The organism is Pedobacter sp. (assembly GCF_041662865.1).
GTDB lineage: Bacteria > Bacteroidota > Bacteroidia > Sphingobacteriales > Sphingobacteriaceae > Pedobacter.
This window is the reverse complement of record NZ_JBAZRL010000017.1, coordinates 1-57,671: the sequence shown is the minus strand read 5'-3', so window position 1 is coordinate 57,671 and position 57,671 is coordinate 1. Positions and strand designations below refer to the sequence as shown.

The following is a 57,671-nucleotide window of genomic DNA, read 5'->3' as shown; positions in this document are numbered from 1 at the left end:
AACTAGAAATTCATTTAGCGTTGAAACTACTACAAGCGGGAGTTCTGCGATGGAGTATCTTTCTAAACATAGATTCGATTTAGTTTTATGTGACTACCGTTTGGAAGATACTGACGGAAAGGAAATGCTAATTAAAATCAAAGAGAATTATCCTAGCACTGGTGTAATTATAATTACAGGCTATTCTGATATTAAATTGGCAGTAGAGCTCATTAAATTAGGCGCATACGATTATATCACCAAACCGCTTTATCCAGATGAGATTTTAAATACCATTAATAAAGCAATAGAAACTCAAATTGCACTGAATCAAAATAATTCACAGGCTGGAATAACTGAAAATAAAAAAGATAAAGCAGCTAAGCAAATTCAAGCAGAAACTGGTGAATTTGTGGTAGGAACAAGTAGTGCTTCTAGAGAATTAATGAAGCAGATTATGCTTGTTGCACCCACATCTTACAGCGTAATTTTAACAGGTGAAAGTGGAACTGGTAAGGAATCAGTAGCTAAAACAATCCATTTAAATAGTCCTAGAAAAGATAAACCATTTATTGCAATGGATTGCGGTTCTTTAACCAAAGAGCTTGCAGGTAGTGAATTTTTTGGTCATGAAAAAGGATCTTTTACTGGAGCTTTATACACTAAAATTGGCCATTTTGAAATGGCAAATGGCGGCACATTATTTTTAGATGAGGTAGGGAATTTATCGTATGATATTCAAGCAGCTTTATTAAGAACCGTGCAAGAAAGAAAGATTAAACGTATAGGTAGCACTAAAGAGATTGATTTAGATGTAAGAATTATTGTTGCGACAAACGAAAATTTAGGAGAATCTATTCAAAAAGGAAGATTTAGAGAAGATTTATACCATAGATTTAATGAATTTTCTATTCACTTACCTCCCATTAGTGAAAGAGGAAGAGATATTATGGTTTTTGCTACTACTTTTTTGGCATTGGCAAATCAAGAATTAAACAGAAATGTTCAAGGATTTTCGGCAGAAGTAGAAGAATGTTTTTTAACCTATAATTGGCCAGGAAATGTTCGTGAACTTAAGAATGTAGTCAGGAGAGCAACATTATCAACAGAAACAGAAGAAATTCAACTAAAAGCATTGCCATTAGAAATTTCTACGTATGCAAAAGCAGCAGCCATAGAAAATGCAGTTGGGAATTCTATAATAAGAACAACTCCGTTAAGCAAACCAAAGAACTTAAAAGAAGCCGCACTAGAAGCAGAGTATGAGACCATTTTGAATGTATTAAGAGAGGTGAACTTTAATAAAACAAAAGCCGCTAAAATTTTAAATATAGATCGCAAAACGCTTTATAATAAAATGAAAGCAATAGATGCAGAGAATGAATAATCAGTTTTTAACCTTGATTAAAACAAAAACTGACTAAAACAATTTGAGGGCTTTTGTGTATATATAGTATATCTAAAAGCTCCGTATGTCGCTATTTACCTATAAACAACGCAACTACATCAACCTTGTTATTATTATAGCATTAGGTTGTTTAATTGCGTATTCCCTAATGGGAATTTTTGGCTCTTTACTAAGCACGCTTGTATTATATACCATTTTACGTCCGAGTTATATTTACTTAACAGAAGTAAAAAAATGGAACCGTAGGTTTACAGCAATCCTCCTTTTATTTATTTCCATTATTGTACTGGTCCTTCCATTTTATGCACTAAGTAGTATGGTAATTGAAAAAATTACTGAACTTAAAAATGATGAAATTTATTTTAAAAACATCCTTTATAAATTACAACATTTATTGCCCGTTGGTGGCAATGCGCAACAAATTATAGAAGACGGACTAAAAAATATTGGGACTTGGGCAACGGGTTTATTTCCATCATTAATTTCTGGTGTATTTAATATAGTACTCGGATTATTATTGATGTATTTTTTGCTCTACTTTATGTTAGTAGAGCGAGAAGCTTTTGAAAATGCATTAGTAAAATATGCGCCTTTTAGAGAACAGAATGCATATCGCTTTGCAGAAGAAATGCGTAATACAACCTATGCAAATGTAGTTGGGCAGGGATTTATTGCAATTGTTCAAGGTTCATTAGTTAGTTTGGCATTTTATGTTTTAGGTTATAAGGATCCACTTTTTTGGGGGGTAGTAACATCTTTTATTTCTCTTGTTCCAGTGTTGGGACCGCCAGTAATTTTTGTACCCGCTGCTTTATTGCAATTAGCAGATGGAAATAACTTTGCTGGCTGGGCAATGATAATTTTCGGATTTGTTGTGATTATCAATATAGATAATGTACTCCGATTTATGATTGCCAAAAAAGTTGGAAATATTCACCCCATAATCACAGTAATTGGCGTAGTTATTGGTATTCCTTTATTTGGTATATTAGGGCTGGTATTCGGGCCGCTGTTATTATCTTATTTTTTCTTACTTATTAAAATTTACGAAACCAGTTCAATGGCATCAGAAAGATTAGAAAGAATTAAAACAATTCATGAGGATGAAGAGTTATAAAATAAGATTAACAATAGCGTAACATCGGCAATGCTATATTTGAAATAAAAATTGTTAAACGTTTAAATTAAAAGATCATGAATGATAATTCAAAAGTATTAGTGGGTCTATTGGCAGGTTTAGCTGCAGGTGCGGCATTAGGTTTGTTGTTTGCTCCTGATAAGGGAAGCGAAACTCGCGATAAATTAAGTCAATCTTTAAAAGATTTTGGCGATTCTATTAAAGATAAAGCCGCAGATGAAATTAACAATCTGAATAGTTTAAAAGACAAAGTAGTAAGTTCTATTAAAAGTAAACTTCGTGATGTTGAAGATGAATATTCTTCGGAAGTAGAGAACGTTTGAGCTATTTAACAATAACAGATAATGGAAGAAAAAAAAGAAAAAGATCTTGAGGATATTTTTTTGGATGCTAAGGAGTATATAGATACTAGAATTGAATATACCAAGTTATCGGCAGTTGAAAAAGGATCTAAAATATTTGCAGATTTAATTACTAATGCTGCTGTAATTATTTGTTTCGTATTGGCATTTTTATTTGCTTCATTTACGTTAGCACTTTATTTATCAACAGTTTTAGGTAGTTATGCAGCTGGATTTGGTTGTGTTGCTGGCATTTATCTACTGCTATCTATTATTGTTTATATAACCAAGGACAAATACATTGAAAGACATTTGGTAAATCTATTTATCAGGAAATATTTTGATAAAGTGGCCGATAAAGAAGAATTCGATGAAGATAAATTATAATAATATAAATACCTTAGACGATTTGCATAATCAAGTGCAGTTGTTAAAAGCTGATTACAAGCATAGGGGCGTAATGCTTAAGGAGGATTCTAAAAATTATATAAAGCAATTTTCTTTAGGTAATATGATTAAAAAGTTTGCTACACCAAGCGGTCTTTTAAAGATTGATGAAAGTACGCATATCACCAGTAAAATCATGTCAATTGCTTTGCCTATGCTGTTAAACAGTACAGTCTTTAGAGGTTCTGGCTTGCTTACTAAAGCACTTGGAGCGTTAGTTTCTGGGAAAGTTGGCAAATCTTTAGATGCTGAAAATTTATCTGGAATTTTTAATATGGTGAAATCGCTATTTAATAAAAAAAGTAAAAAGAAAGATACTGCTTTTGTAGATTACGGCATTCCACCTGATAGTGAGACGTATTAGCTCATTTGTTCAGTAATTCATTAGTTGGATACAGGACTAAATACATACAAATAAAAAAGGTCTTAGCAAAACTGCTAAGACCTTTTTTATTTTTCTGCATGATGCGACGAGATTTATAAATCCGTTTTTATCTTCAATTCTTTTAGTTGTTTATCATCAATTGTACTTGGACTATCAATCATTACATCTCTACCCGAATTATTTTTAGGGAATGCGATTACATCTCTGATAGAATCTAAACCTGCGAAAATTGAACACAATCTATCAAATCCGAAAGCAATACCACCATGTGGAGGCGCACCAAATTCAAAAGCATCCATTAAGAAACCAAATTGTTTTTGAGCTTCTTCTGTACTAAATCCTAGATGCTTAAACATTAATGCTTGTAATGTTCTGTCATGAATACGAATAGAGCCACCACCAATTTCAGTTCCATTTACCACCATATCGTAAGCATTAGCACGAACGTTTTTAGGATCGGTATCTAACATCGCGATATCTTCTGGTTTCGGAGAAGTAAATGGATGGTGCATAGCATGAAAACGTTCTGTTTCTTCATCCCATTCTAACAAAGGGAAATCCAATACCCAAAGCGCTGAGAATTTATCTTTATCACGTAAGCCTAAACGAGAACCCATTTCTAAACGAAGTTCGCTTAGTTGTTTGCGAACTTTATCAGTTCCACCAGCCATTACTAAAACTAAATCGCCAGGTTCGGTTTGACAAGCTGCCGACCATTTTGACAATTCTTCTTCGTTGTAGAATTTATCAACTGATGATTTTAATGAACCATCTTCGTTATGACGAAGGTAAATTAAACCTGTTGCACCAATTTGCGGACGTTTAATAAAGTCTGTCAACTCATCTAATTGTTTACGCGTATAATGTGCACAACCTTTAGCGTTAATAGCAATAACTAACTCTGCATTGTCAAAAACAGGGAAATCTTTTCCTTTAACAATATCGTTCATTTCAATAAATTTCATATCAAAACGAGTATCTGGTTTATCAGAACCGTAGAATTTCATCGCATCTGCGTATTGCATACGAGGAACTTCTGGTAAATCGTAATTACGAACTTCTTTAAATAAAGTTCTGATTAAACCTTCAAAAGTATTTAGAATATCTTCTTGTTCTATGAAAGACATTTCGCAGTCAATCTGCGTAAATTCTGGTTGTCTATCTGCACGTAAATCTTCGTCTCTAAAACATTTTACAATCTGAAAATAGCGGTCGAAACCAGAAACCATTAACAACTGTTTAAACGTTTGCGGCGATTGAGGCAAAGCATAGAACTCGCCACCATTCATACGACTTGGCACCACAAAATCTCTTGCGCCTTCTGGTGTAGATTTAATTAAAACTGGAGTTTCTACCTCGATAAAATCTAAAGCATCTAAATAACGACGAACAGATTGAGCCATTCTATGACGCAAAATCATATTATTTCTAATTGGATTACGACGTAAATCTAGATAACGATATTTCATTCTTAAATCATCACCACCATCAGTTTTATCTTCAATTAAAAACGGCGGTAATTTTGCGGCATTTAAAATCTCTAGTTCGGTTACTTTAATTTCAACTTCACCAGTTGGGATTTCTTTATTTTTATTTGAACGTTCTACAACGGTTCCGCTAACTTTAATTACAAACTCACGACCAAGGCTACGAGCGCCAGCACATAAATCTGCATTATCATTCATGTTAAAAACCAATTGGGTTATACCGTAACGATCGCGGATATCGATAAAAGTCATCCCGCCTAAATCTCTAGAATTCTGCATCCAGCCGCAGAGTGTTACATTTTCGCCTAAATTTTGCAGTGTTAAAGCACCGCAAGTTGTTGTTCTTAACATCTTTAAATTAAATTTTGAGCCGCAAAAATACCGATTTTGTTTTAAAGTTTAGATAGGAGATATGAGTATTGCGAATTGAGATTGATTGTTTAAGATAAAAGACTAAAAAGTTGATTATTTAGGCATCAACCATTCTTTCGTTTTAATATCTAAATTATATTTAAATATTCCCATTGGCATACCGGCATAAACAATATTATCTTCAATAATAATTGATGTAGGATACAAGTACGGTCTCCAAAAGCCGTTTTCAATTATTTTGGTGATTTTTTTTTCTTTGTCAATTTTTAAAAGGCAATCGCTTGTGATAACTATAAAATTATTTTGATTATCCAATGCTATTGAAATGGGTTTTTGACCAAATGGAAATTTAATATACGGTTCTGTTCTCCACTCATTTTGAATTCTATCAATTTTAATCATTGTTCCGTATCCATCGATGGCGTAGATTTTTTTATCCCTGATCATAAATTGCATAATGCGGTAACCTTTTAATTGCTTATGTACTTTTCCATCTTTTGAATACCATAAAAAATCTCCCCCCCATTCACCATAATCAATACCTACTAAATATCCATCATCAACTTCCATTACAACTCTATTTCCTGTGATATTTAATGTTTTTTCTGATTGTGTTTTCAAAATTGGAAAAGGAATTTGTTTTTTGTAATGAGAATAATCATTATAAGCGTAAACCTTATTGTTCTTAACCAAAACTTTCCACCAAACTTTTCCATTATTATAACCAACTAATGTGTCTTTAATTGTTGGAATTGAATGAGACTTCCAATTTTTAATTGGAATAGCATTTTGGGCAAAAGTGCTAGTTGATATTAAAAGAAGGAAGATTAAGGTTTTGAACATTAAGATTGATAAATTTTATGCATTTTGTTGATGTTGAAACCACAAGTTAATGAATTATTAGCTAAGCTCATATTTTATATCATTACACAAACTTTCTGTTTATAAATCCGATAGGATGATGCCATTTTATGGCAGAAACTATATCGGGGCTGATGGTTCAAAAAAGCTACTTAAATCGTTTTTCAAGCCTTTTGTAAAAAATTTTTCTACCTTGATGCAACGTTTTTAAAATTGTTATGTCTATTAATATGAACGTTTAGAATTTGGAAACTGTATACATAGATAAGCACCTAGGGCTAGTAAATGATTGCCGAAACGGTAGCCGTAAAGCACAATTTGAACTATACAAATTGTATGCTAATGCGATGTACAATGTTGCGCTAAGAATTGTGAATGATGACGCCGAAGCGGAAGACGTTTTGCAGGAAGCATTTTTGGATGCATTTAATCGCATTGCAGATTTTAGACAGGAAACAACATTTGGATTGTGGTTAAAGCAGATTGTAATTAATAGAAGTATTAATTATTTGAGAAAGCGCAAAGCAGAATTTGTTTCTATTGATGAAGTAGAAATAGCCGACGAACCTAGCTACGATTACGAAGAAACAACACTTAAAGTGGAAGCGATAAAAGCTGCAATGAATGAATTGCCAGATGGCTATAGAGTAGTGTTAACACTTTATTTGTTTGAAGGATACGATCACGAGGAAATAGCACACATATTAAAAATAACAGAAAATACGTCACGCTCGCAATATATGAGGGCAAAAAGAAAGTTGAATAGTTTATTAGAAATGAAAGGAGTAGCAAGATGAACAATAAATTAGAGGGGTTTGTAAAAGACAATAAGAAAGCATTTGAAGTAAAAGGTCCATCAGACCAATTATGGCAACGAATTTCTATAGAGTTAGATAAAAAACAACAACCGAAAAAAAAAATTGAACTATATAGATGGATCAGTATTGCCGCTATGTTGGTAATTAGTTTGAGCATTTATTTTACCTATAACTACAATAAGGCAAACACAACAATTGATGTTGCGGATGTAAACCCAGCATTTGGAAAAAAGGAAATACGTTTTGCTAGTTTAATTGAAGAGAAAAAGGACAGTTTGGAAATTTACGCCAAACGAAATCCTGATTTATATCGCAAATTTATTGATGATATGAACAAACTAGACAGCGATTATGAGCAACTTAAAAAACAGCTACAAACTAGCCCAAATCCAGATATAATTGTTCGAGCAATGATGAAAAATCTCGAAATTCAATCGAGTGTATTAAGCCAACAGTTATCCATTATAAATCAAGTCAATCAATATAAAAAGGAGAATACAATATGAAAAAATTAGTAAGTATTTCGGGCTTGTTGTTGCTCGCTATACAAGTAAACGCTCAGCAACAACCAGAAGTAACGGTTAATGTTAGCCCAAATCCAACAATTTCTGTTAATGTTTCATCAAATAGATCATACGCAGTTAATAGTAATGTTCATATAAATCCTGATGTAAATGTAACACAATCAGTAAATGTTCAAGATCAAGCTGATGGACCAATGAAGGCTAAAACGTTTTCGAAAACATTTAATGTGGACAAAGGCGATAAAATAAATTTAAGTAATCAATACGGAGAGATGGTTATTAAAATTTGGGATAGAAATGAAGTTAAAGTAGATGCAGACATTAAAGCCTATAGTACAAGCGATAATGACGCACAAAGATTATTAGATGATGTTTCAATTACTGCAACTAAAACCGGAGATTTAGTTTCGTATAAAACAAACATTGGCGAGAAAAATGGCAATTGGGGAAAGAGTATTAGAAACGGGAAAGTTCTTTGGCGCAAAGAAGTTAAAGTTAATTATATAGTATATATGCCCGCAAATAACGCACTAACACTTTCGAATATGTATGGAAATGTTAACATGGGAAATTTGTCTGCCGCATTATATGCAAAAGTACAATACGGAAATTTTACTGCAGGTAACTTAAGCAGCACTAATAATTATATTTCTGTCCAATATGGAAATGCTAATGTACAAGAGTTAAATAAAGCAGTAGTTAAGCAACAATATGGTAAAGGTTTAACTATTGGTACCGTAGGGACATTAGACTTAAATGTACAGTATGCTGGCGCTAACATTACTACTATAAAAGGAGACGCTGTTATTAAACAACAATATGGCACTGGGTTAATTATTGGATCGGTAGATAATTTAGAATTAAATGCACAGTATACTAACGTTAATGTAACTACAATTAATGGCAACGCCTCAATTAAACAAGAATACAACAAGATTTCTATTGGTAGCGTAGGTAAACTAAAACTAGATGCTCAATATACTAGTGCAACAATTGGCAGCTTAAAGGGAGATGGATATTTTGATATGGAATATAACAATTTAAACATTGCTAATATTAGCCCTGCTTGCAAAATCTTAACAATCAAATCTGAATATGCAGATATCAATTTAGGTTTTGCAAACGGTTATAATGCCAATTTCGAAGTCGACAAAACATACGGCTCATTCAAATATGGCCCAGATGTAACTTCTAAAGTTGTTTCTTCAGATGATGAGACAAAAAAATATAGCGGCAAAATTGGTAATGGTGGCACTGCCGATGTTAAAATAAGTGCTGAATATGGAGCTGTAACTTTTAAATAAACAAACCAAACAAATAATACCAAAGCCTGTTGATATAAATCAATGGGCTTTTTTTATATTCGTGCCAGATAAGTTTAACTATGGAATTACTCACCAGTCCCGAAGCGTGGATTTCGCTTTTTACCCTGACCCTTTTAGAAATTGTTTTAGGCATCGATAATGTAATATTTGTAAGTATTATTTTAAATCGAGTGAATGTTGCATCTCAAAAGAGAGCTCGCCTTATTTGGATGATAACCGGCATTATTTCTCGTTGTTTAATGTTATTCGGCTTAAGTTGGTTATTACAACAAAAAGGCAATTACATTATTCCAGAAAGTTGGTTTGGCAAAGGCTTCGATTTAGCAAGTTTAGTAATGCTATTTGGAGGGTTGTTTTTACTGTATAAATCGGTTATGGAAATTCACCATAAACTAGAAGGTGAAGACCCAAGCACAAATCAAGAAAATAAAAAACCATTAGCTTTTGGAGCAGCTATCTTTCAAATTATGTTGATCGATGCTGTTTTCTCATTTGATAGTATCATCACCGCTGGTGGAACTGCAAAACACTTAGAAGTTATGATTATTGCAGTAGTGATTGCCATGATCATTATGTTTACATTTAGCCCAAAAATAGCTGGTTTTATACACAAACATCCGACTTTAAAAATGTTAGCCCTGTCATTTTTAGTGATGATTGGTTTAAGTTTAATTATTGAAGGTTGGGATGCTGCTGCGGCACATGAAATGCATCTTAAAAACTATATCTATTTCGGTATGGCATTCTCAGTTGGTGTAGAAGTTTTAAATATGATATTTAGAAAACGCCAACAAAAAAATCGAGTAGTAGAACTTAACGAGCCAACTATAAACGATAAAGAAAAATAAATATTTAATTAACATTGCCACAGATATACAGATTGTCATCCTGAGCGTAATCGAAGGAAATCTGGGCATCTGTGGCTTTTTCCTTTAACACTCTTAAATAAAATCTTCGTTTCTTTACGCCTCAATCCAAAAACATGATCACTTTCTCCGAAGCAACATTAGCAGAACTTTCTATACACAGAATTGGGAATAAACTCCAAGATGAATTTTATGTGCTTTCAGATCAATCTATGCATTTGGAAGACGAAATGTTAAAGCAATTGTTGTTGCAATATTTTTTATCTCCGTATGAAAAGGTAAACGAGATTTATCGTTTCATGCATCCAAATAACGATTTAAATTTAAATGAGGTTTATCATTTTGCAGCAGAAATTTTTGCAAATGGAGCAGTTTTTCATGATAATACTAAAAAGCTGGCCACGTATCTATTCGAGATTTCAAATCACCCAAAAATAAAATCGGGAGAATTATATGTTGCCTATTTTGAGAATGTACAAATAGAAGGCGATTTGCATGATGCCATTGGTGTTTTTAAATCAGAAACTAAAGAAAGTTATTTAACAGTTTACCCAGAACAAGGTGGCTTTGGCTTAAAATACGAGCAAGAAGCCATTAATATTAATAAACTGGATAAAGGTTGTTTGATATTTAATACTGATGCAGCAGAAGGCTATAAAGTTGCCGTAATAGATCAGACTAATCGCAGTGCGGAAGCTGTTTATTGGAAAGACGAATTCTTAAAACTTAAAGTTCGAAACGACAATTATAGTCAGACACAGAATGTTTTGGGTGTGTATAAAAGTTTTGTAACCGAAAAACTAGATGAAAATTTTGAAATTTCTAGAACAGATAAAATCGATTTGTTGAATAAATCAATGAAATATTTTAAGGAAAAAGAAACCTTTGATATAGATGAATTTGCAAATGAAGTTATCGCTAATAAAGAAGGCATCGAATCTTTTAAAACCTACAAGAAAAGTTACGAAGAGGAATTTGATAGTCCTATTGCAGATAACTTTGATATTTCTGATGCCGCGGTTAAGAAACAAGCTAAAACGTATAAAAACATTTTAAAATTAGATAAGAACTTCCATATCTACATTCATGGCAATAAAGATTTAATAGAAAAAGGCTTTGATGATGATCGTTCGATGAATTATTACAAAGTTTATTTTAGAGATGAACAGTAGATTTACTTTAGTATTTTAGCTTAATGGCAATCCCCCATAAAATACTTACCCGTAAAGATGAAATAACTGCTAAGTTTTTTGAGCTGTTAGAAAAACATATGGGAGAAATTATGGCGGGAAAGGTTGATAAGATGTATCACATTAAGGATTTTGCGGCTCTTTTATTTATACATCCAACACATTTCAGCAATACGATTAAATTAACTACTGGTCATTCGCCATGTCATTTTGCAGAAGAACGAACAATGGATGAAGCTCGCAAAATGCTGAGTGAAACACCAATGTCAATAGCAGAAATTAGCTACAAGCTTACTTTTAATGAACCCACAAACTTTACTAAGTTTTTTAAGTCGTTCGAAGGCATAACGCCTAAACAATACCGAAAACAAATTATAGATTCGGAAACTAGCACCATTTTTTAAGCACTATTTAAGTAGATATTTGTATATAATTTAAACACAAAGAATATGCAAACACAAAAAATAGCTCTGGTAACTGGCGGTAGCCGAGGACTAGGAAAAAATATGGCTTTGGCACTGGCCAAAAAAGGTATCGATGTTATTTTAACGTACAATAGTAAACAGGCAGAGGCTTATGATGTCGTTGCTTCGATAGCGGCTTTAGGACAAAAAGCAATTGCACTTCAATTCGATGCTGGAAATGTAAAATCATTTGATGATTTCATCGCCCAAGTAAAAACGGTTTTGTCTGAAAAATGGGGAAGAGATAATTTCGATTTTCTAATTAATAATGCAGGAATAGGAATTCATAAAAACTTTGCAGAAACTACTGAAGAAGATTTTGATTTGCTAAATAACATTCAATTCAAAGGAGTTTACTTTTTAACTCAAAAATCTTTACCAATCATCGCAGATGGTGGAAGGATAATAAATTTAGCAACGGGTTTAACTCGCTTTGCCTTACCAGGATATAGTGCTTATGCTGCTATGAAAGGTGCGATTGAGATATTCACCAAATATTTAGCAAAAGAATTAGGGTCAAGAGGCATTGCCGCAAACGTTGTGGCACCAGGAGCAATTGAAACAGATTTTGGCGGTGGCGTTGTTCGCGACAACGAACAATTAAATGCTGTAATTGCTTCAAACACTGCGCTTGGAAGAGTTGGCTTGCCAGATGATATTGGTGGTGTAGTTGCTTTCTTATGTTCTGAAGAGGGACGTTGGGTAAATGCACAAAGACTAGAGGTGTCTGGCGGACAATTTATATAAAATTCAATGAATAAAGATTAATCGGCCTGCCTTTAATCTTTATTCATTACTCCTTTTAACAAGTACTTGTAATTTAATTTTTAAAGACTTAGTTTTAAGGTGTATGAGCTCAACAGTTAAACCAAATAGCATCTTTAAAGTAATCGGCGCATCATCCTTAGGGACGCTAATTGAATGGTACGATTTTTACATTTTTGGCAGTTTAGCCAGTATTATTGGCGCCCAACTTTTTCCTGCAGATGCAGGAGCTTCAGCCTTAATTAATACACTTGCAATTTTTGCAGCAGGTTTTATTGTTCGTCCATTTGGCGCATTAGTTTTTGGCCGTTTGGGCGATTTAATTGGTAGAAAATATACATTTTTATTAACGCTCGTATTAATGGGCGGGTCTACTTTTTTAATCGGACTTATCCCATCTTACTCAAGTATCGGCTATGCTGCACCAATTTTAGTTTTAATTTTACGGTTAGTGCAAGGTTTAGCATTAGGCGGCGAGTATGGTGGTGCTGCAACTTACGTGGCAGAACATGCGCCTAAAGGTAAACGTGGATTTTTTACCAGTTGGATTCAAACTACCGCAACTTTAGGTTTATTCCTTTCTTTAGGAATTATAGTGCTTTCTAAAAACTTAATTGGTGCCGAAGCATTTGCAGATTGGGGCTGGAGAATCCCATTTTTACTCTCAATTTTATTGGTTGGTGTTTCAATTTACATCCGTTTGAAGATGCACGAATCGCCAATGTTTACTAAACTTAAAACAGAAGGAAATATCTCTAAAAATCCGTTAAAAGAAAGTTTTAATAAAAAGGGAAACTTTAAAATGGTATTGTTAGCCTTATTTGGGGCAACAATGGGACAAGGTGTTATTTGGTATACAGGTCAGTTTTACGCACAATCCTTTATAGAAAATACCTGTAAAATAGATTTTAACGATTCACGATATATTTTACTCTGGGGTATTGCTTTTGCAACGCCGTTTTTTGTTGTATTTGGTACTTGGAGCGATAAAGTTGGTCGCAAATGGATTATGTTGACAGGAATGTTGTTGGGTATTATTTTTTATCGACCGATTTATCAGATCTTTTTAGATAAGAGCGATGTTACTACTTGGAATACTTCTCCGATGGTAAAAGAAGATGCACCAATAATTACAAGAGTGGCGTTACATGATAAAGGAGATAGTTTAATTACGACGAGTTCAAAAATGAATTTGGCAAATGGCGCATCATTTAATGCTGTTTCAATAGATACGGTATATGCAGATTCAAGCAAAATGATTGGTCATGCAGCCCTAGTTAAAGACAAAGTATTACCAACATCAACTTTTTGGCTTTTTGTTGGTCTAGTATTCTTCCAAATTTTATTGGTTACAATGGTTTACGGCCCAATTGCTGCATTTTTGGTAGAATTGTTTCCTACAAAAATTAGATATACCTCGATGTCCTTGCCTTACCATGTTGGGAATGGAGTTTTTGGAGGATTAGTACCATTTATAGCCACATTAATTGCCAGTTTTGCAGGTTCAACACCACTTTCTGGTTTATGGTATCCTATCGGGATTGCTGCATTAAGTTTTATAATTGGAGCAGTTTATTTATCAAACAAAAGAGACGAAAACGTTAACGATTAAGTATATGAAATCAATTAAGAAAATATTAGGCGTTTTTTGGATTATTTTAGGTCCAGCAGCAATGATTTTTATGGCTTGCCAAGCTTGGGATAAAGTAAGCAAAGCTGAAGCAGGAATAGCACAAACGAACACCGCACTGCAATGGGGAATTATCTTGTTAATCTTTATTCCAATAGCAATTGGCTTGGTTATTTTTGGTAAATATGCCTTAGCAGGAGAATATGATAAATTGCCAGAAAGTTCAGAAGAATTATAAGTACTTCCTTTTATAAGACCCTAACCAATAATCCTTTTAAATATTCTCCCTCTGGGAAAGATAAACGCACAGGATGATCTTCAGGTTGTGAGAATTGTTTAATCACTTGTACTTCTTTGCCTGCATCTAATGCGGCCCAAGCAATAATTTGTTTAAAAGTCTCAATATCTACGGCGCCAGAACAAGAAAAAGTAGCCAATAAGCCACCACTTTCTAATAACAATAAACCCAAACGATTAAGATCCTTGTAAGCACGAGCAGCTCTATCTAACGCAGAACGAGATGGGGCATATTTAGGTGGGTCTAAAATTACTATATCAAATTTCTTCCCTTCTTCTTTAAAAGCTCGCAGCTGTTTATTTACATCCGCCTGTATAGCCGTATGATTTTTCGAATTAAATTTATTTAATTCAATATTCTGTTTCAACGTTTCAATCGCTAAGGCAGAACTATCTACACTCGTTACTTTTTTTGCGCCATGTTTAAACGCATTTAAGCTAAAACCACCACTGTAACTAAAACAATCTAGCACATTTTTTCCATCGGCATATTCGGCTAATAATAAACGATTATCACGTTGGTCGCAATAAAAACCAGATTTTTGTCCTTCGGCGATATTAATATGGTAGGTAATTCCGTTTTCCTTAACCGCGATAAAAGCTGCGGGGGCTTCACCCCAAAGCAAACCATTTTCTGCTGTAATTCCTTCATGAGTACGAGCGGTTGCATCACTACGATCGAAAATCCCTTTGGGTTGTAAAGCTTTTACTAAAACATCAATAATCATCGGCTTTGCCTTTTCTATACCTGTGCTTAAAATTTGTACAGAAAGAAAATCTGCATATTTATCGACAATTAAACCGGGCAAAAAATCAGCTTCGCTAAAAATTAAACGATATGCATTTGTGTCTTTATTTTTTAAGAGATGTGCTCTCGATTCTATCGCCGTATTAATTTTTTGTCCGTACCAAACTTCATCTATAACTTGATTTTCATCCCATTCTAACAAACGAACCGCAACCCGAGATTGATCGTTGTAATAACCATATGCTAAAAAATCATTATTCGCACTGCAAACTTTAACAACATCTCCATTTTCTGGAGTTCCTTTGATTTTTTCTAATGCCCCAGAAAACACCCACGGATGGCGTTGTAAAACTGCTTTTTCTTTCCCTTTTTTTAGCTTGATTTCTACCATGGTGCAAAGTTAAGAAAAGTTGTGAGTTACGAGTTGTGAGTTATAGGACTTAACTTAATTGTAAAAGTTGGACTAAATAAGTGCTTTGTTCACTTCGTGCCTTTACGGTTTAATAGTATTTTTACCAAATGGAAGAAATAACCTGGAGCGATTTTGAGAAAGTAGAACTACGGGCGGGAACTGTACTTGAAGTCTCTGACTACCCAGAAGCGCGAAAACCTGCATATAAAGTAAAAGTAGATTTTGGCGAATTTGGAATTAGAATGAGTAGTGCGCAAATAACCAAACATTATACAAAAGACGAGCTAGTAGGTAAACAAATTATCGGAGTAATCAACTTCCCTAAAAAGCAGATTGGTAAATTTATGAGCGAGTTTTTAGTAACTGGTTTCGCAGATGCCAATGGCGATATTGTATTAACTTCGCTTGATAAAAAAGTGCCGAACGGAAGTAAACTAATTTAACATGAGTTTCTATAATTTCGAAGAAAACCAAAATCCAGAATTAGCCGATGAGCATTTTATGCGTTTAGCTTTAAACGAAGCAAAAAAGGCCTTTGATAAGGATGAAATCCCGATAGGAGCACTAGTAGTTTGCCAAGGTAAAATTATTGGACGCGGACATAATTTAACGGAACAATTAAATGATGTTACTGCACATGCAGAAATGCAAGCTTTTACTGCTGCCGCACAAACATTGGGGGGTAAGTATTTAAAGGATTGCACCTTATATGTAACAATTGAACCTTGTGTAATGTGCGCAGGAGCCAGCTATTGGACACAAATTAGTAGAATTGTTTTTGGGGCATACGAAGATAAACGAGGTTTTACCAAGATTAACCAAAACCTTTTACACCCCAAAACGTTATTAAAAGGTGGTGTTTTGGCCCAAGAATGTGGCACTTTAATGAGCATATTTTTTCAACAAAAACGCAAAGAAAGTTGACAAACAATTGAATAAAACTTAACCTTTGTGAGTTATATTTGTACATTAACATTTTTAAACTTAAATAATATATATTATGGCTTTTGAATTACCTGCGTTAGCATACGCAACAGACGCATTAGAACCGCATATTGATAAATTAACTATGGAAATTCACCATGGTAAACATCACCAAGCTTACGTTACTAACCTAAATAAAGCTTTAGAAGGTAAGCCTGAAGCTAATTCAAGCATTGAAGATATCATTAAAAATATTTCAAAATTTCCTATGGCTGTCCGTAATAATGGCGGTGGTCATTATAATCACTCTCTATTCTGGACAGTTTTAGGTCCAAATAAAGGTGGTGAGCCAACTGGCGATTTAGCTAAAGCGATTAATGATGCATTTGGTTCTTTCGCTGATTTTAAAACTAAAATTCAGGATGCTGGCGCAACTCGTTTTGGTTCTGGTTGGGCTTGGCTTTCAGTAGGTGCAGATAAAAAATTAGTTATTTCTTCAACTCCTAACCAAGATAATCCATTAATGGATATTGCTGAAGTAAAAGGTACGCCAATTTTTGGTATTGATGTTTGGGAGCACGCTTATTATTTGAAATATCAAAATATGCGCCCAACTTATTTGGCTGCAATTTGGAACGTGGTAAACTGGGATGCAGTAGCTGAACGTTATAAAAAAGCAGTATAGATGTACCTATAAAAGAATTTTTAAGGCTTGTTGATGTCAAAATCAGCAAGCCTTATTTTTTTTAGCTATTATTTCTTAAATTTGAACTATGAAAAAATTGATTGTAATGATGATGTTGGTGATTGGCACATTTTTTTCTAGCCGAGCTCAGAAAACACCAACAGCCGAAGAATTGGCGAAAAAAAATGTGGATGAATTGGAAAAGCGCTTAACATTAAGTCCAACGCAAAAAAGCATAGCTTATAATTACGTTTTTAATATGTATAAAGAACAATTGTTACTGTTTAAAAAGCAACAAGCTGGTACATATAAGGATGAAGACGAAACCAAAATATACAAACTACAAAACGAAACCAACGCAAACATTAAAGCAGTTTTAAAACCCGAGCAAATAATCGAGTTTAATAAATTGATAGAAGAACGTTTAAGCGGAGTAGATCCAACTAAGAAAAAGAAGAAGAAAAAGGGTGAAGAAGAGGAAAAAGTAGTGGGAATTGAAGGCCTTAAATCAGGTAATAATTAAATTCCAATTACGTCTTTCTTTTTGTGATTTTTCATGGTTTTAGGGATAATTGCTAATATCTCTTCACGTAAAGCATTTAACATCCTTTTTTTAATGAAGTTTTTGTGTGTAACCAAGCTAATTTCACGCACAGGCTCTGGTGATTTAAAATAACGCACCTTGTTAAGTTGTTTGGCGCTTAAATCGCCTAATGCTAATTCTGGTAATAACGTTGCGCCATCATTTACATCAACCATTCTAATTAGCGTTTCAACACTTCCAGTATTATAGGTTAATGATTGTAAACGATTGTTTTTTGTAGAACGACAAATGTTCAATACTTGGGAACGCATGCAATGCCCTTCATTTAAAAGCCATATATTTTCATCTTCCAAATCATCGGCGTCGATAGTTTTCTTTTTATAGAGCTTACTATTTTTGCTAATGTAACTAACAAAATTTTCATAATATAAAGGCATTTCGCTAATGTGCGCATCAACCAAAGGCGTTGCTAAAATGCCGCAATCAATCACGCCAGTTTTTAAATGATGAATAATATCTTCAGTGGTGTATTCCCAAATTAATAATTTTAAATCTGGGTATTTCTCTAACATCGATGCAATTACTTCTGGTAATAAGTAAGGCGCAATAGTTGGAATAATGCCAATTTTTAATTCGCCAATAACATCTTGTTGTTGACTACTTATAATTTCTTTTATTTTTTTGTTTTCTTGTAAAACGATACGTGCTTGAGCAATAATTTGCGCACCAATTTCCGTAGGAATAACAGGCTGTTTGCTTCTATCGAATATTTTAACATTTAAAAATTCTTCCAGTTTTTGCACTTGCATGCTTAATGTAGGTTGCGTTACAAAGCATTTATCAGCAGCGCTGACAAAACTGCGGTAGGTATCTACAGCTACAATATATTCTAGTTGAACTAAAGTCATATAGTTAAAATTGATTATTAATTATAAATATATAAATTTTGACGATAATATAGAAAAATTAATTACTAAATTAATTACTAAATTAATTACTAAATTAATTACTAAATTAATTACTAAATTAATTTACTGTAACTAGATGCGAACGTATACTCACACTATTACAATGAAGTAATAAAGCAATTGAACCGATTACTATTGCTAATTAAATCTTACTTTTGTGTTTTAAGAATTTTAAACGTGGGTAAAGATAAATTAAGGAAATTTGCAGAGATTGATACCTTTCCAAATGTATATCAATTGCATTTAGGTAAGGTAATGCAAGGAAAATGGGCTTCAGATCATTTTAAGAATGATAACCCGGTTGTTTTGGAGTTGGCTTGTGGAAAGGGAGAATATGCAGTAAACTTAGCAAAACTTTTTCCTGAAAAGAATTTTGTTGGGGTAGATTTAAAGGGGAATAGAATTTGGCGTGGAGCTAGAACTGGTGTAGATGAAGGCATTCAAAATTTGGCTTTTTTACGTATTCAAATTGAAGATATCTTGGAATATTTTGCACCAGGAGAAATAGATGAAATCTGGATTACGTTCGCAGATCCACAACCGCAAGAAAGCAGAGAGAAAAAGCGCTTAACTTTTCCAGGGTTTTTAGATAAGTACAAAATTTTATTAAGACCAGGCGGCAAAATAAATTTAAAAACAGATAACGATGGTTTGTATGCCTATACCTGCGAAAAAGTAGCGGAATTAAATCTCATTACACATAAAAATACTGCTCATTTATATCAATCAGAGTTTGCAGACGAAGTTTTATCTATAAAAACGCATTACGAAAGGATTTATTTAAAGCACGATAAAAACATTAATTATATTCAATTTTCGTTCAGCTAATGGAAGCATCATTTTATGAACAAGTGTTTGAGATTGCTCGTTTAGTTCCTAAAGGAAGAGTTACTTCTTATGGTGCAATTGCCAAAGCTTTAGGTGCTGGCGGTTCGGCTCGCATGGTTGGTTATGCGATGAGTAATGCAGGGATTGCCCAACCAAAAGTTCCCGCACACCGAGTAGTTAATAGCAGCGGATTGCTGACTGGAAAATTTCATTTTTCGCCACCAGAATTAATGCAACAATTGTTAGAACAAGAAGGTGTAAAAGTTGAAAATGATAAAATAAAGGATTTCAAAAAAGTATTTTGGAATCCTCTAGATGAAATAATTTAACTAGTTTTTGCTTTGTAGTCGGTTAAAATAAATACAATAAATATAGCTACAGCTAAACCAGCATAATAAAAATGATCTGTCATATTTTTGCTGAAAACAGTAAGAGCGAGAACAGCTAAGGTGAAGCTTACTACAAGTTCAATAAATCCATGGATAGGGAAAGAGACCAGTTTTACGACTCCACCTCTAAAAATGGTAATTAGTGTTAGCAAAAAATGAATGCCACCAAGTACCATCGAAAAAGTTGCTGCAGTAGTTGATAAACCGACTATATTTGGTGCGATAATTAAAAACAATGCAACAACATAATCTAAAATGACGTGAATTTTAGGAGTGATGATCTTCATGAGTGATTTGAGGTTAGGTTTTTGAAATTACAAAAAATAGTATTCAATATGGGAAAATTAATAGAAGAATTTAACAGCTATCGTACAAAAATGAACGATAGAATTATGGAGACGTCCAATACAAACATTAAACGATTTTTTGCTTTAGATACCACAAGTTATGCCGAGGGCGCTTTAAATGTAAAAACTAAAGAGATGTTAGGTTTAGTAGCTTCAATGGTTTTGCGTTGCGATGATTGCATTAAATATCATTTGGAAAAATGCTATAATGAAGGGATTAACAGTGAAGAAATGAATGAAGTATTTATGATTGCAAATTTGGTGGGTGGCTCAATCGTTATTCCTCATTATAGAAGAGCAGTAGAGTATTGGGATGAACTAAATTCAAACCCTTAATAAAAAATTATGACACAGAATTCTCTTAAACGTTGTCGTTGGTGTGGTACAGACGAACTTTACATTAGATATCATGATAATGAATGGGGAAAACCTGTTTTTGATGATAAAATATTATTTGAATTTTTGATTTTAGAAGGTGCGCAAGCTGGGCTAAGTTGGATTACCATTTTACGACGCAGAGAAGGTTATAGAAAAGCATTTGCCAATTTTGATGTGCAGAAAGTTGCGGCTTTTACAGAAATTGATGCAGAGCGATTAATGCAGGATGAAGGAATTATTCGTAACCGATTAAAAATTAATTCGAGTATAAAAAATGCACAGTTGTTTATTGAAATTCAGCAAGAATTTGGCTCTTTTGCCGATTATATTTGGACATACTTACCTAATAAAAAACCAATTATTAATGATTTTAAAAACGGAGGCATTCCGGTAAGCACTGAAATTTCTGATGCTATTGCAAAAGACATGAAAAAAAGAGGTTTCAAATTTTTCGGGACAACTATCTGTTATGCTTTTATGCAGGCTACAGGAATGGTAAACGACCACGAAATTGGATGCGTCGCTAGATAAAGGCTAAGGGACAAAGAATAAAGATTGGATGCAAAAATCATGAATTCTAACTATGTACTAGTCTTTAATCCTTGTTCTTTGCTCTTTAATCAAATTTATTTCTTCCCCGAATTGTAAGCTTTAATGTAGGCTGTCAAATTTTTTGCATCAAAACTTTCAGTTGCTTTTATACTTTCAGCTAAATCTTCATCATTGGTAAGTTTTTGTAACAATATGGTTTTTACCGCATTATTATTATCCAAATTAACTTCCTGCATTGGTCCAGTTCCTGGTTTTTCTAAAAAATAACTAATTTTTCCTTTTGGACCAGCACTTCCTTGATCGTCATTCCTTCGGCCACCGCCACCAATAGTTATACCGCCACCAATTCCACCACCAAAACCTCCACTACCAATTCCAACTCCAAATGTTGGTCTAACTTTTACTTTAGGCTGTGGTGCTTGTGCAACCACTCCTTTATCGCCGTATGAATATAAATTTACTGTACCAGTTTCAATCACTTTAAAAAAGCGAAACTCCATTTTCTTCTTCATAACGATTGGCTTGCTCGCGTAAGTTTCGCCATTCCACACAAAAGATTGAATGTCCTTTGCTTGGTATTCGACAATCGTTTGATCGTCTTGCATAATAGCAACGGAGCTAAAATTTGTTCCTTTTATTACACCACGAACAAAATTTCCTTCGCTAATTAAAACAGCATCCTGTGCAAATAATCTAGCGCTAAACAGGAGAAATAAGAACAAAAATTTAAATGCTTTCATACGCACAAATAACGTTAATTTTCAAGTCTTGTTGCATCATCCTTGTAAAGAATAACAAGCAGAGAATAAAGATAATAAAGAAAAATAAAATCTAAATACCATTATCAAATTTGGTGGCTATTATTAACTTTACACTATCATGGATAATAAAAAACTTTTCCTTTTAGATGGGATGGCGCTAATTTACAGAGCGCATTTTGCATTGAGTAAAAATCCTCGTTTTACGTCAAGCGGTGTAAATACATCGGCTGTTATGGGCTTTGCAAATACACTAATGGAGGTATTGAAGAAAGAAAAGCCTTCTCATATTGCTGTAGTTTTTGATACAGAAGCACCAACCGAAAGACATACGGATTTTGTGGCGTATAAAGCACATCGCGAAGCAATGCCTGAAGATTTATCGAAAGCATTACCCTATATTTTTAAACTGATTGAAGGATTTAATATTCCTGTAATTACTAAGGATGGTTTTGAGGCCGATGATATTATTGGAACCATGGCAAAACAAGCCGAAAAACAAGGCTTTCAGGTGTACTGTATGACACCAGATAAAGATTTTGCACAACTCGTTTCTGAAAATATTTTCATTTATAAACCTGCTCGGATGGGTAATGAAATGGAAATTTTAGGTGTAAAAGAGATTTTGACTAAATGGGAAATTGAAAATGTACTTCAAGTTATAGATATTTTAGGTCTTTGGGGCGATGCAGTAGACAACATTCCAGGCATTCCAGGTATTGGGGAAAAAACTGCGAAATTGTTAATTAAGCAATACGGTAGCATGGAAAATATTATTGCAAATAGCCATGAACTAAAAGGAAAACAAAGGGAAAATGTAGAGAATTTTGCGGAACAAGGGTTGGTTTCTAAAAAACTAGCTACTATAATTTTAAATGTACCAGTAGAATTTGATGAAGAGAAACTATTGGTCGAGGAACCAAGTAGAGAACTACTAGAACCTTTATTTGCCGAATTGGAATTTAGAACAATTGGCAGACGAGTTTTTGGTGAAGAGTTCAGTATAAACGATGCAAAAAACATAAGCCAACAAAAAGATTTATTTGGTAATGATGTTGCTGAAACAAAGCGCAAAGATTTTGTAGAACAGCCATCATTATTTGATACACCAATTGATGCTAAAAACATCGATAATACTCCACATCAATATTTTTTAATCGATAATCCTGAGAATCGAAAAGAATTAATTGACATTTTATTGAAACAACCTAGTATATCTTTTGATACTGAAACTACAGGAACTGATGCTAATTTGGCAGATTTGGTGGGCTTATCATTTTCCATAAAAGCTGGCGAAGGTTATTATATTCCATTGCCAGAAGATAGGGCAATAACACAAAGCATACTCGATGAGTTTAGAGTAGTGTTAGAAAATGAAAACATTGGCAAGATTGGACAAAATATCAAATACGATATGTTGGTGCTAAAATGGTACGATGTTCACGTAAAAGGGAAATTATTCGATACGATGTTGGCTCATTATTTAATTGATCCAGATACGCGTCATAACATGGATGTTTTGTCTGAAAATTATTTGGGCTATACACCGATTTCCATCACTACTTTAATTGGCGCTAAAGGTAAGACACAAGGAAATATGCGTGATGTTCCTATAGAAAACGTGGTAGATTACGCAGCAGAAGATGCAGATGTAACTTTGCAATTGTCAACTATTTTCGAACCAATGCTAAAGGATAGAAATGCAACAAAATTGGCAGAAGAAATAGAAAACCCATTGGTATATGTGTTGGCAGATATTGAAAAGGAAGGTGTTAAAATAGATATTGAAACATTAAATGCCTATTCAATTGAATTGCAAACAGAAATTTCAAAAGCAGAACAGAGCGTATATGAAAAAGCAGGACTGAAGTTTAATTTGGCATCTCCAAAACAGTTAGGTGAAGTATTATTTGACCATTTAAAACTAGATCCGAAAGCTAAAAAAACCAAGACAGGTCAGTATCAAACAGGAGAAGACGTGTTAACTTATTTGGCGAGTAAAAATGATATCGTTCAAAATATTTTAGATTTCCGTCAGCTTCAAAAACTAAAATCAACCTATGTTGATGCTTTGCCTTTAATGGTAAACCCTAAAACTGGCCGAGTGCATACGTCATATAATCAGGCAGTTGCTGCAACCGGGAGATTAAGTTCTAACAACCCGAACTTGCAAAATATTCCTATCCGCACAGAGCGAGGACGAGAAGTACGCAAAGCTTTTATTGCAAGAGATGAAGACCATATTTTGCTATCTGCCGATTATTCGCAAATTGAATTGCGCATTATTGCAGAGATTAGCAAGGAAGAAAACATGCTTGATGCATTTAGCAAAGGCATAGATATTCATACTGCAACCGCAGCTAAAGTTTATGGAATCACTATTGATGAAGTAGATTCAACCCAACGTAGAAATGCAAAAGCGGTAAACTTTGGAATCATTTATGGTCAATCAGCATTTGGGTTATCACAAAATCTAAACATTCCGCGTAAAGAAGCCGCAGAAATAATTGAACAATATTTTACGCAATATCCGGGCATTAAAAGATATATGAGCGATACCATGAATTTTGCTCGTGAAAACGGATTTGTAGAAACCATAATGGGCAGAAGAAGGTATTTAAGAGATATTAATTCGGCCAATCAAACCGTTAGGGGTTATGCAGAGCGAAATGCGATTAATGCACCCATACAAGGTTCGGCAGCAGATTTAATTAAAATTGCAATGATTAATATTCATAAGGACATGCAGGACCAAAAATTGGGCTCTAAAATGACCATGCAGGTGCATGATGAGCTAGTTTTTGATGTGTTGAAAACGGAAGTTGAGAAAATGAAAGCCATCATTACACATCGAATGAAAACCGCAATTAAAACACAAGTACCCATAGAAATTGAAATAGGTGAAGGCCATAATTGGTTGGCTGCACATTAAATTTTAGTGATATGAAAAAGATAGTTTTTTTAACAATTGTATTATTTGGATTTGGCAATCTGGCTTTTGCACAGCAAGACACCACCACGGTTTATTCAGCTCCAGGTTATTCAAAAGACCCATTGCGGTCTAAATGGACGAAGACTATAGAACAAAAAGATAGTTTGTGGGTAGTGAGTTTTTATAATAGAAAAGATATCTTACAAGAGAAAATTAGTTTTGCTGATAAAAATTTAGAAGTAAGAAAAGGACCATATGCTTTTTATGAGAACAGTAATTTAAAAGAGGAAGGTAATTATGAAAGAGGATATAAGAATGGCGTATGGAAAAAATATTATCCTAATCAGCAATTAGCTGAGAATGCCTATTATACTTGGGGGAATTTACATGGCATTTTTAAATCCTACTGGGATAATAGCCAGCTTAAAAAAGAAGGAAAATATTTTCGTGGTAAAAAGATAGGTATTTGGCGATCATTTTATTCGGATGGAAAACCAGCGCTTAAGGAAAGATATACTGAACAAGGTGAATTAATTGATAACCAATATTTTGACAAGGACGGGAAAAGTGTGAATAGTATTAATTTTTCACTTCACGATTAGTTGCATTAACTTCATATAATCTTCATTTGGAAAACGGAATTTAGATTAATAAAAAACGAAAAACATGAAAAAATTATTAAGTCTTATTGCAATTGGAGTATTGGGTATCAGTACTACTTTTGCACAAACATCAGCTCCTGCAGCTAAAGCAGCGACTAAAAAAACTGCAGAAAAAGCCCAAGTAAAAGTTACTGCTCCTGTTGCTAAGGTTGAAAGCAAAACAACAGTGGTAAAAGCCACTGCTCCAGTCGCGGCTAAAAAAGAAGTTAAAAAAGTAACTGTTGCTCCAAGTGCAGGTCTTAAGAAAGATGGTACACCAGACATGCGCCTGAAGGTTAACAAAGCAACTAAAGCTGCTGCTGGCCCTAAGAAAAAAGATGGCACAGCTGATATGCGTTACAAAGCAAACAAAGAAGCAGCAAAGAAAAACTAAGTCATAACTAGTTGTTAAAATAAAAAGCCTTCCAAATTTTTGGAAGGCTTTTTTTATAAATCTATTGTTTCGCCGATAGCGGGTAAGAATAATATTTTTTGAGCTCGTTTGAAACTTTCTACAGCAACTTTAGAATCAATTTCTATGACAGGGAAAGTATCGTAATGCACACCAATAATTTTACTACAATTGATATAATTAGCTGCAATAACAGCATCATCAACATCCATTGTGTAATTACCTCCGATTGGTAAAATACCGTAATCTAATTTGTAGAGATCGGCTAGTAATTTCATTTCTAGCGTTAAGCCAGTATCACCAGCAAAATAAATTTGTTTATGATCCAATTCTAACACAAAACCAGCTGGATTTCCGCCATAACTGCCATCTGGTAAACTAGCAGAATGTGTTGCCCAAACCATGCGCACTGTTCCGAAATCAAAGGTGTGTTTGCCAAAATTCATGGGATGCACATTTTCAATTCCTTGTTTCGTTACCCAATCAATTACTTCTGGGATTGCAATAACTTGAGCTTTTGTTTTTTTTGCAAGCATAATTAAATCACCCACGTGATCGCCATGCCCATGACTTACTAAAATGTAATCGGCTTCAATTTTTGTGATATCAATTTTACTAGCCAAAGGATTTGAACTAATAAAAGGATCAAATAAGAATTTTTTGCTATCCGTTTCTAACAAGAAACAAGATTGTCCGTAATATGTGTATTTCATGTTAATTACTTTTTATCCGCCAAACATACCACCAAGTCCACCTAACATATCTTTTGTTGCAGCTTGCATTTCAGTAGCGCTAACTTGGTCTGCTTGAGATAATGCTTTATTTATAGCCGTTAATAAAAGTTCTTCAACTTCTTCTCTGTCGGCTCCTTTGTAAAATTCTTCATCAATTTCTATCGAAGTGATGGCTTTATTTGCTGTCGCTGTTACTCGAATAGCACCTCCTTCAACTTCGCCAATTACTGAAATTGTATCTAATCTTTTTTTAATTTCATCTGCTTTTTGTTGAGCAGCCATTAATTTATCAAACATGATGTTTAGTTTTTAATATAAGTGGAAAATAAGATAAATTGTTTTAAAATTCTAGCTACGCTTTTTCCTCAGTTTAGCACGTTCATATTGCAATGGCCATTTTACATCTTCGCCTAATTCAAAAGCAGCATGTAAAGGAAAATATGGATTTCTTAAAAACTCTCTCGCTATAAAAATTAAATCGGCTTGTCCATTTTGCAAAATGGTTTCGGCTTGTTGTGCTTCAGTAATTAAACCAACAGCACCAGTTAAAACCCCAGTTTGTTTTTTAATGGCCTCTGCAAATTGAACTTGATAACCTGGTGATAACGGAATTTCTTGTGCTAAAGTTAATCCGCCAGAAGACGTATCAATTAAATCAACACCTTTGGTTTTTAGCAAGGCAGATAAACGAATTGACTCATCTGCTGTCCATCCGCCTTCAGCCCAATCTGTTGCTGAAATTCGCACGAATAATGGATTTTCTGCTGGCCAAACTTCTTGTACAACTTCAACAGTTTCAATTAATAAACGGATTCTATTCTCAAAACTACCGCCATAAATATCTGTTCTTTTATTGCTTAATGGCGATAAAAATTGATGTTGTAAATAACCATGAGCAGCATGAATTTCTATTATTTTAAAACCTGCTTTTATGGCTCTTTGTGTGGCAGCTTTGAAATCTGATTTTACTTTTTCAATTCCATCAATAGTTAATGCAATTGGAGTTTTATCTGTCGGATTAAATGGAATTGCACTAGCCGAAACTGTATCCCACCCGCCATTTTCTTTGTCTAATTGTAAAGGATTTTCCCAAGGAATGTCAAAGCTAGCTTTTCTACCAGCATGCGCTAATTGAATGCCAGCAATAGAACCATTAACGTGAATGAAATCCGTAATTTCTTTGAATTTTTCAATGTGTTCGTCCTTCCAAATTCCTAGATCGCCAACAGAAATTCTTCCTTCTGGAGAAACAGCAGTAGCTTCTGCTATAATCAGTGCTGCGCCTCCAACAGCTCTACTTCCTAAATGAACCAAATGCCAATTATTTGGAAAACCATCTGTTGCAGAATACTCACACATTGGAGAAACCACAATTCTGTTTTTTAGGGAAATATTTTTTATGTTAATCGGTGTAAAAAGTAATGACATGTTAGTATAATTTTGGACAAATTAACAACATGGAATTGGATTTGTTTCTATGGATTACATATCCAAACAATTTAATGACAAGCAACAAATTTATTAATTCATCAACCCTTTATTAAAACCTACAAATAGCTTGAACAGGTTTTCATAAACAGTAAAAGGTAATGTTTCTGGTTTGTCGAAAACATCATGATAGGCAGAGATACCACCTTGTGTATAAAAGAAAAAAGCAGGAACTCCTTTTTCTGTAAAAAAATAATGATCGCTATTAGCAGCTTTCCCTCTTGGATTGATTTTAACTAATAACTTATTCATATCATTTACCTGATTTAGCAACGCAAATTCTTTAGGATATTCTGTTGCATTTACCACTGTTGCACCAGTTTCTCCAGTGCCAACCATATCTACATTAATTAGAAATCTAATTTTTTGGAAATCGATTAATGGATTTTCAGTGAAATATTTTGAGCCTAAAATGCCAGCTTCTTCTCCTGCAAAGCAGATAAATGCGATAGTATATTTTTGCGGATTTGCTGCATAATACTTCGCTAAACTTAATAGAAATGAAACTCCACTTGCATTATCATTTGCACCAGGAAAATAAGTGTCTTTGCCCATTCCTCCTAAATGATCATAATGTGCGGTAATTAAAATAACGGAATCAGGTTTTGTACTTCCTTTAACGACAGCGCAAACATTTGCTGCTTTAAATTCTGGCACAAAAATATTTTCAATAGTTGTTTCAATCCTTTTTGGATTTTCATTAAGTGCCGATTTTTTGATTGAAATTTCAGTGTAATCATTTACTTTTTGCGAGACAGACCAAGTCAATTTATCTTTCAAACTCACTAGGATTCTATCCTTGTCATCTAAAAAATTTACACTATCTTTTTGTATTAGATCTGCCGTTGCTTTTACGCCAACACTTGCTTGTCCAACTATAAAATCTTCTCCAGGAATTAGTTTTTTGCCATTAATTTTAAGCTCCATTTGGCCTGGAAAGGTATTTACAGAAAATGAAAAGGGTTGTTTAAAATCATTTCCATCCATAGGTTGTAAGCCAAAAGATTTAAACTGAGATTCGATAAAATCTGCAGCTTTACCCATTCCGTTTTTTGTATAACCTCTGCCCCAAAATTCTTTTGAGGTAAGCGTATTTAATGTTTTACGAGCATATTTTAAATCTTGTGCATAACTAGTTAGACTGGTTAGTAGAATTGAAATAATCAGGATTTTCCGCATAAAATGATTGCTTTGTTGAGCAATATAATAAATGGTTCTCAAACGACCTAAATACAGCAAAGCCGCAGATGTTGAGATTACTTAAGGACAAAATCCAAAAGAAAAATCTACACATTAGCGGCTTATGGTTGCTCGATTTATTATTTAGCTCGCTTTTGCTAAATAGGAATCGATCACTTTTTTGATATTCTCTTTATTTTTAGCTGAGCTCCAGTTTTCTTTTGCTGACTGATCTTCAAGTGTAAAAAATTGCTCATACAACAATTTGTCATCAACTTTTGGAACAAGTTTAAGGTAATTGGTTTCTGCAAAAACTACATCCCATGTTTCACGAGCATCTTTCCAAAACGCTTGTTTCTGTTTCCACCAAGTTTGTGCATAACCAAAAGATTTTGGATCGGTTTTAATAAATTCCTCCATACCTTTTTCCATCGCCAAAAGTTTATCACCGCTTTCAGAACGGATGATTTTTTTATTGTCTTGCTCAAACATCCAACCATTTGCTGTTAAGTAAAGATTGTTGCCGCGATTTAACACATTGTAATCGTTACGCTCTGTATTTTCTCTACGCGGAAGCGGAGAATCTGTATTGCTTTGCCATTGGTGTCTGCCATCCACATGTACCCATGTTCCTATAGCTTGGTAACGTGGACTATCGTCGACTTGGAAAACTTTTTGTGTCCATTTTCCTTTCACATCATTTACAGAAAGTGTTACTTTTTTCCATGCGTTATCCTTATCGTAAGCTAATATTTGAGTGTCTTCATAAGTCCAATCTTCTCTCCAATGTTTAATAACCATGCTATCTCCTCTCATCACCAACAAATGTTGAATGACAATTTTCTTAGGAGAGTCTTCTAAAATAATGGCAATTTCTTTGGCTGAAGAACGATGTCTTTCATGAAACTTATAATCATCATCAGGAGAAAAAGTTTCTGCATAGTTAAAAGTTACTTTGTAAAAACCAGCTAAAGCTTTAATTGCTTCGCGATCTTGATCTATTTTAGTTTGTGCGCTAATGCTTGATGCAAAAAGTAGCAAAACGAATAAGAGGGTCAGTTTTTTCATTTTATATAACATTTAATTTTTTAGATTTTTTCTTTCTTCCGAGCCAAATCAGTACTCCAGTAACTGGCATACTTGCAGCAATTAAGCTTGCAAAAAAGGCTAATATTTTTCCTGGTAAACCCATTACTGCTCCAACGTGGATATCATAATTCATACGAGAAATTTTATCAGCTGCGCTAGCATTTTTAAATTTGCCAAACATGTGTTTTACCTCAATTTCTTTTAATGTATGTTGATCAAAATATTGGTAGTCTGCTTTCCAGTACGTCTCTGGATCTGGGTTTTTAGCAATTTCTATAGCTGCTTTTTCTTTTTCTGGGATATGAACGTCCAAACTTCCCTTAAATGATGGATCTTCTTTTACAAAACGAGCCCAAAGTTCATCTGCAGCTGCTGCATTTAAACTTAAAGGAGTTGTACGCGTAGTATCCGAAAAGGTTTCTTCATAAACTTTCATAGATTCACCGCCAGAACTTACCCAATAAACAGATTTCGCAAACCATTGAAAACCCATTACCATTCCTGATAAAGCGACGAAAATAATAATGAAAGTCATATAAAAACCCAATACGTTATGTAGGTCATAATTAAGTCTTCTCCATTTTGATTTTAACCTTACACTAAAGCGTTGCTTCCTTGCCGCTTTACTTTTTGGCCACCATAAGATTAATCCAGAGATTAATAGAATCACAAAAATCATGGTAGCCGTCGTTAAAATAGGCTGACCAATTTCTTGAGGCAACCATAAATAGTAATGTCCGTTAATTACAATCCTGAAAAAATCTTCACTCATGTCTTTAACTTTTATTACTTCGCCTGTGTATTGATTTACAAAAACGATATAATAATATTCTGGTTCATCATTGTAATAAACTACTTGCGCTGTTCTTCCAAGCTGATAAGCAATGCTATGTGCTTTTTTGTTTGGTAGAGCTTTATCTGCAATTTCCTTTAATTTTGTTGGCGGTAATAATGGATTGTTTTGTACTTCGGTAAAACGATACGTTTGTACTGCGTCTTCTATTTCTCGCTCAAATGCTAAAATGCAGCCAGTTATGCCTAAGAAAAGCACAAACAGCCCGGAAATTAATCCGAGCCACAAGTGCATTCTACCGATCCAATATTTAAAACTCTTCGTTTTTTTCTTTTCGGACATAAAATGATTTAAAATTTATAAGCAACACTAAGGCGGTAGTTTCTTGGCGCCTCTGCTTGCCATGAATAAGCTGGTTGTGTATAATCTGGAGCATTCCAATAATTAGTATAATAAGCACCGGAGAATAAATACTTATCTAAAATGTTAAATGCATTTGCGGTAATTTTTAGGGATTTGTTTTCCCAGAATAAACCACCATCTAATTTGAAATAGTTAGGTAAGTTTTTATTAGCATTAGAGCCATCATAAGTTCCAGTTGCTCTACCAGCTAAATACGTAAAGCCTCCAGAGATTCCAGTTCCTTTTAGTGCTCCATTTTGTAATGTATAAGTTAACCATGCATTAGTGGTATGTTTTGAGAAACCAGGAACAACTTCTCCAACAACAATACTGGTAACCCCTTCAGCAACTTTAGTTACTTTGCCATCTGTATAGGCGTAGTTGGCAATTAATCTTAAACCAGCAGTAATTTCACCTCTTAAATCAAATTCAATTCCCTGGGCTCTTTTTTCCCCAACAATAATGCTAAAAGTTTCACCTGCTTTGTTTTTTGGATCACCTGTAAGCTCATTTTGTTTAAGTATTCTATAAGCAGAAAGTGTTGTATTCCATTTACCATCTAACCAATCTTTTTTAATACCAATCTCATGGTTTGTTCCAGTAATTGGGTCTGGAGTTCCACCATTACGTAATAGCCCACTTTGGGGTGTAAAGGCTTCATCATAAACAGCGTATATAGCTGTGTTTTTATCAAGAGATACACTTAATCCAACTCTAGGTGTAAAATGTTTTGCTTTATCAGAAGGGCCTCCCCAAGCAGATTGACTTACATAGGTATATCTTCCAGCTAAGGTTAAGCGAGCTTTATTATTAAAGAAACCGAGTTCATCTTGTACATAACCGCTAAGGTATTTTTGATCCATTAAACCACCAGCAGCAATTGCTCTTTGTAATAACGGGGTTTCTCTATCAAAATTAGGGTAGCCATTAGATGGGAAACCATAATTAGGATTGTTTAAATCAAATGGAGAAGATGGTAAATCTAAATCATGCGATTGACCCCAATCAGCTAAATAATTTTTCTTTCCACCATCAAAACCTGCAATAATTCTGTGGTTTATTCCACCTGTTTTTGCTTGGCCATTGATGAATAATTGGGCTAATTTCATAGTGCTTTCTGCATCCCAAATACCAACATTTCTAATTACAGTATTATTTGAGTTGATTACAGATGGCCAAGAGCTTGTTCCATTTTGTAAATATTTTGAATAAGCAACTTGAGCAGTTAATTTCCAATCAGTGCTAAAATTGTGCTGTAAGTTCAAGAAAACACTATGATCGTTAATTCTTGTAGGTTGTACACCAGGTTGTGTAAGCGTAAAATTTCTTGGTAATGAAGCATAACCTCCATCTGGTTTGAAAATATAATAAGAACCAACTTCGGTCATTTTTGCATTTTGCAAAGTGTATTCTGCCGTAAGCTTAGTACGATTCGATAGTTGGTAGCTCAAAGATGGAGCAAATGTATATCTGTCATTCTTTTCAAAAGGCCTAAACGAACCTTTAGTTTGCACGGCAGCATTTAATCTAAATAATAATTTGCCATCATTAGTTACTTTATGATCAAAATCTATCGTAGTCCTGTATAAATCGAAACTTCCAACAGTTACCGAAACTTCACCTCTATTAAATCCCGTAGGTTTTTTAGTTACAACATTATACATACCACTTGGATCGCCATTGCCTAGCATAAAGCCGGCAGGTCCTTTTACAAATTCGATATGGTCAACAATACTCATATCTTCAGTTAACGGTCCCCAATAAGAAGAAACAAAGTTGAAACCATTGCGCATTGCTTGGATTTGAGAACCACGCATGGTAATGTTAGTGTATAAATCTCCCCAATGCTCTAATCTTGTTGCACCACTTACATTTTTAATTAAACCATCGCTCATGCTAATAATTTGCTGATCTTTCAATGTTGAATTGCTCACAGTTTGTATGTTTTGAGGAGCTTCTAAAAGCGGCTCATTTAATCTCAGTGAAGCTGAAGGTAAGCTGACTTTATAGCTATTATTTTTACCTGCAATGGTAACGGCATCCAAAACTTGACTATTTTCTGTTAAAACAAAATCAAGTGTTACAGTTTCTCCAGCAGTAATAGATATATTTTTTTCTTGAGTATTAATACCAATGGCACTAACTTTTATAGTGTAGGCACCAGGTTTTACTCTTGGAAACGTGTATTCGCCATTATCATTAGTAACAGCACTGATAGTATTGTTTTTAAAACCGATGTTTACATAAGCTGCGGGCTTGCCATCGGTACTTGTGATTTTGCCTTTAATACTACCATGTTGTTGCGCAAAGACTGACGCAGAAAATAAGGATAGGAGCAAGATAATTGTAAATCGTAGTTGTATTCGCATGATTATTATTTTTATTTGGATTAATTCTAAACAACCGCAAATTAACAACGAAAAAAACTACTATCCAAATTATTTTGAATAATTCTAAATAAGAAACAAAGCAATCGAATTAATCAAACATAATTTTGAAATTACTGTTAGTGATGAGATGAATATTAGATCAAACGAACCCTATTTTTTAATTAAAAATGGAATAAAGCATTCTTATCCTTCATTAAGAGAAGATGTTAATTGTGATGTGCTTATTGTTGGCGGAGGAATTACAGGGGCCTTAATGGCACATGCTTGTATACAAAAAGGTTTTAATACAGTTCTCATAGATAAGCGAGAAATTGCTAACGGAAGCACATCTGCAACAACTGCTATGCTACAATATGAAATTGATATTCCATTATATCAACTCATAAAAAAAATTGGAGCACAAGGAGCGGTAGCAAGCTATCAAGCGTGTAGAGATTCTATTTATCAATTAAAAAAAATAACAGAAGACATTAATTCAAATTGTGGTTTCAAATCTAAAGAATCATTATATTTTGCTAGTAATCCTAAAGATTTAAAGTGGCTTAAAACTGAATTTGAAACCAGAAAACAAAATGGTTTTAAGGTAGAGTGGCTTAATGCTGTTGACATTAAAAATGCATATGGTTTATTGGCAGAAGGCGGGATATTATCTGAAGACGGTGGCAGTATTGATGCATTTTGCTTAACACATGATTTGCTTAGTTATAATGTTAAAAAAGGATTACAAGTTTTTGATAAAACAGAATTAAAAACAGTAAAATATAAAGATGATAGCATTACCGTAACAACACAAACAAAAGCTGAGATTAAGGCAAAAAAAATAATTTATTGCACAGGGTATGAAAGTCAACAAATGTTGCCTAAAAAAATTGTAAAATTGAAAAGCACCTATGCAATGGTTAGTGAATACATGGAGAATTTAAGCGATAACATTTCAAAAACTCTATTTTGGAATACTGATGCACCGTATTTATACTTGCGTAGTACAGAGGATGGAAGAATGCTAGTTGGTGGAGAAGATGAAGATTTTAAAAATGCAATAAAAAGAGATTTATTGTTAGATAATAAACAAGCTAAACTGCTTAAAACTTTTCAAAAATTCTTGCCTGATATAAACTTTATTGAAGATTTTAGGTGGTCTGGCACTTTTGGAGAAACAAAAGATGGGCTACCTTATATTGGCGCCCATCCTAAATTTCCGAACAGCTATTTCTGCTTAGGTTTTGGAGGTAATGGAATTACTTTTTCGGTTATTGGAGCAGATATAGTTACAGACCTTATAAATGGTAAAAGCAATTTATTAGCTCATTTTTTCAGGTTTGATAGATAATCTTATTGGTGTAAAATAACCTGAATGCTTAATGAATGCTCTAAACTATTTGCCGGATTTATTAAACCCCTTGAAATAATAGTGTAATACTTGCCAGCAGTTAAAACAGCATCAGACAATGTTGTTTTAACTGCGCCAGTGCCATCTTTTAAGTCGAAAGAATATGTTCCTGCGGCGATTGTTGTAAACGAACTTGCGGCTTTGTATGCTTTATTTGTAACTAAAGAAATTCCGTTAGTCACAGTTAAATCCAATGCGGGTGCATCTGGTGCTAAATTAATAAATCGAACAAAAGCTTTATCTGTCGAATTTGCACTTACATCATCTGTCACTAATAACCCATCTAAACTACCAGGCCTATCAATTAAATAAAATGTTTGATAAATATTTGGAGTTAAAGAAACACTCTTAGTTAATAAGCTTTCTGCTCTTCCAGCAGTAGTAAATTTTATATTCTGAGTGCCTGCAGTATACTGACCATATTTAATCGATCCTCCAAATGGCAAGGCCGCACTGTTTAGTTTTCCATCATTTAAATAAACATCATATGTAGCAAAGCTAGGCGATGCATTTACAACACTAAAGGCAGCAATATTAGAAGCTTCAACTGTTGTCTTTTTGCAAGAAATCAAAGTTGTGAGGGAAATTAAAATCAATGAAAAATAAATTTTCAACTGAGGTAACTTTTTTAATGGAGTGGTTAAGTAAATCTCTTTCATATCGAAATAAATTAATAAGGATTTTGTGAAAAACTATACGCTAAATTTTTTACGAATCTAGCACATGCAAATATTGGCTTTATCTAAATAAAATCGATGTTAAACTTTGTTAAATGATAATATGTAAAGAACAAGGTATTAAACACATTTTGATCGTTTGTTTAAATATGATCTATTTTAGTCAAGATAGTTTAATAAAACAGGCAAAAAATTCAAAAAAATCAGATTCTTATTGCACAACTCAATTTTTATTTAAACCTTTGCGGCTCAAGTAATTTAATACAGGTTAGCATACAAAATAATGAGCAAGCACATCATCCATAAACTTTCTATTTTAGAAGCAAAGAATATTGCATCTAAAAGCTTGTTTATTGAGCGCTTACGACCCGTATTTTTTATCACTACAAATCGGCAAAATTATACGCCGCGTATTTAGTACATCTTACTAATACCAATGAGGAATTGATCCTCTCTAAAAACCCAATTAACAAGAATATCTTAATTTTTCGTTAGAAAACGAATGAATATTGACGAATTTATAGTCCAGGTAGCCATCCCAGAGCATCGTGTTTTTGCTGAAGAGATTGTGACCGAAATGGCCGAATCTGCTAAAGCTCGAGGTACGGGCATAGCAAAACGCTCGCCTGAGTACATTTCTGGCAAGATGGAAGAGGGAAAGGCGGTAATTGCTTTTCACAAAGATGGTACATGGGCTGGCTTTTGCTATATCGAGACCTGGAGCCATGGACAATTTGTAGCGAACTCTGGCTTAATAGTAAGTCCGCAGTTTAGAAAAGCAGGATTAGCAAATGCGATTAAAAAAGAAATTTTCGGACTATCGAGAACATTATATCCAAAAGCCAAAATATTTGGATTAACTACTGGTTTAGCCGTAATGAAAATTAATTCTGACTTAGGTTACGAACCCGTTACGTATTCTGAATTAACACAAGATGAAGATTTTTGGAAAGGTTGCCAAAGCTGCGTGAACTTTGAAATTTTAAAAAGCAAAGATCGTAAAATCTGCATGTGTACAGCTATGTTGTATGATCCGGCAGAAAAGAAACATGAAGCAGCTAAGAATTTTGCCGAGGAATTGCAAAAAAATCCAACATTATACGAACGTTTTATGCGTATTAAGCAGCGTTTAGTTGTAAAACCCAAATCAGGATTAAAGTCCATTTTTGTATTGTTTACCCTTTTACTTAATAAATAGATGAAGAAGAAAGTTGTTTTAGCGTTTAGCGGAGGATTAGATACCTCATTTTGCTGCATTCACTTGGCAGAAGACCGAGATTTAGAAGTTCATTCAGTAATTGTTAATACTGGCGGATTTTCTGATGAAGAATTGCAAGAAATTGAAAAACGTGCGTATGCTTTAGGTGTGGCATCTCATGCTGTAGTAGATGAAACTGAAAATTACTACAATGGATGTATCAAATATTTAGTGTTTGGTAATGTATTGAAAAATGCAACTTATCCACTTTCTGTAAGTGCCGAACGTGTAAGTCAGGCAACTGCAATTGCTAATTATGTAAAGAAAATTGGAGCAGATTATGTAGCTCACGGAAGTACAGGGGCTGGAAATGATCAAGTTCGTTTTGATATGATTTTTAATATTCTTATTCCTGGAGTTGAAATTATTACGCCGATAAGAGATTTAAAACTATCACGCGAAGCGGAAATAGAATATTTAGCCAAACATGGTGTTGAGTATAGTGCAGAAAAAGCAAGGTATTCAATAAATAAAGGTTTATGGGGAACATCTGTTGGAGGAAAAGAAACATTAACTTCTAACGAAACTTTACCAGAAAGCGCTTGGCCAACCCAAGTTTCGGAAACAGAAGCAAAAAGAATCGAATTAACTTTTGATAAAGGAGAGTTGGTTGCTATTGATGGAGAAAAATTACATCCGGTTGCAGCTATCCAGAACTTACAGGCAATTGCTCAACCTTTTGGAATTGGTAGAGATATTCATGTTGGCGATACGATTATTGGTATTAAAGGACGTGTTGGTTTTGAAGCTGCGGCTCCACTTATCATTATTAAAGCACATCATACTTTAGAAAAACATACTTTGACTAAATGGCAATTAAGTTGGAAAGAGCAGTTGTCATCATTTTATGGAAACTGGTTGCATGAAGGCCAATTCCATGATCCAATTATGCGGAATATTGAAGCATTTTTAACCGATACACAGAAAATGGTGAGCGGTAAAGTGTTTGTAGAATTATTACCATATCGTTTCCAAATCATTGGTATTGAATCTAACCACGATTTAATGAGCAATAAATTTGGTAGCTACGGCGAAATGAATAACGCTTGGAGCGGAGATGATGTGAAAGGTTTCTCGAAAATATTTGGTAACCAAGTAATGATTTGGCATAAAGTTAACGGAGAAGAAGCTTAAATTTTGTCATCCTGAGCTTGTCGAAGGACAATAGATTAAAAATGATAGAAATCCTTTCAAAAGAAAATTGTTCGAACCACTATAAATGGGGAGACAACTGTGACGGATGGAATTTTGTAAGCAAAGCTGATGCAGCAATTAAACAAGAATTAATGCCTGCTCAAACTGCTGAGAAACTACATTTTCATACGTATGCGGAACAATTTTTCTACATTCTAAAAGGACAAGCGACATTTTTAATTGAAAATGAAACAGTTTTGGTCAATGCGAATAAAGGTTTGCAAATAAAAGCTGGCGACAAACATAAAATCTCGAATGAAACAGATCAAGATTTAGAATTTATACTTTTCTCCTATCCATCAACTCAAAATGACAGAACAGATTGTGAATAGTAAAAAAATAAAAGCAGGAATAATTGGTGGGGCCGGATACACCGGAGGCGAAATGTTACGCATTTTAATTAACCACCCGAACGTTGAAATAGCTTTTGTAAATAGTAGTAGTAATGCAGGGAATTTAATTTCTGATGTACATACAGATTTATTTGGCGATACTGATTTAAAATTTACAAGCGATATTCCTCAAGATATAGATGTGCTTTTCTTGTGCGTTGGACATGGTGATGCTAAGAAGTTTTTAGCTGCAAATCCAATTAATGAAAATATCAAAATCATCGATTTATCCCAAGATTTCAGATTAACTGCAAATGCTAAATTTGAAAACCGTGAGTTTATTTATGGGCTTCCTGAACTAAATCATGATGCGATAAAAAGAGCAAAAAATATTGCAAATCCAGGATGTTTTGCAACATGCATTCAATTGGGTTTATTGCCTTTAGCGGAAAAAGGGTTAATTAAAAGTGAAGTTCATATTAATGCTACAACAGGTTCAACAGGTGCTGGACAGAGTTTATCAGCTACTTCGCATTTTAGTTGGAGAAATAATAATCTTTCAATTTATAAAGCATTTGAACATCAACATTTAAATGAAATTGGCGAAAGTCTTTTACAACTACAGTCTTCAATTTCGGAAGCTTTAAATTTCATCCCACAACGTGGTGCTTTTACTAGAGGAATTTTAGCTTCAATGTATTTAGAAAGTGATTTGACTTTGGAAGAAGCGCAAAAAATTTATGAAGATTATTATAACGCTCACCCATTTACACACGTAAGTCGGAAAAACATCGATTTAAAACAGGTTGTTAATACCAATAAAGCAGTGGTTCATGTAGAAAAACATGGCAATAAATTATTTATCATCAGCATTATTGATAACCTTTTAAAAGGAGCAAGCGGACAAGCAGTTCAAAATATGAACTTATTGTTTGGCTTGGAAGAAACAGCAGGTTTGAAATTAAAAGCTGCTAATTTTTAATAACATAGTCATGCTGAGTTTATCGAAACATTTGTAAAAGTCAGATTTTTCGATAAACTCAAAATGACAAAAACTCTTTAAAAAATGAATTTATTCGACGTATACCCTCTTAATGATATAGAAATAACTAAAGCAGCCGGCAGCAATGTTTGGGATGCTAACGAACAAAAATATTTAGATTTATACGGCGGTCATGCCGTAATCTCTATCGGACACACCAATCCTCATTACGTAAAACGCTTAACCGATCAATTAAATAAGGTTGGATTTTATTCTAATTCTGTTAAAATTCCTTTGCAGGTTCAGTTAGCAGAGAAATTAGGGCAAGTTTCTGGTAAAAATGATTTTCAATTATTCTTATGTAATTCTGGTGCCGAAGCAAATGAAAATGCTTTAAAATTGGCATCGTTTTACAATGGAAAAAGGAAAGTAATTGCTTTCTCTGGCGCATTTCACGGGCGTACTTCATTAGCTGTCGCAGTTACTGATAATCCGAAAATTGTAGCACCAGTTAATCAGACTACAAATGTAATTTTCTTACCCCATAATAATGAAGTTGCATTAGAAGAAACATTTAAAGCACAGGGAGATGAAATTTGTGCAGTTATAATAGAGGGCATTCAAGGTGTTGGTGGAATTAAAGAAGCTTCGAAGAGTTTCTTGCAAAAAATCCGTTCACTTTGTGATGAATACAATGCAGTTTACATTGCCGATTCAGTTCAATGTGGTTATGGCAGAACTGGTCAATTTTACTCGCACGATTACGCTGGCGTAGAAGCTGATGTGTACACCATGGCAAAAGGAATGGGTAATGGGTTTCCTGTTGCAGGAATTTCAATTGCGCCAAAATTTAAACCTTGGCATGGAGAATTAGGAACAACATTTGGCGGAAATCATCTAGCTTGTGCTGCGGCATTAGCTGTTTTAGAAGTTATGGAGCAAGATAACTTGATGAAAAACGCCGAAGAAGTTGGTAATTACCTAATTGCTGAATTGAAAAAATTTGAACAGGTTATCGAAGTTCGTGGTCGTGGTTTAATGATTGGAATTGAATTGCCAGAAGAATTAGCGCATGTAAAAAAGGAATTGCTATTTAAACATTTCATTTTTACAGGAGAAGCAAAACCAAACGTAATTCGTTTGTTGCCAGCACTGATCTTAACAAAAGCACATGCAGATGAATTTTTAGCTGCATTTGGTAAACTAGTAAAATAATATTGTTATGCTGTTGAAGCATCTTTAATCTTTAAAGAATGAAACTTTTCACTTCCGTACATGATGTTATAAACATCAAACAATTTGTAAACGATGCATTGGCATTGAAAGCAAATCCTTATTCAAACCAAGATTTGGGGAAAAACAAAACATTAGGTTTAGTTTTTATGAATCCAAGTTTACGCACACGGTTGAGTACACAAAAAGCTGCGCTTAATTTGGGTATGAATGTAATGGTAATGAATATGGACAAAGAGGGCTGGGCTTTAGAAACACAAGATGGCGTGGTTATGAATGGTTCAACAGTTGAACATATTCGTGAAGCAGCAGCAGTTATGGGAGAATATTGCGATATTTTGGGCTTACGTTCTTTCCCTAAACTGACCAACCGCGATGAAGATTATAATGAAGATTTCTTCACTAAGTTTGTAAAGTATTGCAGCGTTCCTGTTATAAGTTTAGAGAGTGCAACTCGCCATCCTTTGCAAAGTTTTGCAGATCTAATTACTATTCATGAAACTTGGAATCCATTAAGAGTAGGTGCTAATGCAAAACCTAAAGTTGTTTTAGCTTGGGCACCACATGTAAAAGCCTTACCGCAAGCCGTTCCGAATTCTTTTGCAGAATGGATGTGCAAAGCGCAACAAGAAAACATGTTAGATTTTACGATTGCTCAACCAGAGGGATATGAACTTTCAGAAGATTTTACAACAGGCGCAAAAATAGAATACGATTTAGAAGATGCATTGAACGGAGCAGATTATATCTACGTAAAAAACTGGAGTAGCTATAAAGAATATGGTAAAGTTTTAACATATCCAGATGGCTGGATGATGAACAATGAAAAATTAAAACTAACAAACGATGCAAAAGTAATGCATTGTTTACCTGTTCGTCGCGATTTAGAATTATCATCAGAAATATTAGATGGGCCAAACTCTTTAGTTATTCACGAAGCAGGAAATCGCCTTTGGGCAGCGCAAGCAGTTTTAAAAACAATGTTAGAAAAGCTATAATATGAAACAACTCACCATCATCAAAATTGGCGGAAATGTAATCGATAATTCTGAAAATCTACATCAGTTTTTATTAGATTTTACGGCCTTATCTGGAGATAAAATTTTGGTTCATGGTGGTGGTAAAATAGCAACAGAACTTGGCGAATCATTAGGAATTGAAGCCAAAATGGTTGACGGTAGGAGAATTACTGACATTGAAACTTTACGCATTGTAACCATGGTATATGCTGGGTTGATCAATAAGAATATGGTAGCACAACTACAAGCAAAAGGTTGCAATGCCATCGGATTAACAGGTGCGGATGGAAACATCATCAAAGCAAAAAAACGTCCAGTAAAAGAGATAGATTATGGTTATGTTGGCGATTTAGATCAAAATTCTGTGTCATCAACTACGTTGGATAATTTATTAAAAGCCGGATTAACACCTGTTTTATGTGCGATTACACATGACGGAGATTCTCAATTATTAAATACCAATGCAGATACTATCGCTTCAGCTTTAGCAGTTGCTATGTCAGCAATATATGAAACCCGGTTGGTGTATTGTTTTGAGAAAAAAGGAGTTTTAAGAGATGTGAACGATGATAATTCGGTTGTGAGAGAAATCAGGGCAGATGAATTTGAAGGATTAAAAGCAGATGGAACAGTACAAGGTGGAATGATTCCTAAACTACATAATGCTTTCGAGGCGATTAAAAAAGGTGTTTCAGCAGTTTATATAGGCAAAGCCGATGAACTTTCTGAATTAAGTAATAGACTATTTGGAACTAAGATGTTAAAATAATAAGATATACAGCAATCAACCATTAAACTAGAATCATGAAAAAAATAACCATTATCGGTAGCGGAAACATTGGCCTTTCGCTTGCAAAAGGCCTAGTAAATAAAGCCTACTGTAAGCCAGATGACATTACATTAACTAGACGCAACCTAAAACTCATGACTAATGAAGTGGCCGCTGGTTTTAACGTAAGCGATAATAATATTGTCGCAATTTACAATGCTGATATCGTTGTTTTAGCAGTATTACCGCAACAGTTAAAAAAGGTTTTGGAAGAAATTGCGTCTTCAATTAATCCAGAAAAACAATTAATTATTTCTGTAGTTTCTGGTGTAAGTTGTGAAGATGTGCGCAAAGAATTGGGCAATAATGTACAAGTGATTAGAGCAATGCCAAATACCGCAATTGCTATTGGGCAAAGCATGACATGTATTGCTAGCGATAATGCGATTGATAAAAACATGAAAGATGTAACCACACTTTTTGAAACAGTTGGTTCGGTCGTTACCATTAATGAAGATTTAATAACTTCGGCAACTGCTCTTTGTGCTTGTGGTATTGCATTCTTTTTGCGTAGTATCAGAGCTGCTTCGCAAGGTGGAGTTGAAATTGGTTTTCACGCACATGACGCTTTAAAAATGGCTGTTCAAACGGCAAAAGGCGCAGCAGATTTATTATTATTAACCCAAAGTCACCCAGAGGGAGAAATAGATAAAGTAACCTCACCAAAAGGGTGTACAATCGCAGGTTTAAATGAGATGGAACACAATGGTTTTAGCTCGGCATTTATTAAAGGAATTAAGCTTTCGGCTAAAAAAGCAGCTGGACTATATAATGATTAATTTTAAATGAGGAATTTCGAAATCTTAAATCAAAATTATGATTAACAAACTCATAGAAGAAAGTACCGAACTGCTGCGTGAATTGATTAAAACACCATCTTTTAGTAAAGAAGAACAACAAACAGGCAATAAAATCGAACTTTTTTTGCAACAACATGGCGTAAAAACTATTCGTAAGTTAAATAACATCTGGGCTTACAATAAATATTTTGATCCATCAAAACCCACTGTTTTATTAAACTCACATCACGATACCGTAAAACCAAATTCGGGATATACACGTAATCCATTTTCTCCAGATATTGTAGAGGATAAATTGTATGGTTTAGGGAGTAATGATGCTGGGGGCTGTTTAGTGTCGTTAATTGCTACTTTCTTATATTTTTATCCACAAGAAAACCTAACTTATAATTTTTGTTTAGCGGCAACTGCCGAAGAAGAAATTTCTGGTAATGATGGCTTAGAATTGGTAATCCCAGATCTTGGTCCATTAGAATTTGCTATAGTAGGTGAACCAACAGAGATGCATTTAGCCATTGCCGAAAAAGGTTTATTGGTAATAGATTGCACAGCTCATGGTAAAGCTGGTCATGCTGCTAGAGACGAAGGCGAAAATGCAATTTATAAAGCTTTACAAGATATAGAATGGTTTAGAACCTACGAATTTCCAAAAGTATCAGAAGTTTTTGGCCCTGTAAAAATGACAGTTACCATCATTAATGCAGGTTCACAACATAATGTAGTACCCGCAAGTTGCACATTTACAGTTGATGTTCGTGTGACTGATTCATATACTAATGAAGAGGTAGTCGAAATTATTAAGCAACATGTAAACTGTGAAGTCAAACCTCGTTCAGTTCGTTTAAAACCATCAAGAATTGATAAAAATCACCCAATTGTACAATCTGGAATAGCATTAGGCAGAAATACGTATGGCTCACCAACTACATCAGATCAGGCATTATTAGATATCCCATCTTTAAAATGTGGACCTGGTTTCTCTGGCCGTTCGCATATGGCGGATGAATTTTTATACGTACATGAAATCGCCGAAGGCATAAATGGGTATATCAATATGTTGAAACCTGTTGTAGGCGGGAAATAAATAAACGAGGCGATTTTAGTACTTTTGTAACGCATTTTAAGCATAATTTTAATCCAAGAAATGAAAATTGCGTAAGCAAACTTCATCACAATAATTAGTAACGATGAAAATCTGGCAAAAAAATATTGAAGTAAATAAAGGCATCGAAGCATTTACAGTCGGTAAAGACCGAGAACTGGATTTACAAATGGCAGCTTTTGACGTATTGGGTTCTTTGGCGCATGTAGAAATGTTGGCCAGTATTAATTTGCTAACAGCTGATGAATTAGTTGAAGTTCAAACTGCGCTAAAAGTTATTTATAAAGAAATTGCAGAAGGTAAATTTACCATCGATGATAGTGTTGAAGATGTACACTCGCAAGTAGAGTGGTTATTAACACAACGCATTGGCGAAGCAGGCAAAAAGATTCATAGTGGTCGCTCACGTAACGATCAGGTTTTAGTTGATTTAAAATTGTATTTCAGAGCTTGTATTCAAGAGATGGTAGAAAATACCTCAACCTTGTTTAACGAGTTAATTATGCTGAGCAATACGCATAAAGACAAATTATTGCCTGGTTATACACACCTACAAATCGCTATGCCATCGTCTTTTGGCTTATGGTTTGGCGCTTATGCAGAAAGCTTAGCTGACGATATGGAGTTAATGCTGGCTGCTTATAAAGTTTGCAATAAAAACCCTTTAGGTTCAGCGGCAGGTTATGGTTCTTCTTTCCCATTAAATAGAACAATGACTACTGAATTGTTAGGCTTCGAAAAGCTAAATTATAATGTGGTTTATGCCCAAATGGGGAGAGGAAAAACCGAAAGAATTTTAGGTCAGGCGATGTCTTCTGTAGCGGCAACTTTAGCCAAAATGGCGATGGATGTTTGCTTGTTTATCAATCAAAACTTCGGATTTATTAGTTTCCCTGATGAATTAACAACAGGTTCGAGCATTATGCCCCACAAAAAAAACCCTGATGTTTTTGAGTTGATTCGTTCACGTTGCAATAAAATTCAGGCATTGCCAAACGAAATTGCCATGATGACCACAAACCTACCTTCTGGATATCACAGAGATTTACAACTATTAAAAGAAAACCTTTTCCCTGCAATTACGTCTTTAAATGAGTGTTTGGAAATGACAACGTTTATGCTGCAAAACATCACCGTTAAAGACCATATTTTAAACGATAAAAAGTACGATTACCTGTTTAGTGTAGATGTAGTTAACGAATTGGCCTTAAATGGAACTCCATTTAGAGAAGCCTATAAAATTGTTGGTGAAACCATAGATAATGGAACTTTTGCTCCAAATAAAACCGTTAAACATACACACGAAGGAAGCATTGGCAACTTGTGTAATCCAGAAATTGAAGCGATGATGAATGAAATTTTAGCTCAATTCAAGTTTGAGAAAACAAATCAGGCAATTGAAAAATTAATCGCCTCATAATTTTAGTAAAAATGAAAAAATTAACTGTTTTAATCTTCGTTATGCTGTCAATGATGGCAACAGTGGGTTTTGCCCAGCAAAAAGCCTTAACAACAATTAAAGTGTTGTCCTATAATATTCATCATGCCAATCCACCTTCAAAACCAAATCTAATTGACATAGATGCTGTTGCAAAAGTAATTGCAGCGCACAACCCAGATTTTGTAGCGCTACAAGAGGTTGATGTAAATACCAAACGTTCAGGACAGCAGATTAATGAAGCTCAGCAATTGGCAGCAAAATTGAAGATGTATTATTTTTTTGCAAAAGCAATCGATTATGCAGGTGGCGATTATGGTGTTGCTATTCTTTCTAAATATAAAATTCTTGATTCAGCAAGTTATAAATTGAAAAGTAATCCAATCGGCAATCCAGAAGCCAGAACATTAGCTATTGTTAAAGTTAAGCTAGATAATAAAGAAATTAGCTTCGCTTGTACACACCTAGATGCCGAAAGAGATACGGTGAGTAGAATGCTGCAAATAGCTCAAATTAATAAGATTGTCAAAAAGGAAAAGGGCCTATTATTTATAGCAGGAGACTTTAATGCTGAAGAAAATACTTCTGTAATTAAAGAATTTGAAAAGACCTTTACCAAGTCATGCAATAACTGTGAATTTACATTCCCAAATATACAACCCAATAAAACCATCGATTATATTGGTTTTAAAAAGAACAAGCGAATAGTAGTAACCTCACATCAAGTATTAAATGAAAATTATGCATCAGACCACTTGCCTATAATGGCTACCTTTTCTATTCACTAGGCACTAATCAATATCAACATATGAAAGTATCAAATTTAGCAAACACACTTATTGGATCAGAAATCATTAAAATCGGCAACGAAGTAAATGATATGAAGCGTAAGGGTGCGCAAATTGCTAACCTAACTATTGGCGATTTTGATTCATCCATTTTCCCAATACCAAAACCACTAGAAGATGCAATTGTAAAAGCATATCGCGAAGGTCATACCAATTATCCGCCAGCAGATGGTATTTTGCCATTACGCGAAACAGTTGTCGAAATTTTGAAAGATCGTTACGAATTAGATTATGCACTAAATGAGATTCTAATTGCTGGTGGTTCGCGTCCATTAATTTATGCGCTATATTTAGCCTTAATTGATCCAGGAGATAAAGTAATTTATCCAGCACCATCTTGGAATAACAACCATTATTGCCACCTTTCATCTGCTAACGGAATTGCGATAGAAACTACGGTAGAAAATAACTTCATGCCTACTGCGAGTCAAATAAAGCCACATTTAAAAGGAGCAACTTTATTGGCTTTATGTTCACCGTTAAATCCAACTGGTACTATGTTTACGCAACAACAGTTGGAAGAAATTTGCGATATCGTTATCGAAGAAAATAAATCACGCAAAGCGGATGAGAAACCGTTGTACATCATGTACGATCAGATTTATTCACTACTAACTTTCGATAAAGCACACGTAAATCCAGTTAGCTTACGCCCAGAATTAAAAGAATATGTAATATATATTGATGGTATTTCTAAATGTTTAGCAGCAACCGGTGTACGTGTAGGTTGGGCTTTCGGGCCAGAAAATGTAATTGGGAAAATGAAATCCATTTTAGGACATATAGGCGCTTGGGCACCTAAGGCGGAGCAAGTTGCAGTAGCAGATTATTTCAAAAATAAGAGCTTGGTTGATGAATTTTTAGCCAATTTTAAGACACAAGTTCAAGCAAGTTTAGACGAATTATACAACGGTTTTCAACAATTAAAAAGCGAGGGTTTTGCAGTAGATGCAGTGATTCCAATGGGCGCAATTTACTTAACGTTAAAAATCGATTATATTGGTAAAACCACTCCAAATGGCGATCTATTAAAAAATAGTGCCGATGTAAATTTCTATTTAATTAAAGAAGCACAAACAGCACTAGTACCTTTCTCTGCTTTCGGAAATGAAGAAAATATACCTTGGTTCAGAGCCTCAATCGGCGGTTGTTCTTTACAAGATATTAAAAACATGATACCGAGAATTAAAGCCGCTTTAAGCAAGTTGAAGTAAAATAAAAGCCCTTGTAGAATTTTAAACTACGAGGGCTTTTACTAATGAACAATTGGGCTAATAAACTATTTAAACTCACTAGTTTTATGAAACTCAATATCAGGATAATCCCTCATCGTCATATTAATCATAAACTCATTATCTGCTAAATAAACCGGGTTACCATCTTTATCTTCTCCAATATGTTGTTGTTTACGCTTCAAAAACTCCTCTAATTTCTTTGGGTCTTTAGATGTTACCCAATTAGAACGCGTGTAAGTCAACATCCTAAAATGCGCTTTCGCACCATATTCATGCTCTAGTCTAAACGCAATTACCTCAAACTGTAAATCTCCAACAGCACCAATAACCTTTCTATTTCCAGGTTGCATTACAAACAATTGTGCAACACCTTCTTCAGTTAATTGTTGTAAGCCTTTTTCAAGCTGTTTTGTTTTTAAAGGATCTCTATTCTCAACTTCTTTAAAAATCTCTGGAGAGAAACTCGGAATGCCTTTAAATTGTAATTTCTCACCCTCAGTTAAGGTATCACCAATTTTAAAAGTACCACTATCGTATAAACCAACCACATCACCTGGCCAAGCTTCTTCAACAATACTCTTTTCATTAGCCATAAAATCCATCGGATTAGAAAATTTTATTTTCTTATTATTTCTAGTGTGATAAAAGAACTTATTACGCTCAAACTTACCCGAGCAAATTCTCAAAAACGCAATTCTATCTCTATGGTTTGGATCTAAATTCGCATGTATTTTAAACACGAAACCACTAAAGTTCTTCTCCGTTGCTAAAACCACACGTTCCTCAGCTTCTCTACTTTTCGGACTAGGAGCAATGCTGATAAAAGTGTCCAACAATTCCTTAATCCCGAAATTATTAATTGCACTACCAAAAAATACTGGCGCCAATAATCCCTCCAAATACATTTCCTTATCCACCTTACCATAAACTCCCTCAACTAATTCCAATTCATCTTTTAAGGTCGATAAAGCACTTGCAGGTAAAAATTTCTGCAGTTTCTCATCCTCTAAATTATCTACTTCAATAACCGGAGCACTTATTTTCTTCTTATCAGATTCAAATAAATTCAAGTGATTATTATAAATACTATAAACTCCTTTAAACGTATGCCCTTGTCCAATAGGCCAACTTAACGGGCACAAGCTAATGTTCAATTTACTCTCAATTTCATCTAATAAATCAAAGGCATCTTTACCCTCACGATCCATTTTATTAATAAAAATAATAACTGGAGTATTTCTCATTCTACAAACCGACATCAATTTCTCCGTCTGTTCTTCAACACCTTTCACACAGTCAACCACTAAAATTACGCTATCTACCGCCGACAAAGTTCTATACGTATCCTCCGCAAAATCCTTGTGACCAGGCGTATCCAAAATATTAATGCGCTTACCATTATACTCAAAACCCATTACAGATGTAGCTACCGAAATACCACGTTGCTTTTCAATTTCCATAAAATCGGAAGTGCTACTTTGGTTCGCTTTATTTCGTTTTACGGCACCAGCAGTATTAATTGCTCCACCAAACAACAAAAACTTTTCAGTTAAAGTAGTTTTTCCAGCATCGGGGTGACTAATAATGGCAAATGTTTTTCTTTTTTCTATTTCAGGATTAATCATGGATTTGTATTGAGAATGAGTGCAAAATTTAATAAAATAGCGAATACAGCAAAGCTTTATAAAAAGCGAAGTGGAAATAAAATGGCTGTAGCTTGTTTCATTGCCCTACAAAGGTAAGAATATTTTCTTGCTAGTATAAAGACTTAAGCAAATGGCTATGTTCCCTATGTTTCTATGTGGTAAATTTTTAGAAGCGCAAGGTTAAACACACCAATTGAAGTCACTCCAGCTTTACGCTATATCTTTTTGCCCTTCGCTTAAGCTCTGGATCATAAAAAGGATATCGCTCCAATCTTGGCTATTTCACTCAGGCATGTGTAAGTAAACCAAACAACTCGCAAAAAACCTACATTCTTAAACCTCAAACATCGGCCTCTTAACCCATAAAATTCACCGCTTATACTAACAGCTCAGAGTAATAAAATAACAACTTAGAGTAGTAGAATGACAACTAAGACCATTGCTTGCAATGGCAATTTTCCCCCCTTATACCTTCCCCACATACAACATAAAAAAAGCCGATTTCTCAATCGACTTTTTCACTATTCATACTTATTTTTTATCCTCTTCCTGGGCGGCCCCCACCTCTTTCACCACGGCTTTCTGAACCACCAGAACTTCTTTGTTGAGGTGCTGGTTGAGAACGTTCCACGCGTTGTGGTTGTGGCCTTTCTACTCGTTGTTGAGGAGCTTGTTGTACCGGTTGTTGGCGTTCTACCCTTTGCGGTTGAGCTTGTGGCTGCGGTCTACTCTCTCTTTGTTGCGGTGCTTGCTGCACAGGTTGTTGGCGCTCGACACGTTGTTGAGGTTGAGTCTGCTGTTGCGGAACTTCTCTACTACGTTCTACGCGTTGTGGTTGGTTATCTCCACTTTCACGATTTCTTCCAAATACACTTGGTCTAGAAGAACCAACACCCTCATCATTTCTACCAACACGATTATCATTACCTCTACTTGGAGTAGCATTTACTTCACCTCTTCCTGGGCGAGTAGTTATCGAACCATTTCCTCTATTTCCGTTACGATCTGCTTGTCCGAAACTGCCATTGCTATTTCCTCTTTCTGGGCGAGTGCTTACGTTATTATCCCTTCCATCTCTTCCAACAGGACCACGATTAATGCTGCCTTGTACAGCATTTCTTGGAGCTGCATTTGTATTCGAAGTACCTCTACTAGGTCTTGGATTATAGATATTAACAGTATTATTATCAATTCTACTTGCTCCAGGTCTGCTGCTTCTATTTACATTATAAACAGTCACATTCTGATTTGTAGCACGTCTAACCTCTTCTGCTCTAGGTCCAGTATAATAAGTCCTATTATTGCGAACATAAGTGTTATTAATAATCACAGTATTCTGAATATAAATTCTATTTCTACCGCCATAATAACGAGGATAACTATTGTAGTAAATATTACTGTATGGGATAAAATTCCAGCACATATCCGGAATACGATATCCGCCTCTACCAATGTTAATTCCTATATGAATACTTGGACCCAATGGAGCCCATCCATAATAACCGCCACCACTTCTCCAACTTACCCAAGCTGGTCCCCAAACAGTATCTGGTATCCAAACCCATTGGTTGTAGCTGTTATATATCCAACGTCCGTAGTGAAAAGGAGCCCAGCCCCAATCGTAGTTAGAAACCCAAGTATTTCCATACTCAGTCATCGCCCAACGACCATTACTATAATAAGGCCTAAAATCTTCCTGATCTACATCTGGGCGCCAAACGTAGCCATATTGTGGATCTTGGATCCATGTGCCATAAGGCGACAATTCGTCGTAAAACGATTGCAAGGAAACATCCTCTTGTTGCGCCATGACTTTTTGTGTGGTTCCGGTAAGAAGGAGCATGAGCCCCAGCACAATTGCCGGTAATTTGATCATGTTTTTCATTTTTGTGTGTTTTAAAAATTTATAATTAACCTAACGCTTTGTGTATATCAATTTGAACACCATTTTTAACAAAGGATTAATCGAAAAATAATAATCCTTCTAATTACCATGGTTTAACGTATTTCTTTACAATTAAGTGTTTTAAAGTGTGCCAAAAGCAACTCCTAGTATGTGTAAAAAATAAGTCGGCCAGAACTAAATTTGCTACATTTTATTAATCCAGTCAAACAATTGCGTTAGTTTACTGTTTAGCCAAACCTTTGTAAAATTTTTAAAGGGTCAAGTTATTAGCTTAAAACTGTACTTTTGTAGCATATTTATATTTTAGCTATGCAAAAAGGCACGTTGTTTTTAATTCCAGTTCCGTTAGCAGAAAATGCGACGCAGAAATCTTTCACTCCCTATTTAATTGATACCATCAACGCGATTAAAACATACATAGTAGAGAATGAAAAAACTGCCCGTAAGTTTTTAAAAGAAGCAGGAATTAAAACACCACAGAGTGAATTACTTATCCATGATTTCGGAAAACACAAACGTGGAAACTCTTTGGTGCCTTATTTTACGCAATTAATGTCGGGTATTGATGTTGGTTTAATGAGCGAAGCAGGTTGCCCAGGCGTAGCAGATCCAGGAGCAGAAATTGTTTCAGAAGCACACAAACGTGGGATAAAAGTTGTGCCTTTAGTTGGTCCAAACTCAATGCTACAAGCATTAATGGCATCTGGTTTTAGCGGACAAAGCTTTACATTTCATGGTTATTTACCCATTGATAAAGTAGATAGAGCAAAGCGGATAAAAGAATTGGAAACTCTCTCAGAAAAAAATAAACAAACGCAGTTGTTTATGGAAACACCTTTTAGGAATAATCATTTATTAGAAGATGTGTTAAAAAATTGTCACGGAAGCACTCAACTATGCATCGCCTGCAATATTAATGGGGAAGATGAATTTATTAAAACCATGACAGTTGGCGCATGGCGAGGTGAAAGAATAGATCTACACAAAAAACCTACTGTGTTTTTAATCTATAAAGGCTAGCTTGTTGGTTTTATTCATTGCCGTTGGCTTCAGCCAACGGTACTAAAATTAGCGATACATATTCTTTTGATCAATAAACTCCAAAACACTATCTGGAACAAAAAACTGAATGTTTTTATGGTCTTTTAGCGCTTTACGAATAAAAGTAGAAGAGATTTCCATAACTGGTGTATCGGTAAACGTAAGAGCATGATGATTTTCCCACTCACTTACATCAACTCCAGGTCTAGGATAAACATAAATATGGTAGTCTTTCAAGAGAATTTCAAAATTCTTCCACTTTTTGAGAGAGCTTAAATTATCAGCACCCATAATAAGCACAAACTCTTTTTCAGGATAACGTTCATGCAAATGCGTAAGTGTATCTATGGTATAAGAAGGCTGTGGCAATTTAAACTCAATGTCACTTACCTTAATTTGAGGAGCATTTTCTGTAGCTAACTTTGCCATCTCCAAACGGTCGTACATATTTGCCAAACCGCTTTTCTGTTTCAACGGATTGTGCGGTGACACGACTAACCAAACCTCTTTTAAACCACTAAATGTTGCCATGTAATTGGCAATAACTAAGTGGCCAATATGAATTGGATTAAAAGAACCGAAGAATAGACCAGTTTTCATTGATTTTTAAACAGCAACCCTTAACTATTAATTCCCAAGAAATCCCCAACTAACTTTTCAGCTTCTTTACAAGCAATTTCTAAATCGTGATTTTTGAGTATGACATCAAATTTATCTGCATATAACAGCTCCTTTTCAGCTTTGATAAATCGCTCTTGCAATTTTTCTGCGCTATCTGTTCCACGACCAGTTAAACGTTCTTTTAGCACTTCTAAAGATGGTGGTTGTACAAAAATCGCCAAAGCATCATCCTCATATTTACGTTTTAAACGTAAACCACCTTCTACGTCAATATCAAAAATTACATGCTTACCTTCATTCCAAATCCGCTCAATCTCCGAACGGAGTGTGCCATAAAAAGTACCACTATACACTTCCTCAAATTCTACAAACTCCTGACGAGCAACTTTATGTAAGAAGTCTTCTTTACTGATAAAATAATAATCGTCTTTGTGCTTTTCGCTGCCTCTAGAATCACGTGTAGTAGCTGAGATTGAAAAACTTAATTGTGGAAATTTCTTCAATAAGTGTCTAACAATGGTAGTTTTACCAGCTCCTGATGGTGCAGAAAATATAATGAGTTTGCCTTGTTTCATTTTAATTGGAATGTTGAAAAGTTAGAAAGTTGGAACGTTAAACATTTCAACCTTACAACTTTACAATACATTTAATAACTGTTCTTTAATTTTTTCTAATTCTTCTTTCATGCCCACCACCAACTGCTGTATATGTGCATCATTAGCTTTTGCGCCCATGGTATTAATTTCTCTACCTATTTCTTGAGAAATAAAACCAAGCTTTTTACCATTGGCATCTTTACTTTTTAAAGTTGCCATAAAGTAATCACAATGACTTTTTAAACGAGTTTTTTCTTCTGTAATATCTAATTTATCAATGTAATAAATCAATTCTTGCTCTAAACGGTTTTGGTCGTAATTTACTTTACCAACTGTTTCCTCTAAAAATTGAGTAAGTCTAGCTTTAACCTGCGGAACTCTTAGCGGAGCGAGTTTATCTATTTCTGCAAAAAAATCAAGTATATTTTGAATGCGAAGCTCTAAATCGGTTCTTAAAACAGATCCTTCATCTTCTCTAAACTGGTTAAAGTTTGCTAAAGCTTTTAAAAAGGTTTGATGTAAAATCTCCCAATCGCTTTCACCAATTTCTTCTTCGGTATAGGTAATTACTTCTGGAAAATTTAAAGCTGTTTGCAAAAGATTAGCCGAATTAGCACCTAATGAAGCGTTAATTTCTTCTAATTGTTTATAATATCGAGTTAATAAAGCAGTGTTAATGGTAGCACCTTTTTGATTATCGTCACTACGCTCAATGTTTATGGAAACATTTACTTTTCCGCGTTCTATATCTTTGCTGCAGGTATTGCGCAACAAAAGTTCTTTATCTGAGTATGCTCTGGGTAATTTTAAATTTAACTCTAAAAACTTAGAGTTTAAAGATTTTATCTCTACTGCAAACTTTACGTTTTCATGATCTGTAGAGGCCAAGCCAAAGCCTGTCATTGATTTTATCATGTGCAAAGATAGTAAAAAGTATAAAGTTTTGACTTCAACAAATAGCAATTGAACAATCTAGCAATACCTTAGCTATATTTTAAGATAGCCTCTTCCATTAAGGTGTATACTTTTTGTTTCAACATGGTTAAATCTTCTAATTGTAATCCTTTTACATCCACAGGAGTGATAAAAACGGTAGTTAATACACCTGGATGTGCTTTTAAAGGGTGAACTCTTGGTAATAATTCTCTATTATTAATCATTACAAAAGGCATCAATGGTGTTTGTGTTTCGATAGCAATTTTAAAAGCACCATCGTAAAACTCACTAAGCGGAGTATCACTTTTATTCATTGTTCCCTCTGGAAATATAAGAATTGATTGTCCATTCGCAATATCGCGTTTTAGTGAAGCCACAGATCGCTCTCTGCTTTCCTTACTACTACGATCTATCATTACTACTATCCGCTTATAAATCCATCCAAAAACAGGAACTTTAGCCATTTCTATCTTCCCCAATGGGCTAAAATATTGAGGTATACTAATGCAAACTGCAATTGCATCTAAATAAGAACCATGATTACCAACATATATATGAGGTACTTTGCGATTAATTAAATGTTTGTTGGTGGTTTTAATCCAAAAGAAAGTAGTTATACTAAATGCCCATGCCCAGCAACGTAAAAAAAACATACTAACTCGTTTACCTGTTGCCGGAGCTAAGAGTGTAGTGGCTAACAGCACAAAAGGTAATGCAATGAACATCAATAGGATAAAAATTAATGCAGCATAGCATAAATATAAAGCAGATAAAACTTTACCCATTTATTAACGTTTTTTAACTTAAAGGATTAACAAACAATCCTTAAGTTTACAAAATAAAATTAACTCTATAATGAGATTGGCTAGGTTATCTTTCTTCAGTACGCTATTTCTATTCATTCTTTCGTCTGCATCTACTTTTGCTCAACAAGAATTCATGCTGAATGGCGTATTGCTTGAGAATGGAACAAAAATTCGAATAGCCTTAGGGGAAATTAGCAATAAACGTAATCATTATAGTGTGGGAAGCAATGACATGGGCTTGTTTCAAATTAGAGCAGTTGTTGGTGATACGTTGGAAATTATCAAAAGAGGATTTAATGATGTTCAAGTTGTAGTTGCTACTACAAAAGATCTGGTAATTACATTAAATAGGGGAACTACGTTAAACGAGGTGGTAATTAACGGACAAAGTAAAAAGCAAGCGTTGGATGCTATTAAAAATGATTTTAAGAACAAAGGCTCTTTTTATGGCGGTAAACCACCCCTTCTGTCGTTCATATTTTCGCCTTTAACAGCGATTTATGAGCTTTTTGGACGAACACCGAATAATGCCCGAAGATTTAACAACATGTATGTTTCCGAACTTCAAAACAACCAAGTAGATCTACTATTTAATAAATCTACTATTAATAAGAATACTGGTTTAGAAGGAAAGGAATTAGAGAATTTCATGGTTAATTATCGACCAGATTACGAAAAGGCAAAAAACTGGACAGTTTATGATGCCACAAAGTGGATTAAGGATTCTTACAAGAAATATACGGATACGTTAACTAAGCCGGTTAAATAGCCAACGATTCACACGCTTTTTCTGCAGCTAATTTCTCTGCATTTTTCTTGTTATAATCTCTGCCAATACCATGATTTTCACTGTCGATAATGGCATGAATTGTAAATAATTTGGCACTTTCTCCTTCACCATTTTCTACCATATCGAAAGATATATCTTTACCATGACGTTGGCACCATTCAATTAATTTACTCTTGAAATTCGTTTCCGTCATTTCTAATGTATGCACATCAATATATGGCTTAACAATACGTTTAAGTAGTAAGTTTTTGGTAAAATTATATCCTTTGTCTAAATAAACAGCGCCAATTAATGCCTCGAAAGCATCTCCTAACATAGAATGATGCTTAGATTGCACGTTTACTGTTTTCTGATCAAAAACAATTAGTTGATCAAAGCCCATTTTACGAGCAAGTTGATTTAGATTGGCTCTATTTACAATTTTAGAGCGCATTTCGGTTAAAAAGCCTTCTTCTTTATATGGATAAATTTTGAAAAGAAGTTCCGCAATAACAGCGCCTAAAATGGCATCGCCTAAGAATTCTAAACGCTCATTACTACTTCTACTGCCATTTTTTAAAACTTTAGCAACCGAACGATGCCTAAAAGCCATTTTATACAAAGTGACATTTCCAGGGATAAATCCTAAAATGTTTTTAAGTTTTTTTACAAACTCTTTGTCGGGCGATAAATAAACTTTATATAGATTGAAAAATGGCATTAAATCTTATAACAAAAAATTAAAAGTTAGCTGTGTAAAGTATAAATATACAATACAAATAATCAACAAAGATATTTTCGTAGGTTAACCTTCGTATTTTTTGAAAATGACAGATGCATTATGACCACCGAAGCCAAAGGTATTACTTTGTGCAGCACGAATAGTACGCTTTTGAGCTTTGTTAAACGTAAAGTTTAATTTCGGATCAAACTCAGGGTCATCTGTAAAATGGTTAATTGTTGGAGGAACAATATCATTTTTTACAGCTAAAATAGTTGCAATTGCCTCAATAGCACCCGCTGCACCTAATAAATGTCCTGTCATGGATTTAGTAGAACTTATGTTCAATTTATAGGCGTCTTCACCAAATAAATCTACAATCGCTCTGCTTTCACTTACATC

61 protein-coding genes and 1 pseudogene (1 of these 62 running past the window's edge) are annotated in these 57,671 nt (G+C 34.4%); 40 read left to right on the top strand and 22 right to left on the bottom strand.

The features are described from left to right. The 5 genes from WC622_RS08060 to WC622_RS08040 form a co-directional block, all read left to right on the top strand. Positions 1-1,366 carry the 3' portion of a sigma-54-dependent transcriptional regulator gene (locus tag WC622_RS08060; protein ID WP_372818981.1) on the top strand. The gene continues 62 nt to the left of window position 1, outside the view, so only the last 1,366 of its 1,428 coding nucleotides appear in the window; its start codon lies off the left edge, out of view; the stop codon is at positions 1,364-1,366. 85 nt (positions 1,367-1,451) lie between these two features. After that, positions 1,452-2,504, top strand: coding sequence for an AI-2E family transporter (locus WC622_RS08055; RefSeq protein ID WP_372818979.1), 1,053 nt, complete (start codon positions 1,452-1,454; stop codon positions 2,502-2,504). Between the two features lie 77 nt (positions 2,505-2,581). Continuing rightward, entirely contained in the window at positions 2,582-2,848 is a 267-nt protein-coding gene (locus tag WC622_RS08050; protein ID WP_372818977.1) for a YtxH domain-containing protein, read from the top strand. 21 nt (positions 2,849-2,869) lie between these two features. Further along, positions 2,870-3,253, top strand: coding sequence for a phage holin family protein (locus WC622_RS08045; RefSeq protein ID WP_372818975.1), 384 nt, complete (start codon positions 2,870-2,872; stop codon positions 3,251-3,253). Further along, positions 3,237-3,677 carry a hypothetical protein gene (locus WC622_RS08040; protein ID WP_372818973.1) on the top strand — a complete coding sequence of 147 codons (441 nt, stop codon included), beginning with the start codon at positions 3,237-3,239 and terminating at the stop codon, positions 3,675-3,677. The genes WC622_RS08045 and WC622_RS08040 overlap by 17 nt, the downstream gene beginning before the upstream one ends. A 113-nt stretch (positions 3,678-3,790) precedes the next feature. On the opposite strand, the gene aspS is transcribed toward WC622_RS08040, so the two are convergent. Both aspS and WC622_RS08030 read right to left on the bottom strand, forming a co-directional pair. Then, positions 3,791-5,536 (bottom strand): aspartate--tRNA ligase, encoded by a 1,746-nt coding sequence (gene aspS / locus WC622_RS08035; protein ID WP_372818971.1) that lies wholly within the window; start codon positions 5,534-5,536, stop codon positions 3,791-3,793. A gap of 114 nt (positions 5,537-5,650) precedes the next feature. Beyond that, a complete protein-coding gene (locus WC622_RS08030; RefSeq protein ID WP_372818969.1) occupies positions 5,651-6,400 on the bottom strand; it encodes a hypothetical protein in 750 nt (249 codons plus the stop codon). A 263-nt stretch (positions 6,401-6,663) separates the two neighbouring features. Here WC622_RS08030 and WC622_RS08025 point away from each other — a divergent pair, with 263 nt between their 5' ends. The 9 genes from WC622_RS08025 to WC622_RS07985 all read left to right on the top strand — a co-directional run bounded on the left by WC622_RS08025 (position 6,664) and on the right by WC622_RS07985 (position 14,238). Continuing rightward, positions 6,664-7,215, top strand: coding sequence for an RNA polymerase sigma factor (locus WC622_RS08025; protein WP_372818968.1), 552 nt, complete (start codon positions 6,664-6,666; stop codon positions 7,213-7,215). Further along, a complete protein-coding gene (locus WC622_RS08020) occupies positions 7,212-7,742 on the top strand; it encodes a hypothetical protein (RefSeq protein ID WP_372818966.1) in 531 nt (176 codons plus the stop codon). Before WC622_RS08025 ends, WC622_RS08020 begins: the two co-directional genes overlap by 4 nt. Then, a complete protein-coding gene (locus WC622_RS08015; RefSeq protein WP_372818964.1) occupies positions 7,739-9,064 on the top strand; it encodes a hypothetical protein in 1,326 nt (441 codons plus the stop codon). Before WC622_RS08020 ends, WC622_RS08015 begins: the two co-directional genes overlap by 4 nt. 80 nt (positions 9,065-9,144) lie before the next feature. Continuing rightward, entirely contained in the window at positions 9,145-9,933 is a 789-nt protein-coding gene (locus tag WC622_RS08010; protein ID WP_372818962.1) for a TerC family protein, read from the top strand. Positions 9,934-10,067: 134 nt separating this feature from the next. Further along, the gene (locus WC622_RS08005) at positions 10,068-11,123 is read left to right on the top strand and encodes a nucleoid-associated protein (protein WP_372818960.1); all 1,056 of its coding nucleotides are present in this window, start codon (positions 10,068-10,070) and stop codon (positions 11,121-11,123) included. A 23-nt stretch (positions 11,124-11,146) separates the two neighbouring features. Next, positions 11,147-11,545 (top strand): helix-turn-helix domain-containing protein, encoded by a 399-nt coding sequence (locus tag WC622_RS08000; protein ID WP_372818959.1) that lies wholly within the window; start codon positions 11,147-11,149, stop codon positions 11,543-11,545. Positions 11,546-11,590: 45 nt separating this feature from the next. Continuing rightward, positions 11,591-12,352: an SDR family NAD(P)-dependent oxidoreductase gene (locus WC622_RS07995; protein ID WP_372818957.1), complete on the top strand. Its 762-nt coding sequence runs from the start codon at positions 11,591-11,593 to the stop codon at positions 12,350-12,352. A 103-nt stretch (positions 12,353-12,455) separates the two neighbouring features. Next, positions 12,456-13,982 (top strand): MFS transporter, encoded by a 1,527-nt coding sequence (locus WC622_RS07990; protein ID WP_372818955.1) that lies wholly within the window; start codon positions 12,456-12,458, stop codon positions 13,980-13,982. 4 nt (positions 13,983-13,986) lie between these two features. After that, entirely contained in the window at positions 13,987-14,238 is a 252-nt protein-coding gene (locus WC622_RS07985; protein ID WP_372818953.1) for a DUF6814 family protein, read from the top strand. Between the two features lie 10 nt (positions 14,239-14,248). Here the strand turns inward: WC622_RS07985 and WC622_RS07980 are convergent, their stop codons facing one another. Further along, positions 14,249-15,436, bottom strand: a complete 1,188-nt coding sequence (locus WC622_RS07980; RefSeq protein ID WP_372818952.1) for a class I SAM-dependent rRNA methyltransferase — start codon at positions 15,434-15,436, stop codon at positions 14,249-14,251. A gap of 128 nt (positions 15,437-15,564) precedes the next feature. Between WC622_RS07980 and WC622_RS07975 the strand changes: the two genes are divergently transcribed. The 4 genes from WC622_RS07975 (at position 15,565) to WC622_RS07960 (ending at position 17,589) form a co-directional block, all read left to right on the top strand. Next, on the top strand, positions 15,565-15,900 hold the full coding sequence (locus WC622_RS07975) for a tRNA-binding protein (RefSeq protein ID WP_372818950.1): 336 nt from the start codon (positions 15,565-15,567) through the stop codon (positions 15,898-15,900). Between the two features lies 1 nt (position 15,901). Next, positions 15,902-16,381 (top strand): nucleoside deaminase, encoded by a 480-nt coding sequence (locus WC622_RS07970; protein WP_372818948.1) that lies wholly within the window; start codon positions 15,902-15,904, stop codon positions 16,379-16,381. 76 nt (positions 16,382-16,457) lie between these two features. Then, complete coding sequence (locus tag WC622_RS07965) at positions 16,458-17,066, top strand: superoxide dismutase (RefSeq protein WP_372818946.1); 609 nt, start codon at positions 16,458-16,460, stop codon at positions 17,064-17,066. 88 nt (positions 17,067-17,154) lie between these two features. Next, positions 17,155-17,589, top strand: coding sequence for a hypothetical protein (locus WC622_RS07960; RefSeq protein ID WP_372818944.1), 435 nt, complete (start codon positions 17,155-17,157; stop codon positions 17,587-17,589). Here the strand turns inward: WC622_RS07960 and WC622_RS07955 are convergent. After that, complete coding sequence (locus WC622_RS07955; protein WP_372818942.1) at positions 17,586-18,518, bottom strand: hydrogen peroxide-inducible genes activator; 933 nt, start codon at positions 18,516-18,518, stop codon at positions 17,586-17,588. The two genes, WC622_RS07960 and WC622_RS07955, sit on opposite strands and share 4 nt — an antisense overlap. A 237-nt stretch (positions 18,519-18,755) precedes the next feature. On the opposite strand from WC622_RS07955, the gene trmB reads away from it, so the two are divergent. Both trmB and WC622_RS07945 read left to right on the top strand, forming a co-directional pair. Next, positions 18,756-19,406, top strand: a complete 651-nt coding sequence (trmB, locus tag WC622_RS07950; RefSeq protein WP_372818940.1) for a tRNA (guanosine(46)-N7)-methyltransferase TrmB — start codon at positions 18,756-18,758, stop codon at positions 19,404-19,406. Beyond that, positions 19,406-19,735: an MGMT family protein gene (locus WC622_RS07945; protein WP_372818938.1), complete on the top strand. Its 330-nt coding sequence runs from the start codon at positions 19,406-19,408 to the stop codon at positions 19,733-19,735. Before trmB ends, WC622_RS07945 begins: the two co-directional genes overlap by 1 nt. Here the strand turns inward: WC622_RS07945 and WC622_RS07940 are convergent. Continuing rightward, positions 19,732-20,082, bottom strand: coding sequence for a hypothetical protein (locus tag WC622_RS07940; protein ID WP_372818936.1), 351 nt, complete (start codon positions 20,080-20,082; stop codon positions 19,732-19,734). The two genes, WC622_RS07945 and WC622_RS07940, sit on opposite strands and share 4 nt — an antisense overlap. 48 nt (positions 20,083-20,130) lie before the next feature. Between WC622_RS07940 and WC622_RS07935 the strand changes: the two genes are divergently transcribed. Continuing rightward, positions 20,131-20,478, top strand: coding sequence for a carboxymuconolactone decarboxylase family protein (locus WC622_RS07935; protein WP_372818935.1), 348 nt, complete (start codon positions 20,131-20,133; stop codon positions 20,476-20,478). A gap of 9 nt (positions 20,479-20,487) precedes the next feature. After that, on the top strand, positions 20,488-21,051 hold the full coding sequence (locus WC622_RS07930; protein WP_372818933.1) for a DNA-3-methyladenine glycosylase I: 564 nt from the start codon (positions 20,488-20,490) through the stop codon (positions 21,049-21,051). Between the two features lie 95 nt (positions 21,052-21,146). Here WC622_RS07930 and WC622_RS07925 read toward each other — a convergent pair whose 3' ends face one another. Then, positions 21,147-21,812: a hypothetical protein gene (locus WC622_RS07925; RefSeq protein ID WP_372818931.1), complete on the bottom strand. Its 666-nt coding sequence runs from the start codon at positions 21,810-21,812 to the stop codon at positions 21,147-21,149. A gap of 139 nt (positions 21,813-21,951) precedes the next feature. Here WC622_RS07925 and polA point away from each other — a divergent pair, with 139 nt between their 5' ends. The 3 genes from polA (at position 21,952) to WC622_RS07910 (ending at position 25,797) form a co-directional block, all read left to right on the top strand. Next, complete coding sequence (gene polA, locus WC622_RS07920; RefSeq protein ID WP_372818929.1) at positions 21,952-24,762, top strand: DNA polymerase I; 2,811 nt, start codon at positions 21,952-21,954, stop codon at positions 24,760-24,762. An 11-nt stretch (positions 24,763-24,773) separates the two neighbouring features. Beyond that, complete coding sequence (locus WC622_RS07915) at positions 24,774-25,364, top strand: toxin-antitoxin system YwqK family antitoxin (protein WP_372818927.1); 591 nt, start codon at positions 24,774-24,776, stop codon at positions 25,362-25,364. A 64-nt stretch (positions 25,365-25,428) separates the two neighbouring features. After that, on the top strand, positions 25,429-25,797 hold the full coding sequence (locus WC622_RS07910) for a hypothetical protein (protein ID WP_372818925.1): 369 nt from the start codon (positions 25,429-25,431) through the stop codon (positions 25,795-25,797). Between the two features lie 53 nt (positions 25,798-25,850). Here WC622_RS07910 and WC622_RS07905 read toward each other — a convergent pair whose 3' ends face one another. The 7 genes from WC622_RS07905 to WC622_RS07875 all read right to left on the bottom strand — a co-directional run bounded on the left by WC622_RS07905 (position 25,851) and on the right by WC622_RS07875 (position 33,869). Next, on the bottom strand, positions 25,851-26,528 hold the full coding sequence (locus tag WC622_RS07905) for a metal-dependent hydrolase (protein WP_372818923.1): 678 nt from the start codon (positions 26,526-26,528) through the stop codon (positions 25,851-25,853). A 12-nt stretch (positions 26,529-26,540) separates the two neighbouring features. Next, positions 26,541-26,846: a YbaB/EbfC family nucleoid-associated protein gene (locus WC622_RS07900; RefSeq protein ID WP_372818921.1), complete on the bottom strand. Its 306-nt coding sequence runs from the start codon at positions 26,844-26,846 to the stop codon at positions 26,541-26,543. A gap of 51 nt (positions 26,847-26,897) precedes the next feature. Next, the gene (gene namA, locus WC622_RS07895) at positions 26,898-27,977 is read right to left on the bottom strand and encodes an NADPH dehydrogenase NamA (RefSeq protein ID WP_372818919.1); all 1,080 of its coding nucleotides are present in this window, start codon (positions 27,975-27,977) and stop codon (positions 26,898-26,900) included. A gap of 93 nt (positions 27,978-28,070) precedes the next feature. Beyond that, on the bottom strand, positions 28,071-29,216 hold the full coding sequence (locus WC622_RS07890; protein WP_372818917.1) for a M28 family metallopeptidase: 1,146 nt from the start codon (positions 29,214-29,216) through the stop codon (positions 28,071-28,073). Between the two features lie 144 nt (positions 29,217-29,360). Further along, positions 29,361-30,284 (bottom strand): DUF6607 family protein, encoded by a 924-nt coding sequence (locus tag WC622_RS07885; RefSeq protein ID WP_372818915.1) that lies wholly within the window; start codon positions 30,282-30,284, stop codon positions 29,361-29,363. 1 nt (position 30,285) lies between these two features. Continuing rightward, positions 30,286-31,440 carry a PepSY-associated TM helix domain-containing protein gene (locus WC622_RS07880; RefSeq protein WP_372818913.1) on the bottom strand — a complete coding sequence of 385 codons (1,155 nt, stop codon included), beginning with the start codon at positions 31,438-31,440 and terminating at the stop codon, positions 30,286-30,288. Positions 31,441-31,448: 8 nt separating this feature from the next. Beyond that, a complete protein-coding gene (locus tag WC622_RS07875; protein ID WP_372818911.1) occupies positions 31,449-33,869 on the bottom strand; it encodes a TonB-dependent siderophore receptor in 2,421 nt (806 codons plus the stop codon). 148 nt (positions 33,870-34,017) lie between these two features. Here WC622_RS07875 and WC622_RS07870 point away from each other — a divergent pair, with 148 nt between their 5' ends. After that, the gene (locus WC622_RS07870) at positions 34,018-35,220 is read left to right on the top strand and encodes an NAD(P)/FAD-dependent oxidoreductase (protein WP_372818909.1); all 1,203 of its coding nucleotides are present in this window, start codon (positions 34,018-34,020) and stop codon (positions 35,218-35,220) included. A 2-nt stretch (positions 35,221-35,222) separates the two neighbouring features. On the opposite strand, the gene WC622_RS07865 is transcribed toward WC622_RS07870, so the two are convergent. Then, positions 35,223-35,939, bottom strand: a complete 717-nt coding sequence (locus tag WC622_RS07865; RefSeq protein WP_372818907.1) for a DUF4397 domain-containing protein — start codon at positions 35,937-35,939, stop codon at positions 35,223-35,225. A gap of 520 nt (positions 35,940-36,459) precedes the next feature. Here WC622_RS07865 and WC622_RS07860 point away from each other — a divergent pair. The 12 genes from WC622_RS07860 (at position 36,460) to WC622_RS07805 (ending at position 48,206) form a co-directional block, all read left to right on the top strand. Next, the gene (locus WC622_RS07860; RefSeq protein WP_372818905.1) at positions 36,460-37,155 is read left to right on the top strand and encodes a GNAT family N-acetyltransferase; all 696 of its coding nucleotides are present in this window, start codon (positions 36,460-36,462) and stop codon (positions 37,153-37,155) included. After that, on the top strand, positions 37,156-38,349 hold the full coding sequence (locus WC622_RS07855; RefSeq protein WP_372818903.1) for an argininosuccinate synthase: 1,194 nt from the start codon (positions 37,156-37,158) through the stop codon (positions 38,347-38,349). 41 nt (positions 38,350-38,390) lie between these two features. Continuing rightward, the gene (locus WC622_RS07850) at positions 38,391-38,741 is read left to right on the top strand and encodes a cupin domain-containing protein (RefSeq protein WP_372818901.1); all 351 of its coding nucleotides are present in this window, start codon (positions 38,391-38,393) and stop codon (positions 38,739-38,741) included. Then, positions 38,719-39,723: an N-acetyl-gamma-glutamyl-phosphate reductase gene (argC, locus tag WC622_RS07845; RefSeq protein ID WP_372818899.1), complete on the top strand. Its 1,005-nt coding sequence runs from the start codon at positions 38,719-38,721 to the stop codon at positions 39,721-39,723. The genes WC622_RS07850 and argC overlap by 23 nt, the downstream gene beginning before the upstream one ends. A gap of 84 nt (positions 39,724-39,807) precedes the next feature. Next, positions 39,808-40,938, top strand: coding sequence for an aspartate aminotransferase family protein (locus WC622_RS07840; RefSeq protein WP_372818897.1), 1,131 nt, complete (start codon positions 39,808-39,810; stop codon positions 40,936-40,938). Between the two features lie 38 nt (positions 40,939-40,976). After that, positions 40,977-41,954, top strand: a complete 978-nt coding sequence (locus tag WC622_RS07835) for an acetylornithine carbamoyltransferase (RefSeq protein WP_372818895.1) — start codon at positions 40,977-40,979, stop codon at positions 41,952-41,954. Between the two features lies 1 nt (position 41,955). Next, positions 41,956-42,744, top strand: a complete 789-nt coding sequence (gene argB / locus WC622_RS07830; protein ID WP_372818893.1) for an acetylglutamate kinase — start codon at positions 41,956-41,958, stop codon at positions 42,742-42,744. A gap of 35 nt (positions 42,745-42,779) precedes the next feature. Continuing rightward, a complete protein-coding gene (proC, locus tag WC622_RS07825) occupies positions 42,780-43,583 on the top strand; it encodes a pyrroline-5-carboxylate reductase (RefSeq protein ID WP_372818891.1) in 804 nt (267 codons plus the stop codon). A 37-nt stretch (positions 43,584-43,620) separates the two neighbouring features. Further along, positions 43,621-44,688, top strand: a complete 1,068-nt coding sequence (locus WC622_RS07820; RefSeq protein ID WP_372818889.1) for a M20 family metallo-hydrolase — start codon at positions 43,621-43,623, stop codon at positions 44,686-44,688. 103 nt (positions 44,689-44,791) lie between these two features. After that, positions 44,792-46,126, top strand: a complete 1,335-nt coding sequence (gene argH, locus WC622_RS07815) for an argininosuccinate lyase (RefSeq protein WP_372818888.1) — start codon at positions 44,792-44,794, stop codon at positions 46,124-46,126. An 11-nt stretch (positions 46,127-46,137) separates the two neighbouring features. Further along, positions 46,138-46,932: an endonuclease/exonuclease/phosphatase family protein gene (locus WC622_RS07810; protein ID WP_372818886.1), complete on the top strand. Its 795-nt coding sequence runs from the start codon at positions 46,138-46,140 to the stop codon at positions 46,930-46,932. Positions 46,933-46,952: 20 nt separating this feature from the next. Continuing rightward, the gene (locus tag WC622_RS07805; protein ID WP_372818884.1) at positions 46,953-48,206 is read left to right on the top strand and encodes a pyridoxal phosphate-dependent aminotransferase; all 1,254 of its coding nucleotides are present in this window, start codon (positions 46,953-46,955) and stop codon (positions 48,204-48,206) included. A 65-nt stretch (positions 48,207-48,271) separates the two neighbouring features. Here WC622_RS07805 and WC622_RS07800 read toward each other — a convergent pair whose 3' ends face one another. Continuing rightward, positions 48,272-49,852, bottom strand: a complete 1,581-nt coding sequence (locus WC622_RS07800) for a peptide chain release factor 3 (RefSeq protein ID WP_372818883.1) — start codon at positions 49,850-49,852, stop codon at positions 48,272-48,274. A 559-nt stretch (positions 49,853-50,411) separates the two neighbouring features. After that, on the bottom strand, positions 50,412-51,758 hold the full coding sequence (locus WC622_RS07795) for a DUF6600 domain-containing protein (RefSeq protein WP_372818881.1): 1,347 nt from the start codon (positions 51,756-51,758) through the stop codon (positions 50,412-50,414). A 330-nt stretch (positions 51,759-52,088) separates the two neighbouring features. Between WC622_RS07795 and WC622_RS07790 the strand changes: the two genes are divergently transcribed. Further along, positions 52,089-52,799, top strand: a complete 711-nt coding sequence (locus WC622_RS07790) for an SAM-dependent methyltransferase (protein ID WP_372818879.1) — start codon at positions 52,089-52,091, stop codon at positions 52,797-52,799. Positions 52,800-52,847: 48 nt separating this feature from the next. Here WC622_RS07790 and nadD read toward each other — a convergent pair whose 3' ends face one another. The 4 genes from nadD to WC622_RS07770 form a co-directional block, all read right to left on the bottom strand. Further along, a complete protein-coding gene (gene nadD / locus WC622_RS07785; RefSeq protein WP_372818877.1) occupies positions 52,848-53,420 on the bottom strand; it encodes a nicotinate (nicotinamide) nucleotide adenylyltransferase in 573 nt (190 codons plus the stop codon). Between the two features lie 20 nt (positions 53,421-53,440). Further along, positions 53,441-54,016, bottom strand: coding sequence for a guanylate kinase (gene gmk / locus WC622_RS07780; protein WP_372818875.1), 576 nt, complete (start codon positions 54,014-54,016; stop codon positions 53,441-53,443). 60 nt (positions 54,017-54,076) lie between these two features. Then, the gene (locus WC622_RS07775) at positions 54,077-54,940 is read right to left on the bottom strand and encodes a YicC/YloC family endoribonuclease (RefSeq protein ID WP_372818993.1); all 864 of its coding nucleotides are present in this window, start codon (positions 54,938-54,940) and stop codon (positions 54,077-54,079) included. 80 nt (positions 54,941-55,020) lie between these two features. Beyond that, positions 55,021-55,758, bottom strand: coding sequence for a lysophospholipid acyltransferase family protein (locus tag WC622_RS07770; RefSeq protein ID WP_372818874.1), 738 nt, complete (start codon positions 55,756-55,758; stop codon positions 55,021-55,023). A 70-nt stretch (positions 55,759-55,828) separates the two neighbouring features. Between WC622_RS07770 and WC622_RS07765 the strand changes: the two genes are divergently transcribed. After that, positions 55,829-56,548 carry a hypothetical protein gene (locus tag WC622_RS07765; RefSeq protein ID WP_372818872.1) on the top strand — a complete coding sequence of 240 codons (720 nt, stop codon included), beginning with the start codon at positions 55,829-55,831 and terminating at the stop codon, positions 56,546-56,548. On the opposite strand, the gene rnc is transcribed toward WC622_RS07765, so the two are convergent. Both rnc and WC622_RS07755 read right to left on the bottom strand, forming a co-directional pair. Next, complete coding sequence (rnc, locus tag WC622_RS07760; RefSeq protein ID WP_372818870.1) at positions 56,541-57,269, bottom strand: ribonuclease III; 729 nt, start codon at positions 57,267-57,269, stop codon at positions 56,541-56,543. The two genes, WC622_RS07765 and rnc, sit on opposite strands and share 8 nt — an antisense overlap. 84 nt (positions 57,270-57,353) lie before the next feature. Next, a pseudogene (locus WC622_RS07755) lies at positions 57,354-57,671 on the bottom strand (beta-ketoacyl-[acyl-carrier-protein] synthase II); the annotation flags it as partial.

Excerpts from the sequence above, each read along its gene's own strand:
- WC622_RS08055 (WP_372818979.1), top strand. The coding sequence starts at position 1,452 with ATGTCGCTATTTACCTATAAACAACGCAACTACATCAACCTTGTTATT.
- WC622_RS08050 (WP_372818977.1), top strand. The coding sequence starts at position 2,582 with ATGAATGATAATTCAAAAGTATTAGTGGGTCTATTGGCAGGTTTAGCT.
- WC622_RS08045 (WP_372818975.1), top strand. The coding sequence starts at position 2,870 with ATGGAAGAAAAAAAAGAAAAAGATCTTGAGGATATTTTTTTGGATGCT.
- WC622_RS08040 (WP_372818973.1), top strand. The coding sequence starts at position 3,237 with ATGAAGATAAATTATAATAATATAAATACCTTAGACGATTTGCATAAT.
- aspS (WP_372818971.1), bottom strand. The coding sequence starts at position 5,536 with ATGTTAAGAACAACAACTTGCGGTGCTTTAACACTGCAAAATTTAGGC.
- WC622_RS08030 (WP_372818969.1), bottom strand. The coding sequence starts at position 6,400 with ATGTTCAAAACCTTAATCTTCCTTCTTTTAATATCAACTAGCACTTTT.
- WC622_RS08020 (WP_372818966.1), top strand. The coding sequence starts at position 7,212 with ATGAACAATAAATTAGAGGGGTTTGTAAAAGACAATAAGAAAGCATTT.
- WC622_RS08015 (WP_372818964.1), top strand. The coding sequence starts at position 7,739 with ATGAAAAAATTAGTAAGTATTTCGGGCTTGTTGTTGCTCGCTATACAA.
- WC622_RS08010 (WP_372818962.1), top strand. The coding sequence starts at position 9,145 with ATGGAATTACTCACCAGTCCCGAAGCGTGGATTTCGCTTTTTACCCTG.
- WC622_RS08005 (WP_372818960.1), top strand. The coding sequence starts at position 10,068 with ATGATCACTTTCTCCGAAGCAACATTAGCAGAACTTTCTATACACAGA.
- WC622_RS08000 (WP_372818959.1), top strand. The coding sequence starts at position 11,147 with ATGGCAATCCCCCATAAAATACTTACCCGTAAAGATGAAATAACTGCT.
- WC622_RS07995 (WP_372818957.1), top strand. The coding sequence starts at position 11,591 with ATGCAAACACAAAAAATAGCTCTGGTAACTGGCGGTAGCCGAGGACTA.
- WC622_RS07990 (WP_372818955.1), top strand. The coding sequence starts at position 12,456 with ATGAGCTCAACAGTTAAACCAAATAGCATCTTTAAAGTAATCGGCGCA.
- WC622_RS07985 (WP_372818953.1), top strand. The coding sequence starts at position 13,987 with ATGAAATCAATTAAGAAAATATTAGGCGTTTTTTGGATTATTTTAGGT.
- WC622_RS07980 (WP_372818952.1), bottom strand. The coding sequence starts at position 15,436 with ATGGTAGAAATCAAGCTAAAAAAAGGGAAAGAAAAAGCAGTTTTACAA.
- WC622_RS07975 (WP_372818950.1), top strand. The coding sequence starts at position 15,565 with ATGGAAGAAATAACCTGGAGCGATTTTGAGAAAGTAGAACTACGGGCG.
- WC622_RS07970 (WP_372818948.1), top strand. The coding sequence starts at position 15,902 with ATGAGTTTCTATAATTTCGAAGAAAACCAAAATCCAGAATTAGCCGAT.
- WC622_RS07965 (WP_372818946.1), top strand. The coding sequence starts at position 16,458 with ATGGCTTTTGAATTACCTGCGTTAGCATACGCAACAGACGCATTAGAA.
- WC622_RS07960 (WP_372818944.1), top strand. The coding sequence starts at position 17,155 with ATGAAAAAATTGATTGTAATGATGATGTTGGTGATTGGCACATTTTTT.
- WC622_RS07955 (WP_372818942.1), bottom strand. The coding sequence starts at position 18,518 with ATGACTTTAGTTCAACTAGAATATATTGTAGCTGTAGATACCTACCGC.
- WC622_RS07945 (WP_372818938.1), top strand. The coding sequence starts at position 19,406 with ATGGAAGCATCATTTTATGAACAAGTGTTTGAGATTGCTCGTTTAGTT.
- WC622_RS07940 (WP_372818936.1), bottom strand. The coding sequence starts at position 20,082 with ATGAAGATCATCACTCCTAAAATTCACGTCATTTTAGATTATGTTGTT.
- WC622_RS07935 (WP_372818935.1), top strand. The coding sequence starts at position 20,131 with ATGGGAAAATTAATAGAAGAATTTAACAGCTATCGTACAAAAATGAAC.
- WC622_RS07930 (WP_372818933.1), top strand. The coding sequence starts at position 20,488 with ATGACACAGAATTCTCTTAAACGTTGTCGTTGGTGTGGTACAGACGAA.
- WC622_RS07925 (WP_372818931.1), bottom strand. The coding sequence starts at position 21,812 with ATGAAAGCATTTAAATTTTTGTTCTTATTTCTCCTGTTTAGCGCTAGA.
- polA (WP_372818929.1), top strand. The coding sequence starts at position 21,952 with ATGGATAATAAAAAACTTTTCCTTTTAGATGGGATGGCGCTAATTTAC.
- WC622_RS07915 (WP_372818927.1), top strand. The coding sequence starts at position 24,774 with ATGAAAAAGATAGTTTTTTTAACAATTGTATTATTTGGATTTGGCAAT.
- WC622_RS07910 (WP_372818925.1), top strand. The coding sequence starts at position 25,429 with ATGAAAAAATTATTAAGTCTTATTGCAATTGGAGTATTGGGTATCAGT.
- WC622_RS07905 (WP_372818923.1), bottom strand. The coding sequence starts at position 26,528 with ATGAAATACACATATTACGGACAATCTTGTTTCTTGTTAGAAACGGAT.
- WC622_RS07900 (WP_372818921.1), bottom strand. The coding sequence starts at position 26,846 with ATGTTTGATAAATTAATGGCTGCTCAACAAAAAGCAGATGAAATTAAA.
- namA (WP_372818919.1), bottom strand. The coding sequence starts at position 27,977 with ATGTCATTACTTTTTACACCGATTAACATAAAAAATATTTCCCTAAAA.
- WC622_RS07890 (WP_372818917.1), bottom strand. The coding sequence starts at position 29,216 with ATGCGGAAAATCCTGATTATTTCAATTCTACTAACCAGTCTAACTAGT.
- WC622_RS07885 (WP_372818915.1), bottom strand. The coding sequence starts at position 30,284 with ATGAAAAAACTGACCCTCTTATTCGTTTTGCTACTTTTTGCATCAAGC.
- WC622_RS07880 (WP_372818913.1), bottom strand. The coding sequence starts at position 31,440 with ATGTCCGAAAAGAAAAAAACGAAGAGTTTTAAATATTGGATCGGTAGA.
- WC622_RS07875 (WP_372818911.1), bottom strand. The coding sequence starts at position 33,869 with ATGCGAATACAACTACGATTTACAATTATCTTGCTCCTATCCTTATTT.
- WC622_RS07870 (WP_372818909.1), top strand. The coding sequence starts at position 34,018 with ATGAATATTAGATCAAACGAACCCTATTTTTTAATTAAAAATGGAATA.
- WC622_RS07865 (WP_372818907.1), bottom strand. The coding sequence starts at position 35,939 with ATGAAAGAGATTTACTTAACCACTCCATTAAAAAAGTTACCTCAGTTG.
- WC622_RS07860 (WP_372818905.1), top strand. The coding sequence starts at position 36,460 with ATGAATATTGACGAATTTATAGTCCAGGTAGCCATCCCAGAGCATCGT.
- WC622_RS07855 (WP_372818903.1), top strand. The coding sequence starts at position 37,156 with ATGAAGAAGAAAGTTGTTTTAGCGTTTAGCGGAGGATTAGATACCTCA.
- WC622_RS07850 (WP_372818901.1), top strand. The coding sequence starts at position 38,391 with ATGATAGAAATCCTTTCAAAAGAAAATTGTTCGAACCACTATAAATGG.
- argC (WP_372818899.1), top strand. The coding sequence starts at position 38,719 with ATGACAGAACAGATTGTGAATAGTAAAAAAATAAAAGCAGGAATAATT.
- WC622_RS07840 (WP_372818897.1), top strand. The coding sequence starts at position 39,808 with ATGAATTTATTCGACGTATACCCTCTTAATGATATAGAAATAACTAAA.
- WC622_RS07835 (WP_372818895.1), top strand. The coding sequence starts at position 40,977 with ATGAAACTTTTCACTTCCGTACATGATGTTATAAACATCAAACAATTT.
- argB (WP_372818893.1), top strand. The coding sequence starts at position 41,956 with ATGAAACAACTCACCATCATCAAAATTGGCGGAAATGTAATCGATAAT.
- proC (WP_372818891.1), top strand. The coding sequence starts at position 42,780 with ATGAAAAAAATAACCATTATCGGTAGCGGAAACATTGGCCTTTCGCTT.
- WC622_RS07820 (WP_372818889.1), top strand. The coding sequence starts at position 43,621 with ATGATTAACAAACTCATAGAAGAAAGTACCGAACTGCTGCGTGAATTG.
- argH (WP_372818888.1), top strand. The coding sequence starts at position 44,792 with ATGAAAATCTGGCAAAAAAATATTGAAGTAAATAAAGGCATCGAAGCA.
- WC622_RS07810 (WP_372818886.1), top strand. The coding sequence starts at position 46,138 with ATGAAAAAATTAACTGTTTTAATCTTCGTTATGCTGTCAATGATGGCA.
- WC622_RS07805 (WP_372818884.1), top strand. The coding sequence starts at position 46,953 with ATGAAAGTATCAAATTTAGCAAACACACTTATTGGATCAGAAATCATT.
- WC622_RS07800 (WP_372818883.1), bottom strand. The coding sequence starts at position 49,852 with ATGATTAATCCTGAAATAGAAAAAAGAAAAACATTTGCCATTATTAGT.
- WC622_RS07795 (WP_372818881.1), bottom strand. The coding sequence starts at position 51,758 with ATGAAAAACATGATCAAATTACCGGCAATTGTGCTGGGGCTCATGCTC.
- WC622_RS07790 (WP_372818879.1), top strand. The coding sequence starts at position 52,089 with ATGCAAAAAGGCACGTTGTTTTTAATTCCAGTTCCGTTAGCAGAAAAT.
- nadD (WP_372818877.1), bottom strand. The coding sequence starts at position 53,420 with ATGAAAACTGGTCTATTCTTCGGTTCTTTTAATCCAATTCATATTGGC.
- gmk (WP_372818875.1), bottom strand. The coding sequence starts at position 54,016 with ATGAAACAAGGCAAACTCATTATATTTTCTGCACCATCAGGAGCTGGT.
- WC622_RS07775 (WP_372818993.1), bottom strand. The coding sequence starts at position 54,940 with ATGACAGGCTTTGGCTTGGCCTCTACAGATCATGAAAACGTAAAGTTT.
- WC622_RS07770 (WP_372818874.1), bottom strand. The coding sequence starts at position 55,758 with ATGGGTAAAGTTTTATCTGCTTTATATTTATGCTATGCTGCATTAATT.
- WC622_RS07765 (WP_372818872.1), top strand. The coding sequence starts at position 55,829 with ATGAGATTGGCTAGGTTATCTTTCTTCAGTACGCTATTTCTATTCATT.
- rnc (WP_372818870.1), bottom strand. The coding sequence starts at position 57,269 with ATGCCATTTTTCAATCTATATAAAGTTTATTTATCGCCCGACAAAGAG.